This is a genomic window from Sphingomonas bacterium, assembly GCF_903644055.1.
Classification (GTDB): domain Bacteria; phylum Pseudomonadota; class Alphaproteobacteria; order Sphingomonadales; family Sphingomonadaceae; genus Sphingomonas_I.
The window spans coordinates 1-53551 of record NZ_CAHJXD010000250.1; the positions used below are offsets into that span (position 1 = coordinate 1).

A 53551-nucleotide genomic window follows, 5' to 3' on the forward strand; every position below is an offset into this window, starting at 1 on the left:
CGCGAAAACTGTTGATCGTTTCGCGGGCGCGCTTGCCCTGGGGTGGCAACCGCCGCTAAGCCTTTTCTCCCATGACGCGGTTCATCTTCATAACCGGCGGCGTGGTCTCTTCGCTTGGCAAGGGCCTGATGGCCGCCAGCCTCGCCGCTTTGCTCCAGGCGCGCGGCTATACGGTGCGCATCCGCAAGTTCGATCCCTATCTCAACGTCGATCCGGGGACGATGAGCCCCTATCAGCACGGCGAGGTCTATGTAACCGACGACGGCGCGGAGACCGATCTCGACCTTGGCCATTACGAGCGCTTCACCGGCGTGCCCTCGCGGCAATCGGACAATATCACCAGCGGGCGCATCTACAGCCAAATCATCGCCAAGGAGCGGCGCGGCGATTATCTCGGCGCCACGGTGCAGGTGATCCCGCACGTCACCGACGCGATCAAGGAATTCGCGGTCGCCGATACCGACGGGCTCGATTTCATATTGTGCGAGATCGGCGGCACGGTCGGCGATATCGAGAGCCTGCCGTTCATGGAGGCGCTGCGCCAGCTCCGGAACGATCTCGGCCGCGCGGCGACCTGCTTCGTCCATCTGACATTGGTGCCGTACATCGCCGCCGCGGGCGAGCTCAAGACCAAGCCGACGCAGCACAGCGTCCGCGACCTCACCGCGCTCGGCATCCAGCCCGACGTGCTGGTCTGCCGCTGCGACCGGCCGCTGCCCGACGGCGAGCGCGCCAAGATCGCCTTGTTCTGCAACGTCCCCAAGCATCATGTCATCCCAGCACTCGACGCTTCGAGCATCTACGAGGTGCCGATCCAATATTGCGCGGCGGGGCTGGACGCGGCCGTGCTCGACGCCTTCGCGCTGCCCAACGACGGCATGCCGGACCTCGGGCGCTGGGAGGATATCCTCGATCGGGTGCGCAATCCCGAGGGCGAGGTGACGATCGGCGTCGTCGGCAAATATGTCGGGCTGGCGGACGCGTACAAATCGCTCAACGAGGCGCTGGTGCACGGGGGCATCGCCAATCGCGTCAAGGTCAACATCCGCTGGCTCGACGCCGAACTGTTCGAAAAGGACGGCGACGAGATCGCCGCGCGGCTGGAGCCGATGAACGCGATCCTCGTGCCCGGCGGCTTCGGCGAGCGCGGATCGGAGGGCAAGATCGCCAGCGTGCGCTTCGCGCGCGAACGCAAGGTGCCCTATTTCGGTATCTGCCTCGGCATGCAGATGGCGTGCATCGAGGGCGCCAGGAACACCGCGGGGATCGCGGCGGCCTCCACGACCGAGTTCGGGCCGACCGAGGAGCCGGTTGTCGGCCTGATCACCGAATGGATGACCACCGAGGGGCTGGAGACACGCGAGGCGGGCGGCGATCTCGGCGGCACGATGCGATTGGGCGCCTATGAGGCGACGCTGGCGGGTAACAGCCATGTCGCCAGCGTCTATGGCGACACGCATATCCGGGAGCGGCACCGCCACCGCTATGAGGTCAACGTCCATTACAAGGGCGCGCTGGAGGCGGGCGGGATGGTGTTTTCGGGCATGTCGCCCGATGGCGCGCTGCCCGAGATCGTCGAGCGGCCCGACCATCCCTGGTTCATCGGCGTCCAGTTCCACCCCGAGCTCAAGAGCAAGCCGTTCGATCCGCATCCCCTGTTCGCGAGCTTCATCGAGGCGGCGGTGCGGCAGAGCCGGCTGGTTTAGTAGCGGATGACTTTAACTTAACGCGCTCCTGCTGAGGTGAGACCGAGTAGCTCCGCAGGAGCGTATCGAAGTAGCGCCCCAGGGCATGTCCTTCGATACGGGCTCTCGACAGGCTCTATCCCTACTCAGGATGAGCGGAGGAGTGAGTCAATCTAAAGTCATCCTCCCAGCGGCTGTCCTGTTCAAGCTGAACGTCACCCCGGCCTTGAGCCGGGGTCCCGCTTCTTCTTCAGCGTCGGCAGGCAGCGTCACCCCGGCGGGCCGGGGTACGGGAGGCTTTACGTCAGTCGGCGTCCTCGGCGGCAAGGGCGCTTAATTGCGCGGCGTTGGAGTCCGATGCGTTCGCGGCATCGACGCCCGCCTTGCGATCGCCGGCAAAATCGGCGGCCGCATAGCAGATACCCCCCGCCCATAGCAGGGCCGCCCAGCGGCTCTTGAACAGCAAGCGGATCGGGACCGGCGGCATGGCGCCTATCCTGCGCATGCGCCGGTTAACAGGCGGTGTGCGTCAGCGCAGGACGGGATCGGTCGGCGTCGGCGGGATCGGATCGGTCGGGGTGGGGATCGGCGTATCGGCGGGCGCTTCGGTCGGGACTTCGGGGATCGGGGGCTGGCTGGCCATGGGGCGCTCCTGTGTGAAAGGAGTAAACGCCCAAGCGGCGGCGCGGTGCCCGGAAAAAGCAAACGCCCGGGATGCTTCACGCATCCCGGGCGCCTGCGTGACGATCGCTCGTCAGCCCCCTATCTTGCCCGGCCCACACGATCCGGCACTCCCCTTTTTTATAGGTGCCGTTCGGGGCCGTAGCCTCCCTGAACCATGGCCGGAGCCTGTTCGTGAACGGCTGTTATACAAGGCGACGGCCGCCGTCATGCGCGATCGTGCGTCCGCCAGCGCAATCGTGGCACGCTGTGTTTTTCGCGCAACAGCGCCGATTCGGCCGAAGGCGATACCGGGCGCGATTTGCCCTGTGCGCGGGCGCCGCCTAAGCAGCGGCGCACCCCCAAAGCCTGCGACGGAAAACCGATGCGCCTTTCCCGTTACTTCCTGCCCGTGATGAAGGAATCGCCCGCCGAGGCGCAGATCGTCAGCCACAAACTGATGCTGCGCGCCGGGCTGGTCCGCCAGACGGCGGCGGGCATCTATGCCTGGCTGCCGCTGGGGCAGCGCGTGCTGCGCAAGATCGCCGACATCGTCCGCGAGGAACAGGATCGGGCGGGCGCGATCGAGCTGTTGATGCCGACGCTGCAATCGGCCGAGCTGTGGCGCGAGAGCGGCCGCTACGACGCTTATGGGCCCGAGATGCTGCGCATCACCGATCGCCACGATCGCGAGATGCTCTACGGGCCGACCAACGAGGAGATGATCACCGCGATCTTCCGCGACGCCGCGCGCTCCTACCGCGACCTGCCGCGCACGCTCTACCATATCCAGTGGAAGTTCCGCGACGAGGTGCGTCCGCGCTTCGGCGTGATGCGCGGGCGCGAATTCCTGATGAAGGACGCTTATTCGTTCGACCTCGACGAGGCCGGCGCGCGGCACAGCTACAACCGGATGTTCGTCGCCTATCTCAACACGTTCGCGCGGATGGGATTGCGGGCGATCCCGATGCAGGCGGATACCGGACCGATCGGCGGCGACCTCAGCCACGAGTTCATCGTGCTGGCGCCGACCGGCGAGAGCGACGTCTTCTACCATGCCAATTGGGAGCAGGCGGCCGAACTTTCGACGGTGGATTTCGACGATGTCGCGGGGCTGGAGGCGATCGTCGGCGGCTATACCAAGGATTATGCCGCGACCGACGAGAAGCGCGACGCGGCGGCCGAGGCGGCGGCGGGCGATCTGCTCCGCCAGTCGCGCGGGGTCGAGGTCGGGCACATCTTCTATTTCGGCACCAAATATTCGGGCGCGATGGGTCTCAAGGTGCAGGGGCCGGGCGGCGGCGAGCTGGTGCCGCACATGGGCAGCTACGGGATCGGCGTCTCGCGGCTGATGGGGGCGATCATCGAGGCGAGCCATGACGACAAGGGGATCGTCTGGCCCGATGCGGTGGCGCCCTTCGCGGTCGGCCTGATCAACATGCGCGCCGACGATCCGGCGTGCGCGGCGGCGGCGGACGCTCTCTACGCGAAGCTGACGGCGGCGGGCGTCGAGACGCTGTACGATGATCGCGACGAGCGCGGCGGCGCCAAGTTCGCGACGATGGATCTGATCGGGCTGCCCTGGCAGATCGTGATCGGGCCGAAGGGGCTGGAGAAGGGCGTGGTCGAGCTGAAGCGGCGCGCGGGCGGGGAGCGCGAGGAGCTTTCGGCCGACGATGCGCTGGCGAAGGTGAGCGCATGACCCCCTCTCCCCTTCAGGGGAGAGGGTCGGGGAGAGGGGGAATCATCCGTTCAGCGCGTGCCGCTCATTCCCACCAGACTCCCCCTCTCCCAACCCTCTCCCCTGAAGGGGAGAGGGCTTAGATGTTGCTGAGCCGCACCGAGCTGTTCATCGCCAAGCGCTATCTCTGGCCCGGCAAGGGCGAGGGGATCATCGCGGTGGTGGTGGGGTTCAGCCTCGTCGGCGTGATGCTCGGCGTCGCCGCGCTGATCGTGGTGATGAGCGTGATGAACGGCTTCCGCGCCGAATTGTTCGACAAGACCACCGCGCTCAACGGACATGCGGTGGTGCAGGGCTATGACGGGCGCCTCGCCGACTGGCAGCGGATCGCGGCGGTCGCCAAGGCGAGCCCCGGCGTGGTTTCCGCCGTGCCGCTGATCGAGCAGCCGCTGATGGCGAGTTCGGCGGGGCGGGTCGAGGGCGTGCTGGTGCGCGGGATGCGGCTGGAGGATATCCGCGGCGGCGCGATCGGCAAGGCGGTGGTGGCGGGCCGGATCGGCGAAGTGCTGCCCGATTCCAACAATGTCGCGATCGGATCGCAGCTCGCGCAGCAGCTCGGCGTCGGCGTCGGCGCGCAGATCAGCCTGATCAGCCCGCAGGGGCAATCGACGCCGTTCGGCACGGTGCCGCGCATCGTCAGCTATCGCGTGGCGGCGATCTTCGAAGTCGGCGTCTACGATTACGACAAGGCGTTCGTGGTGATGCCGATCGCCGACGCGCAGACGCTGCTGATGCTGGGCGACGCGGTCGGGATGGTCGAGGTGCAGACGGTCGATCCCGATCGCGTGGCCGCGATCCTCGCGCCGGTGGCGAGGGCGGCGCGCGGATCGGGCGAGGTTCGCGACTGGCGGCAGATGAACGCCAGCCTGTTCGAGGCGTTGCAGGTCGAGCGCGTGACGATGTTCATCGTGCTTTCGATCATCATCATCGTCGCGGCGTTCAACATCCTCTCCTCGCTGATCATGCTGGTCCGCGCCAAGACGCGCGACATCGCGATCCTGCGGACCATGGGGGCGACCAGGGGCAGCATGCTCCGCATCTTCATGACCGTGGGGCTGACGATCGGGATGCTCGGCACGATATCGGGGCTGATCCTGGCGGCGATCTTCCTCTATTTCCGCCAGGGCGTGGTCAATGCCGCGCAGTTCGCCACCGGGCAGAACCTCTGGGATCCCTCGATCCGCTTCCTCACCGAGCTGCCCGCGCGCGTCGATCCGGTCGATGTGGTCGGGACGATCGTGATGACGCTGGTGCTGTCCTTGCTGTTCACGCTCTACCCGGCGCTGCGCGCGGCGCGGACCGATCCGGTGCAGGTGCTGCGCTATGAGTGACGCGCCGCCCAAAGCGCTGGCGGTGACGGGGCTGAAGCGCGCGTTCGTGCAGGGCAGCCGCACGCTGGAGGTGTTGCGCGGGGTCGATCTGACGGTCGCGGAGGGCGAGATCGTCGCGCTGCTGGGTCCGTCGGGAACGGGCAAATCGACCCTGTTGCAGGCGGTCGGGCTGCTGGAGAGCGGCTTTTCGGGGAGCATCCGGCTGATGGGCGAGGAGGCCGCCGCGCTCGACGATGCCGGGCGGACGCGCCTGCGCCGCGACGCGCTGGGCTTCGTCTATCAATTCCACCACCTGCTGCCGGATTTCACCGCGGAGGAGAATGTCGTGCTGCCGCAGATCATCCGCGGCGCGGGGCAAGGCGCCGCGCTGGAGCGCGCGCGCGCGCTGCTCACCGCGCTGGGCCTGGGCGAGCGGCTCGATCACCGCCCCGCGCAACTCTCGGGGGGCGAGCAGCAGCGCGTCGCGGTCGCGCGCGCGCTCGCCAACAAGCCCGCGCTGGTGCTCGCCGACGAACCGACCGGCAACCTCGACGAGGCCACCGCCGATCGCGTGCTCGGCGAATTCCTGCGGCTGGTGCGGGGCGAGGGCGCGGCGGCGCTGGTGGCGACGCACAACGAGCGGCTGGCGGCGAAGATGGATCGCGTGGTGCGGCTGCACGAGGGCGTGCTGGGATAGCGGCTCAGGCGGCGGCGTAGATCGCCGGGCGATAGCGGGGCTCGGGGATGACAAGGCCACGCGCGGTCGCGGCCTCGATCCAGCACTCGATAGCAACTTGCGCTTCGGTCACGGCTTCCGAAGGCGTGTCGCCGAAAGCACTGCACGATTTGAGATCGGGCACGTCGGCAACCCAAGAATCGTCGGGCTGCGACCAGAACAGATTGATATGGTAACGGGGAATCATCACTCGATTTCCAATCCGAACTCTTCGACAATATCAAGAAATTGCACAAGCTGATAGGGCTTGGCTTCCTTGCCGCGCGGTTGAATGTTCAGCATCCGATCGACGCGGGGATGGCCGTATATCCGATGGCTGCCGCTGATCCGATCGAGCGCGAATCCGAACGCAACAAGCAAGCGTTCGAATTCCCTGAAGGGTATGGGCGATCGCGGATTGGCGAGGATGCTGGCGTGGAGTTTGGCGACACGGGTCATATTTTGATCCTTTCGCTACTCCTTTGCTTTCGCAATCAACAATGTGAATCAGCCCGCAATAAAGACGCATTCTACGCCTACCGCCCCCGCGACCTTTTCTCCGCTCTCACCTGCCGCGCCTTGCCGTAGCGCGTCTGCCGCGTCCCCGGTTTCCCCAGCGTCGAGTTGCCCCGCATCGGCGCGCGGCTGGGTTCGCTGGGCAAGCCGAGTTCGTCGGCTTCGAGCTTGCGGATCTCGTCGCGGAGGCGGCCGGCTTCCTCGAATTCGAGATCGGCGGCGGCGGCGCGCATCTTGCCTTCGAGTTCCTCGATATAGGCGCGGAGGTTGTGGCCGACCATGTGCGGCCGATCCTCGATCCCGGTATCGACCGTCACCTGGTCCCTCGACGAGAGATGGCTGACGATATCGGTGATGCCGCGGCGGATCGTTTCCGGCGTTATGCCATGCGCGCTGTTGTAGGCGACCTGCTTCTCGCGGCGGCGCGAGGTTTCGAGCATCGCGCGCTCCATCGATCCGGTGATGCGATCGGCGTAGAGGATGACCCTGCCGTCGACGTTGCGCGCGGCGCGACCGATCGTCTGGATCAGCGAGGTTTCGGAGCGGAGGAACCCCTCCTTGTCGGCGTCGAGGATCGCGACCAGCCCGCATTCGGGGATATCGAGGCCTTCGCGCAGCAGGTTGATGCCGACGAGCACGTCATAGACCCCCAGGCGGAGGTCGCGGATCAGTTCGATCCGCTCCAGCGTCTCGACGTCGGAGTGCATGTAGCGGACCTTGAGCCCCGCCTCGTGGAGATATTCGGTGAGGTCCTCGGCCATCCGCTTGGTCAGCGTGGTGACGAGGCTGCGGTAGCCCGCCTTGGCGGTGAGCCGCGCCTCGTTGACGAGATCGTCGACCTGATCCTCGATCGGGCGCACCTCGACCGGCGGATCGATCAGCCCGGTGGGGCGGATCACCTGTTCGGCGAAGACGCCGCCGGTCTGCTCCATCTCCCACGGCCCCGGCGTCGCCGAGACGTAGATCGATTGCGGGCGCATCGCATCCCATTCGTTGAAGCGTAAGGGACGATTGTCGATGCAGCTCGGCAGGCGGAAGCCATATTCGGCGAGCGTGATCTTGCGGCGATGATCGCCGCGCGCCATGCCGTTGACCTGCGGCACGGTCTGGTGGCTTTCGTCGACGAACAGCAAGGCGTTTTCGGGAAGATATTCGAACAGGGTCGGAGGCGGCTCGCCGGGGAGGCGGCCGGTGAGGAAGCGCGAATAATTCTCGATGCCCGCGCAGCTTCCGGTCGCGGCGATCATCTCGAGATCGAAATTGGTGCGCTGCTCCAGCCGCTGCGCCTCGAGCAGCTTGCCCTCGATCTGCAATTCCTTGAGCCGCTCGGTCAGCTCGAAACGGATCGCCTCCATCGCCTGCTTCATCGTCGGCCCGGGGGTGACGTAGTGCGAATTGGCGTAGACGCGGATGTCGTTGAGCGTCGCCGAGGTCTTGCCGGTCAGCGGATCGAACTCGCTGATCTGCTCGATCTCGTCGCCGAAGAAGCTGATCCGCCACGCGGCATCGTCGAGGTGGCTGGGGAAGAGTTCGAGATTGTCGCCGCGCACGCGGAAGGTGCCGCGCGCGAAGGCCTGATCGTTGCGCTTGTACTGGAGCGCGACGAGCTTGCGGATGATCTCGCGCTGATCGACGGTCTGGCCCTTCTTCAAATCGAAGATCATCGCCGAATAGGTTTCGACCGAGCCGATGCCGTAGAGGCAGGAGACCGAGGCGACGATCAGGACGTCGTCGCGCTCCAGCAGCGACCGCGTCGCCGAATGGCGCATGCGATCGATCGCCTCGTTGATCGAGCTTTCCTTCTCGATATAGGTGTCGGTGCGCGCGACATAGGCTTCCGGCTGGTAATAATCATAATAGCTGACGAAGAATTCGACCGCGTTTTCGGGGAAGAAGCTCTTGAATTCGCCGTAGAGCTGTGCAGCGAGGATCTTGTTGGGGGCGAGCACCAGCGCGGGACGCTGGAGCTGCTCGACGACCTTGGCCATCGTGAAGGTCTTGCCCGAGCCGGTGACGCCGAGCAGCACCTGATCGCGCTCGCCGGCGCCCGCCTGCGCGACGAGCTCGGCGATCGCGGCCGGCTGATCGCCCGAGGGCGCATATTCGGCGACCAGCTTGAACGGCCGGCCACCCTGGCTCTTCTCGGGCCGTTCGGGGCGATGCGGGACGAAGCTCTGCTCGGTATCGGGCTCGGCAAGGCTCGTGCGGATCTGGATCGCCATGCCCCGGATATGGGGCCGCGCGGGCGGGGCGGCAATGCGCGTTCCTAGGCTTGGCGGTCCTTTCCCGGGTAACCTAGCCGATCAGCGCGAAGCCGATCCGCGAGACGATCGCGCCGAGCGCGAGGCCGCCTGCCCCCGCCGCGAAGCCCAGCCCCTCCTGCCAGAGGTTGAGCAGGCGCAGCCGCCGCAGCCCCTCCCAATAGACCAGCATCGCCGCGACCTCGACCGTGCCGACCACCGCGACGAGCAGCATCACCTGATGCGCGAGCAGTGCCGCGATCCCCATCGTCCCGAGCCAGCCGATCCGCGCGATATTGGCGTAGAGCGTCCAGCGCGTCCGTCCGCTGGCGACCAGGGCCTCTTCGGCGGCATTGTTGGGGAAATAGACGATCGTCGAGATCGCCATGAGCTGGAGATAGGGCGGCACCGAGGCGTAACGGTGATCGTAGAGCACCGCGACGAGCAGCGACGCGCCACCGATCAGCCCCCCCGCCGCGAACATATAGCCGAGCGCGGCGAGCCGGCGCTTGCTGTAATAGAGGTCGCGCAAATAGGGCGGATCGGCGCGCGCGGCCTCCGAATAGGCCGGGAAGAGGATGCGGTTGGTATATGTATGCGCCAGCGGCAGCGGCGCGGTGGCGAGCGTCGTGGCGATCGCATAAAAGCCGTAGACCGCGAGCGGCATCATCCGCGCGAGGACGAGCTTGTCCGATTGCATGATCAGCATCGTCAGGATGCTCGACATCGCGATGTAGCGCGAGAAGGCCCAGAGCTCGCGCGCGCGCGGCCGATCGATGACGAAGCGGCGGCGCGAGCCCGGGAACATCGTATAGGAGATCACCGCCTTGATCGCGAAGCCCGCGAGCATCGCGAACACCAGCGCCCAATAATTGTGCAGGATCAGCGCGAGCAGGATCGAGACGACCAACTGCGTCACCGCGCCGATCACCTCCATCGCGGTGAGCCCCCACAATTTCTGCTGGCGGACGGCGGTGGCGAAGGCCAGCGAACCCAGCCCCTCGATGATGAAGTTGAGGCTCCACACCGCGAGCACGGCGGCCATCTGCGGCTTGCCGAGGACCTTGGCGATCGGCCAGGACAGCGCCGCCATGACGATCGTCAGCGCCGCCGAGCGCAGCAGCCGTAGCGACCAGATTTCATCGAGGAAGCGGGCGTCGTCGCCCTTCTCGTGGCGGACGATGAAGGCGTAAAGCCCGACGTCCGAGATGAGCTGGATCACCATCGAGACCGAGAAGACGATGCCGCTGACGCCGAACGCCTCGGCGCTCAACAGCCGGGTCAGCGTCATGCTGCTGACGATGCGCAGGATATTGATGGTCAGCGCCGAGCCGACGATGCTCGCGGTGCCGCCCCGCGCCGCGCCCCGCAGCCGCGAGGCGATGCCGCGCGTCGGGACGGGCAGGACCGCGCTTTCCGGCCCCGACGTTTCGGGCCCCAAGGTCTCTGGCTTTGTCATGCGCGCGCGAACCGCTTAGAGCCGCGTTTCATCGCTCGCAATCCGGTGCGGTTCAAGGCAGGCATGTTCGATCTCGATCCCTATCTCGCGCGCATCCACCTGCCGCTCGCGCCCACCCCCGATCCGGACGGGCTGGCGATCCTCCAGCGCGCGCACCGGCTGGCGATCCCGTTCGAGAATCTCGACGTGGCGCTGGGGCGCGGCATCCGCATCGACAGTGACAGCGTCTTCGCCAAGCTCGTGACCGCGAGGCGCGGCGGCTATTGCTTCGAGCAGGGCCGGCTGTTCCTCGACGCGATGGCGGCGCTGGGGTTCGCGGCGCGGCCGCTGTTCGCGCGCGTCTGGCTGGGGGCGGACGGGCAAGTGCCGCCGACGACGCATACGCTGGCGCTGGTGACGTTCGGAAACGCGCGTGGCCACGGGCGCGACTGGATCGCCGACGCGGGCTTCGGGGGCAGCTATGCGCCGCCGATGCCGCTCGCCGACGGCGAGGAGGCCGAGGCCCCCGATGGCGCGCGCTTCCGGCTGGCGCGCGATCCCATGTTCGGCTGGACGCTGAGCCGCAACGGCGACGCCGCGAGCACCGACGGGCGCGTCGATGCGCGCGCGGACGACGGGTGGCAGCGGCAGTACAGCTTCACCACCGATCCGGTCTATCCGTCCGATCTCGCGCTTTCCAACCACTGGGTCGCGACCGCCGCCGAGAGCCGCTTCGTGCGCCACCGCATCGTCAGCATCCCGCTGCCGCACGGCTTCGCGACCTTGACCGACACGCTGTACCGCCGCCGCAACGCCAATCAGGCGGTCGAGGCGGTGATCGACGATCCGCGCGTCTATCGGATGCGGCTGGGCATGATATTCGGCATCGATCTCGACCCGCAGGAGATCGCCGGGCTCAAGCTGTTCGGCGCGGCATGACGCGGGTGCGATCGATCCTCGGCGGTGCGGCCGGCAACCTCGTCGAATGGTTCGACTGGTACGTCTATTCGGCCTTCTCGCTCTATTTCGCGCCGGTCTTCTTCCCCGGCGGCGATCCGGCGGCGCAATTCCTCAAGACCGCGAGCGTCTTCTGGGTGGGCTTCCTGATGCGCCCGGTCGGCGGCTGGCTGCTGGGGCGGATCGGCGACCGCCACGGGCGGCGCACCGCGCTGGCGCTTTCGGTGGGGATGATGGGCGGGGGATCGCTGCTGCTGGCGCTGACGCCCGGCTATGCGCAGATCGGTGCCGCCGCGCCCGTGCTGCTGCTGATCGCGCGGATGGTGCAGGGCTTGAGCCTCGGCGGCGAATATGGCGCGGCGGCGACCTATCTCAGCGAGGTTTCGGCGCCCGAGCATCGCGGCTTCTGGTCGAGCTTCCAATATGTCACGCTCTACGGCGGCCAGTTGCTGGCGCTCGCGCTGATCCTCGGCATGCAGGCGAGCGGGATCGGCGAGGCGGCGCTGGCGAGCTGGGGCTGGCGGGTCGCCTTCCTCGTGGGCGCGGCGCTGGCGCTGGGCGTGTTCTGGCTGCGGCGCGGGATCGCCGAATCCCCCGATTTCGCCGCCGAGGGCGGAGCGGCGAAGAAACCGGGCGGGATCGCGGTGCTATGGCGGGAGCACCGCCGCCCGGTGCTGATCGCCTTCGCGCTGGCGATGGGCAGCAACGTGCTGTTCTACACCTTCACCACCTATATGCAGAAATATCTGGTGGTGACCTCGGGCTTCGCGAAGAATGAGGCGAGCCGGATCTGCGCGGGCGCGACCTTCCTCGCGATCCTCGCGCAGCCGCCGCTCGGCGCGCTTTCGGATCGGATCGGGCGCAAGCCGCTGCAATATGCGTTCGGGCTCGGCGGGCTGCTGCTGACCGTGCCGATCATGCTGGCGATCGGGCGGGCGCATGACGCGCTCACCGCCTTCGCGCTGATGCTCGCGGCGCTGACGATCCTGAGCTGCTCGACCGCGACGAGCGCCGCGGTCAAGGCCGAGCTTTTCCCCGTCCACGTCCGCGCGCTGGGGGTGGGGCTGCCCTATGCGATCAGCCAATCGCTGTTCGGCGGCTCGGCGGAGACGCTGGCGCTGAGCCTCAAGGCGGCGGGGCACGAGGTCGCCTATTTCTGGTATGCGAGCGCGATGGCGGGCGTAGCACTGATCGCCGCCTATCTGCTCAAGGAAAGCGCGCCGCGCCGACGCGCAGGCGGACGGGGGGCGGGCTGAGGCTTGAGGACGGATCGACATTCAGCTTTGAGAGCTGGAGTCTGTCCTGTCGACGCCGAACTTTCGGCACCCCGGCCTTGAGCCGGGGTCCCGCTGCCTGGCCGACGCTGAACAAGCAGCGGGACCCCGGCTCAAGGCCGGGGTGACGAATATCTGTTCGAGCGGGGTAGGCCGCCCAAATCCCGAATGTCGATCGGCTCTGGCGCTACCCCCCGGCATCCTCGTCCTTGGCCTGCCGGGTGAAGCTGATCCGGATGCGGACCCAGCTTCCCACCAGCGCCTTGCCGCCGACGCGCGGCGGGCGGACGAGGAATTGCCAGCCGGCCTGCTGGATCGCGCGCGCCAGCCCCGATCCCGGCGGCGAATCGGCGAGCGGCACGCAATTGTCGACGTGGAAGCGCGGCAGCGTCTGGCAGGCGATCTCCGCCCAGCTTCCCAGCGCCACGCCCCGCTTGGGCATGTAGAAGCGCAGCTCGGCATCGGTAGGCTCGCGATACCATTCGGCGCGGTAGAGCGGCTCGCCATTGGGACCGCTGCCCGAGGCGAGCTCCGAATCGCCGTCGGCGCTGCCGCTGCTGGCGCTGCCAGTGCCCGGCTGCGCGGCCTGCGCTTGCGCCTGCGACGGCATCTTGCTGATGTCGCTCCGCTGAAACTCCTGCGGTGAGATGATGATCAAAGGCGAGAGTGGCTGCGGCGGCAGCGGAATCGGCGGGGGCTTGATCGGGGTCGGCGCGGTGACCGAGGGGTGCGGCGGCGCGGCGCTCGCGGCCTTGGCGGCGGCGCGGGCGCGGTGCGCTTCGGTCGACTGAGCGTCGTCGGGGGAGATGTTGAAGCTCATCGTCCGGCCCTTGCCGCCGGGCACGCCCTGGATCGCGGGCGCGAGCCGCAGCAGCACCCACAGGATCAGCAGATTGACGAGGACCGAGATCAGGAAGGAGACGATCCGCCGCCGCAGCGATGGCTCGCGGCCATAAGCCGAGGGGGGGTGCGTCGCCGGCGGCATCTGCTGCCGCGCCTACAAAGCCGCCCCGCCGCCTGCAATCGGCTTGCCATGATCTGCGGCGAACCGAAATGCCGGAAAGCCGGGCATCGCTTCGGCACAAAAGCGCGCTTCGGCCTTCTGGAACGCGCGCAAACCCGCTAGAGCCCAGGCCATGATTACCATCCTCGAAGCCGATCTGATCGAGAGCGTCGCCGACGCGCTCCAATATATCTCTTATTATCATCCGATGGATTATATCCGCGCGCTGGGCGTCGCCTACGAGGCCGAGCAGGGCCCCGCCGCCAAGGATGCGATCGCGCAGATCCTGACCAACAGCCGGATGTGCGCCGAGGGGCATCGCCCGATCTGCCAGGATACCGGCATCGTCACGGTGTTCGTCAAATGGGGGCAGGATTGCCGGCTCGATAGCGCGATGAGCCTGCAACAGGTGATCGACGAAGGCGTGCGCCGCGCCTATCGCAACCCCGAGAACCCGCTGCGCGCCTCGATCCTCGCCGATCCCGCCTTCGGACGCGTCAACACCAAGGACAATACGCCGAGCGTGCTCCACGTCGAGATGGTGCCGGGCCACCATGTCGACGTGCAGATCGCGGCCAAGGGCGGCGGCAGCGAGAACAAGAGCAAGTTCAAGATGCTCAACCCCAGCGACAGCATCGTCGACTGGGTGCTGGAGATGGTGCCGCAGATGGGCGCTGGCTGGTGCCCGCCCGGCATGCTCGGCATCGGCATCGGCGGCACGGCGGAGAAGGCGGTGATCCTCGCCAAGGAATCGCTGATGGGCGATATCGACATGGCGCAACTGAAGGCGCGCGGGCCGCGGACCAGGCTGGAGGAGCTCAGGATCGAGCTGTTCGACAAGGTCAACGCGCTCGGTATCGGCGCGCAAGGCTTGGGCGGCCTCGCGACGATCCTCGACGTCAAGATCCTCGACTGGCCGACGCATGCCGCCTCGAAGCCGATCGCGATGATCCCCAATTGCGCCGCGACCCGCCACGCGCATTTCCACCTCGACGGCAGCGGCCCCGCTTATCTCGAGCCGCCGAAGCTCGAGGATTGGCCCAAGGTGGAGTGGACGCCGAGCAAGGAATCGATCCGCGTCGACCTCGATACGCTGACGCCGGAGGTGGTCGCGAGCTGGCGGCCCGGCGATCGGCTGCTGCTCAACGGCCGGATGCTGACCGGGCGCGATGCCGCGCACAAGCGCATCGCCGACATGCTGGCGAAGGGCGAGCCGCTGCCGGTCGAATTCGCGGGGCGGGTGATCTATTATGTCGGCCCGGTCGATCCGGTGCGCGACGAGGTGGTGGGCCCGGCCGGGCCGACGACCGCGACGCGGATGGACAAGTTCACGGGGATGATGCTCGACCAGGGCCTGCTGGCGATGGTCGGCAAGGCCGAGCGCGGGCCGGCGGCGATCGAGGCGATCCGCGCGGCGAAGAGCGCCTATCTGATGGCAGTCGGCGGTGCCGCCTATCTGGTGGCGCGCGCGATCAAGGGCGCCCGGGTGGTGGGGTTCGAAGACCTCGGCATGGAGGCGATCTACGAATTCGAGGTGCGCGACATGCCCGTGACGGTGGCGGTCGACGCGACGGGGACAAGCGTCCACAATACGGGGCCGCTGGTATGGCGCGAGAAGATCGCGCGGGAGCGGCTGCTCGAACGCGCCTGAGGCGGCGGACAGGGCGACGGCGGCGTTCCTCAAGGGCTGGAGCCTGTCCCGTTGGCGTTGAGCTCTCGTCACCCCGGCCTTGAGCCGGGGTCCCGCTGCTTGGCCAACGCTGAAGAAGAAGCGGGACCCTCTGAGTTCACAAACGAAGTGCAACACCTGAGACAGGTGCTGCCATGTCGACCTATCGCCAGCTATCGCTCGAGGAACGGTGTTCGATTGCCCGGCGTCATAAAGCCGGGCGATCGCACCGCAGATTGCTGCAGCTTTGGATCGCCAGCCGTCGACGATCTTGCAAGAGCTGAAGCGCAATAGCGGCACGCAGGTCGGGTATCGGCCGGGCTATGCGCAAGAGCGGACCCGGGCGCGCACGCGAGGCCGGACACCGGGTCATCAGCCATGGGACCATCTACCGCTTCATCCACGCTCAACCGACCCGAACCACGCTGGCGCCACTATCTGCCGCGCGCCAGGTACAAGCGAGGCTGGCGGACCAAAGGTGAATGGCCGCGCAAGACCCACCGTGACTCGATCCACCAGCGCCCCGCCGACATCGCCACCCGCGGCAACCCGGACACTCTGAAAGCCGATCCCGTCGCTGCAGCGCTCACGGGCATGCTCCATCCCTTACCGCCCGAACTGCGACGCTCGATCACCTTCGACAATCCTGTCCTGAGCGACTGCCGCAGGCAGGCAGTCGAAGGGGGTACCGAATTACGCATTACAAGCTTATCCAGCATCGATTCGGTGCCCGAACCCACTTCTGCGATCCGCGTTCATCCCGGCAAAAAGGCGGCGTCGAAAACGCTATCGGACGCCTCCGACGCAACCTGCCCCGCAAGACCGACCTCGCCGACTTGCCACGCGACACGCTCAACGCCATCCTCGCTGCCCATAACAACACACCGCGAAAATGCCTGCAAAAGGCGCAGGTCGCGCTCGGGCCGAAGCTGGCGGCCTATAGCGACGCCATCTATCTCGATCCCAGGCTGTTCGCGCGGGTCAAGGCGCTCAACGATCGTGCGGCGGCGCCGAAGCTGAATCCCGAGCAGGCGATGCTGCTCGACGTTTATTATCAGCGCTTCATCCGCGCGGGCGCGCAGCTTTCCGCCGCCGATCAAGCCACGTGCGCGATCTCAACAAGCGGATCGCCTCGCTGGGCGTGAGCTTCCGCCAGCAATTGCTCGCCGCGACCAAGGCGGGATCGCTGGTGCTCGATACGCCTGGCCAGCTCGCCGGGCTGACCCCCGCCGAGATCGCCGCCGCCGCGCAGGACGCCAAGGATCGCGGGATGGCGGGCAAATATGTCCTGCCGCTGCAGAACACCACCACGCAGCCCGCGCTGCAATCGCTGACCGACCGCGCGACGCGCGAGGCGCTGTTCCACAATAGCTGGACGCGCGCCGAGAAGGGCGATGCCGGCGACACGCGCGATACGGTGGCGCAGCTCATCCTGCTGCGGACGAAGAAGGCCAATCTGCTCGGCTTCCCGACCTGGGCCGATTATTCGCTGGCCGAACAGATGGCCAAGACATCGGCGACCGCGATCGGCTTCCTGAACCGGCTGGATGCGCCGACCGCCGCCGCGCAGAAGCGCGAGGTCGCCGAGGTGCAGGCGACGATCGACGCCGATGCCAAGGCTTCCGGGCACGGCTTCAAGGTGCAGCCGTGGGACTGGGATCTCTATTCGGAGAAGGTCCGCAAGGCGAAGTACGATCTCAACGAGAGCGACACCAAGCCCTATCTCGAAATCTGGAGCGTGCTGGAGAACGGCGTCTTCTTCGCCGCGCACGAGATGTACGGCCTCACCTTCAAGCGCCGCACCGACATCCCGACCTTCCAGCCCGACATCCGCGTCTATGAGGTGTTCGAGGAGAGCGGCAAGCCGCTGGGACTCGCATATTTCGATTATTGGAAGCGCGACAATAAATCCGGCGGGGCATGGATGAACAGCTTCGTCGCGCAATCCAAATTGCTCGGCACCAGGCCGGTGATCTCCAACACCGCCAACTTCACCAAGCCCGCCCCCGGCCAGCCCGCGTTGATCACCTTCGAGGATGTGCGGACGATGTTCCACGAATTCGGCCACGGGCTGCACGGCCTGTTCGCCGACCAGACCTATCCGAGCGTCTCGGGCACCGCGGTGGCGCGCGACTTCGTCGAATTCCCCTCGCAGTTCAACGAGCATTGGGCGCTGGAGCCGCGCGTGCTGGCGCATTACGCCAAACATTATCAAACCGGCGCGCCGATGCCGCAGGCGCTGGTCGACAAGATCAAGCGCGCCGAAAAGTTCAACCAGGGCTATACGTTCGGCGAATTGCTGGCGGCGGCGCAGCTCGACATGGCGTGGCATTCGCTGGGGGCGAACGATCCCAAGCAGGACGTCGATGCGTTCGAGGCCAAGGCGCTGGGCGCCACCGGGCTCGACATCGCGCATGTGCCCCCGCGCTATCGATCGAGCTATTTCGCGCATATCTGGGGATCGGGCTATGCGGCGGGCTATTACGCCTACATCTGGACCGACATGCTCCAGGAGAATGTCTACGAATGGGTGATGCGCCATGGCGGGATGACGCGCGCCAACGGCCAGCGGATGCGCGATCTGGTGCTGAGCCGGGGACGCACGCTGGATTATAATGCGATGTTCCGGAACATGACGGGGCATGATCCGCAGGTGGAACCGCTGCTCAGGAAACGCGGGCTGCTGGGCGGTTGAGTTTCCCCCCACCCGCTTGCGGGAGGGGCAGGGGGTGGGTTAGCGACGGGCGGGGCTCGGATTGTCCCGGCTGGCGCTTCCTCCGCACGCCCCACCCCCAGCCCCTCCCGCAAGCGGGTGGGGAGAGGATATGATGACCCCGCTCGACGCGCTCCGCACCACCTTCGGCTATCCCGCCTTTCGCGGGCGGCAGGCCGACGTCATCGATCGGGTGATGCGGGGCGAGCATAGCCTCGCGGTGATGCCGACGGGGGCGGGCAAGAGCCTGACCTATCAGGTGCCCGCGCTATGCCGCGAGGGTACGGGGCTGGTGATCTCGCCGCTGATCGCGCTGATGCACGATCAGGTGCGCTCGGCCGAGGCGGCGGGGATCCGCGCGGCGGCGCTGACGTCCGCCGACGACAATCGCGAGGAGACGATCCGCCGCTTTCGCGAGGGCGATCTCGATCTCCTCTACGCAGCGCCCGAGCGCGCCAATAGCGAAAGCTTCCGCCGGCTGATCGCGGGCCAGGCGCTGGCGCTGATCGCGATCGACGAGGCGCATTGCGTTTCCGAATGGGGGCATGATTTCCGCCCCGACTATCGCCAGATCAAGGGGCTGCTGGAAACGCGGCCCGACGTCCCCCGGCTCGCTCTGACCGCCACCGCCGACGCGCACACGCGCTCGGACATTCTCGCCCAGCTCGGGATTCCGCAGGAGGGGCTGATCCTCGCGGGGTTCGACCGGCCCAACATCCGCTATGCGATCGAGCCGCGCGACGGGATCGCCCGGCAGCTCGGCCGCTTCATCGCCGAGCAGAAGGGGCCGGGGATCGTCTATGCGCCGAGCCGCAACGAGACCGAGAAGCTCGCGGCCGCGATCGCCGCCACCGGCCGCCCCGCGCGCGCCTATCATGCCGGGTTGGAGCCGCAGGTGCGCGCCGCCGCGAGCCGGGCGTTCGTCTCCTCCGAAGAGATGGTGATGGTCGCGACGATCGCGTTCGGGATGGGGATAGACAAGCCCGACGTGCGCTTTGTCGCGCATGCCGGGCTGCCCAAATCGATCGAGGCTTATTATCAGGAGACGGGCCGCGCGGGCCGCGACGGCGATCCGGCGGTGGCGCAGATGTTCTGGGGCGCCGAGGATTTCTCGCGCGCGCGGCGGCGGATCGAGAGCGAGGTGGAGGAGACGCGGCGGCCGGGCGAGCGGGCACGGCTCAACGCACTCGCCGGGCTGGTCGAGGCGACGGGGTGCCGCCGCGCGATCCTGCTGCGCCACTTCGGCGAAAGCCCGCCGCCCGCCTGCGGCAATTGCGACAATTGCCTCGCTCCGCCCGAGCAGGTCGACGCGACCGAAGTGGCGCGCAAATTGCTGTCGGCGGCGTTCCGCACCGAAATGCGCTTCGGCATCGGCCATCTCGTCGACGTGCTGGCGGGCAAGCAGACCGAGAAGGTGATCGGCCAGGGCCATCAGCGGCTGTCGGTATTCGGGATCGCCAACGAGGAGGAATTGAAGCTGGTGCGGCCGGTGGCGCGCGCGCTGATGGCGCGCGACGCGTTGCGCGCCGACGATTTCGGCGGGCTGTCGTTCGGGCCCGGGGCCAGGCCGATCCTGAAGGGCGAGGAGCCGGTAGCGGTGGTGCTGCCGCGCGAACGCGCGCGCGGCGCGCGGCGTGCCCGCGACGAGGGACCGAGCGATCCCTTGTTCGAGGCGCTGCGCGCGAAGCGGCGCGATCTCGCGCGCGAGCAGGCCGTGCCGCCCTATGTGATCTTCCACGATGCGGTGCTGCGCGAAATGGCGGCCGCGCGGCCGGGATCGCTCGGCGCGATGGGGCGGATCGCCGGCGTGGGGGCCAAGAAGCTCGAGGCTTATGGCGCGGCGTTTCTGGAGGTGCTCAACGATCCTCCCCTGTAGGCGGAACGGGACGCTTGTGTAGAGCCCCGTCCGTCACGCCTGCGGCGCGCCACCTCCCCGTGCCGGGGAGGACCTTAGAGGCTGTCCTGCTCAAGCTGAAACGTCACGGGACAGACTCTAGCCCGCGGCGCCGGACGCGCCCTTCATCGCCTCGCGCGATTTCTCTTCCGAAGGTTCGGTGCCGGGCTGGCCGGCGACCTGATCGGCGACGGTCGCGCCGCGCTTGCCGAGGGGTTTTTCGGGGCCGACGGTGGTGTCCCGCGCGGTCTGGCGTTCGGCTTCGGCGTTGATTTCGGCGCCGAGCAGGATCGCATAGGCCGAAACCCACAGCCACATCAGCAGCACGACGACCGCGCCCAGCGAGCCATAGGTCGCGTTGTAATTGCCGAGCGTCGTCGCATAGATGCCGAAGCCGACGGTGGCGATCAGCCAGAGGATCGTCGCCACCGCCGATCCGAAGCTCAGCCAGCGCCATTTGGCATCGTGGCGATGCGGCGCGATGCGGTAGGTGGCGGCGATCCCTGCGCTCGCCAGCGCGGCGGCGATCGCCCAGGTCGCGACGTTGACACCCAGCGCGGCGACGGGGCCGAGGCTATCGAACAGCTTGCCCGCCAACGCGACCGCCGAAGCCGCGAGCATCCCGACGATCGCGACCAGCACCGCGCCGCCGATCATCACGAACGAGATCAAAGTCGTGCGGATCAGGCTGCGCTTCTCGACCTGCTCATAGACGACGTTGAGCGCCATCATGATCGCCCCCGAGGCGCGCGTGGCGCCGTAGAGCGAGACGAGCATCGCGACGAGCAGGCCGACGCCCTTCTTGGTCGAAGCGGTGGTGACGAGGCTGGTGATCTGATCGAGGATCAGCCTGGCGGCGTCCTTGGGGACGAGGCCGACGATCGTCTTCATATGATCGGCGATCGTCGCGGGATCGGCGATCAGCCCATAGGTCATCACCAGCGCGCCGAGCAGCGGCACGAAGGACAGGAACGCGTAGAAAGCGATGCCGGCGGCGAGCAGGCTGATATTGTCGGTGCTCGTCTTGACCCAGACGCGGCCGAGAATCTCGCGCCACGCGCTCCAGGGCAAGGCGGTCGGGCGCGTGGCGTCGCGCCCGTGCGGATCGGTCTCGGCTGTGGACGCCATGCGACGAAGCTCCCTGTTGCGCGCCGAGAACGCACGAAGGCAGGGTTGGTGGCCTCTTCCGCTCGCCGCGTGAGCAGTAAGACGATGGGCTTTGGCCCGGAGGGGCGGTAGACCTGCGGCGATGTCCCGCGAGCAGGCCTTCATCGCGCGGCTGGCGGCGATCGCCAGCGATCCGGCGGCGCGCGGGCTGGCCGACGATGCGGCGGTGCTGGCGGTGGGCGCACACGCGATCGTGCTGACCCACGACATGATCGTCGAGGGCGTCCATTATCTGCCGGGCGATCCGCCCGAGGATGTCGCGTGGAAGCTGGTCGCGGTGAACCTTTCCGACCTGGCGGCGAAGGGCGCGCGACCGCTGGGCGTGCTGCTCGGCTATCCCCTGGGCGATGACGCCTGGGACGCGCGCTTCACAGAAGGGCTGGCCGAGGTGCTGGCGCGCTTCGCGGTACCGCTGCTGGGCGGCGATACGGTTTCCGGGCGCGGGGCCGGGCGGATGCTGGGGCTGACGGCGATCGGCGCGGCGGCGCCGGGGGGCGTGCCCTCACGATCGGGCGCGCGGGACGGCGACGCGCTCTATGTAACGGGGACGATCGGGCTGGCGGGGATCGGCCTCGCGATGGCGCGGGGGGCGTGCGACGGACCGCAGGAGGCGCTCACCGCCTATCGCCGCCCCATGCCACGGCTGGCCGAAGGGCGCGCGCTGGCGGGCCGGGTCAGCGCGATGATGGACGTTTCGGACGGGCTGCTGATCGATGCGAAGCGGATGGCCGAGGCGAGCGGCCTAAGCGTGACGATCGCGCTGGAGACGGTGCCGTACGCCGGCGCCGATCCGATCGCGGCGGTGACGGCGGGCGACGATTACGAGCTGCTGTTCGCCGCCCCGCCGGATCGCGCTCTGCCGCCCGAATGCGCGGCGACGAGGATCGGACGGTTCGCGGCGGGAGCCGGGGTAAGGCTCACCGATCGCGGGCGGCCGATCCCGCTGCCCGTGCGGCTCGGTTACGAACATGAGTGAGACGCTGATTCACCTGCGCTCAAGCGAGGACGACATGGTTGCTGCAGCAGGCGTGGCGGCCCTCTTCGACATATTCCGCGGTCTGCCAGAAATAATCGTCGCCGGCGCCGTGCAGCGCGTGGACATGCGTCGGGGCGATGCTCGCTTCGGTCCTCGCGAAAGGCGCCAGCAGCCCGGGCACGTCGTGCGCGATCCCGCCGGCGATCGTCAGCTTGATCTTCGTGAGGTCCTCGACGCGTGCGAGCGGATCGCCGTCGACCAGGATGAGATCGGCGAGTTGCCCTTCGGCGATCGTGCCGAGCGGCTCGTTGAGGAATTCGCCCGCGTGGCGCGTCGCGGTCAGCAACGCCTCGTATGGCGAGATGCCGTAGCGCGTCATGCCGCGCAGATTGAGATGCAGGCTGATCGCGACGAGATCGATCGGCGCATCGGTGCCCGAATGGACGTGCCAGCCGAGCTTCATCATTGCCTTGATCTGGTCGATGTTGCGTTCGAGCGAGGCGAGCAGGGGCGTCTTGTCGCCATGGCTCATCGCATGGGCGCGCGCCTGTAGCTTGGCATATTCCCAGGGCGGAAACATCGTCTTGATCCGCGGATCGTCGATCAGCGCGGGATCGTCGGCGATCAGCACGCCGGCCGAGAACAAGGTCGGCGTCCGCCCCGCCTTGGCGGCGGAGAATAATTTGCTGACGTCCTCATAGCCCGCGCCGAGCGCGGTGATCGTCCGCGAATAGCCGTAGCGGCTGGTCGCGCCGAGATGTTCGGTGCAGTCGCTGCCGCTGCGCAGCGCCGGATAATGATAGTGGGAGCTGACATGCACGCCCATGCGATGCGCGGCCTCAATCACCTCGGCCTGCGTCTTGTGATCCATCCGCACATAGGTCTTGATCATGTCGTAGGAGAGCGCCTCGGCGCGCGCCAGCTCCAGCGCCATCTGGCCCGGCTCGGTGACCGGACGCATGAAATTGTAATAGATGCGGCTGCCGTCGATCGCCTCGCCGGTGGCGTAATGGCGGGGGGCCACGCGCAGGCCCGCGTCGATCGCCTCGCGATCCTCGACCATATGATAGGCGGGGCAGCCCGGCGAGCGCGTCGCGGTGATCCCCATCGCCAGCCAGATCCGGCCCATCCGGTCGCCATAGCCATAGCCCTGCATCTGGCGGTGCGTGTGCATATCGACGAGGCCGGGCATCAGCGTCAGGCCGCTGCCGTCGATCTTGCGGATATCTCCGGCGGTCGCGCTGCGCGGCGGGGCGACCGCCGCGATCCTGCCGCCTTCGAGGATCACGTCGGCCGCGCGGTAATCGGGGCCGAGCGCATCCCATACGCGCGCGCCGGTCACCACTGCCTTGCCCGGCGATTTCGCCAGCGCCCAGCGCATCTGGAAAGGCACGGTCCGCGCGGCGCCGCCGGCGAGCGGCACGAGCTTCAGCTTGCCGTTGTTGAGGTAGAGCAACGTCTTGCCGTCGCCGCTCCAGCTCGGCGCGTCGGTCGTCTCCCTCGTGAGCTGGCGCGCCTTGCCGGCGAAGCCGCCGGCCGCATCGACGGGCTGCACCCACAAGGTGCTGCCGAAGACATAAGCGAGATGGCCGCCGTCGGGCGACCAGACCGGCCCGTCGTCGCCGCGCGTGCCGATCGACTTATTCTCGGCGATCGCGGTATAGCTGCCCTTGCCCGTCGCCTTGTCGACGAACAGCAGCTCCGACAGCCCTTCGCGATAGCGCGCCGAAGAGGGCTTGAACGCCGCATAGACGATCGTCTTCGCGTCCGGGCCGAAGCTCGGCCGCCCCGGCTCCCACAAGGGATCGTAAAGCTTCTGTACCGCCCCGGTCGCGACCTCGACGATATGCAGCGCGCCTTCCTGATTGAGGAAGGCGATCCATCTGCCGTCCTGGCTCCAGCTTCCCGAGACCGCCGCGTCCCTGGGCAGATTGGTGAGCTGCCGCTCGGCGCCCGTGGCGAGATCGTGGAGCCAGATATCCAGCGTCCCGGCCTTGTCGGTCGAATAAGCGAGCCACTTGCCGTCCGGCGACCAGGCGGGATCGCATTTGTAGAAGGTGCCGCCGATCAGCCGCTTCGGCTTGGGATCGCCGATCGTCAGCACGTAGATGTCGTTGAGCGCGCGAAAGACGATGCGCTTGCCGTCCGGCGACAGCAACGGCGATCCGATGCCGATCACCGGGCGCGGCGCCGTGCTGGTGAAATCGCGCCGCCGGCGCGGATAGGAGGGCGTCGTCACCGCGGCCTTGGCGGTGAATTCGATCGGCGTCGATTTGCCGCCGGCGATCCGGCGGATCTTGCCCCCCGATCCATAGATCAGGTCGCCGTTGGGCGCCCATGTCGTCTTGAACGGATAGATATCCTCGTCCGCCACCGCGGCCTTGCCGCCGACCATCAGCGCGATCCGGCCGTCGACGATGCTGGTATAGGCGATCGCCCCATCGGGCGCGAAGCTCGGCGCATGGACCTCGGAGGCGCGGAAGCGATCGGTCGAGGGCTTCACGCCGGCGACCAGCTTCGCCGTGCCCGCCATGTCCGAAACCATGATCCTGGCATTGTCGGCGACGTAGGCGAAGCTCTGGCCGTCGCGCGCGAAGCAGGGTTCGGCTTCCTGCCCCGATCCCTGGCTCAACTGGCGGATCGCACCCGAAGCGATATCGAGCAGGTGGATCGCGTAGCGGCCCGGCAGATCGGACGAGAAGATGATCGATCTGCCGTCTGGGGAGAAGCTCGGCTCGCGATGATCGGCGAAACCCGTCGTGCGCTGCTTGAGCCCCGACCCATCGGCATTGGCGGTCCAGATCTGGAAATTGCCCGAGCGATAGGATTGGAAGACGAGCGTCCTGCCGTCCGGAGACCAGCTCGGCTGGCCGAGATCGGCGAAGGCATCGGTCACGCACGTCGCCGGCCCGCCCGCCGCCGGCATCACCCACAACAGGCCGAGCAGATCGAACGCGATCGTCTTGCCATCGGGCGAAATGGCGATGGCGATGTTGGTGCCTTCGGCCAGGGCGACCTCGTTCGTCGAGGATATCCCCGCCGCCAACGCCTGCGACCCCGCGATCCGGGCCATGACGCCCGCCCCCGTGACCGCGCCGCCGATCCCGAGCGCGGCGCGCCGGTTCACCCGAGGGCCGCCGCGCCCGCGCTTATCCAGATCGGCCATCGGCATCCTCCCTGTGGATCGTAATGCTCATGTTCAGAAGCTGAGGTTGATCCGCCCATAATAGAAACCGCCGCTGATGCCGAACGGCGAATAGCTGTTGTAATAAGCGGTGTTGGAGGTCGCGCCCGTCGCCGCCACGAGACCCCGGTTGGCGGCCTTCAGGATCGACGAATAGGTGTTGAGCAGATTGTTGGCGCCGGCGGTGAGCCGCAGATGGCTGGTCAGCGCGTAGCCGGCGCTGAGATCGATGATCGCCTTGGGCTTCAGGATGTCGTCGTTTGCGGGGATCGTCGAGGTTTGGACGACCTTGCTGTAGCGGGTGACGCGCGCGTTGACGCCGATCTTGCCAATCGTCCAATCGACCGCCACGATTTCCTTGTCGCGCGGCGTGCCCTGCGTGAAATCGCCCTGCCGCGCCCGATCGATCAGCACGAGCCCGGCGGCGGCGAGCGCGGGCGGCGGCAGCGCGACATAGGTGAATTTGGTGTGGTTGATGTTGCCCGATAGGGTGATCGTCGCCTGCCCGAACGGGCCGCTCTTGGTGCGATAGGTGGCGACGACGTCGAGGCCGCGGGTCCGCGTGTCGGCGGCGTTGGAGAAATAGAAGCCCTGCTGCGCGGTCAGGATGCCCGCCGCCGCCAGCGCCGCATTGACCGCCGCGCCGGACAGGACGCCGCTCAACAGGATCCGATCGCGGATCTTGATCTGATAGGCATCCACCGTGAGGTTGAGGCGCGGGATCATCGTGAGCACCGTGCCCGCCGAGAAGTTGGTCGATTTCTCGGGCTTCAGCGGCTTGGCGCCCAGCGCGATCGCCGCCGGCGAATCGACCGGCAGCGCCTGCACGGGCTGTAGCGTCGTCACCCCGGCGACGGTCACGCCGATCGTGCTCGACGAGGCATAATGTTCCTGCTGCAACGTTGGCGCCCGGAAGCCGGTGCTCGCCGTGCCGCGGAACGCGAGACCCCGGATCGGCTCGTAACGGATCGAGGCCTTGCCCGTCTTGGTCGTGCCGGCATCGTTATAATGTTCGTAGCGCCCGGCAAGCGCGAGATCGAGCCCCGGAAGCACGGTATCCTCGACATCGACGAACGCGGCGACGTTGTTGCGGCTCCAGCGGCCCGAGCCGACCGGCTGGAACCCGGTCACGCCCTGCGATCCCGCCTGCCGCACGACATTGGCGTTCAGCCCCGTCGTATTGCGATAGCCGCCATCGACGTAGGACGCCGGCTCGCCGGGCCCGATCTTGTAGGTGTTGCGCCGATAGGCACCGCCGAAGTCGATCAGCAGCGGCGCCGCCGTGCCGATATCGAAGGTGCGCTTGAGATCGACGTCCGTGGTCCATTCGCTGGAGGCGACCAAACCCAGATAGGCATCCTTCGGGCTCGCCGGTCCGAGCGAGGCGTTGAGGCCCTTTTCGTGATAGGCGGCGCGATTATAGCCATAGGTCGTGCTGAGATCCCAATCGAACCCGGCAAGCCCGCCGCCCTTTATCCCCGCGGCGACCTGGAAATCCTTGTCGTACACGCGCAGTTCGGGCGAATAGCCGTCGGGATAGACCTCCGGGATATTGTTGGCGGCGATGGGATTGCGGAAGGTCAGGAACGCGTCGGTCTTGCGGACGGCGCCCGTGCTGAACGAATAGAGCGTGAGATTGTCGCCCAGCGGCAGCGAGGCATCGTAGGAAATGCTGGCGGTCTGCGCCTGCGGCTGCCCCGGGTGGGTCGTATACCGGTTGGCGGTCGCCTCGCGCGGATCGCCGGCGGGATAGAGCTGGGTGGTGTTCGGACCGCCGCGATAGGTGCGCGCCTGATAGCGCCCGTCGATCGCCACATCGACATGGCCCTCCGCGCCGAGCCCGAAGCCCAGCACGCCCTGAACCTGCCCGGTCTGGCCGCCGCCGTCGTAGGTCCGGCCGCCGAGCACGTTCGCGTCGCCGCCGTGATCGGAGCTGCGCAGGATCAGGTTGATCACGCCCGCGATCGCATCCGAGCCATATTGCGCCGAAGCGCCATCGCGCAGCACCTCGATCCGGCCGATCGCCGCGGTCGGGATCAGATCGAGATCGGGCGGCGACTGGCCGTTCTGCGTGGTGCCGTTGATGAACATCGTCGCGGTATTGTGGCGGCGCTTGCCGTTGACGAGCACCAGCACCTGATCGCCCGCGAGACCGCGCAGCGAGAGCGTCTTGACCGCGAAGGAAGCGCCGGCACCGCTGTTCGAGACGCTGATCGAGGGGATGAGCGCGCCAAGCAGATCGCGCACCGATTGCTTGCCGCTGGTTTGCAGGTCCGCCGGCGAAAGCACGTCGATCGGCGCGAGGCTCTGCGCGACGGTGCGTGTGGTGCCGCGGGTGCCGGTGACGATGATTTCCTTGCTGGCATCATCGCCGGGAGCGGTTTGCGCATAAGCGCCGCCTGCCTGGAGGGCCATCATGCCCGCGCCAAGAAAAAGGATCGTACGTCGCGTCATCTGAGCCCCCTGCAATTACAGCGAAGCCCTTCAGCCCTCTTCCGCGTTCATCGTTGCGCTTCGATACCGTCCCTGGCGCAGCTTTGTTATTTCCAAGCATGTTGTCGCTCGAACTCCGAGCGATGAGACAACGATAGTCATAAATCTGCAACCCCGCCGGGAGAAACTTTTTTCCGTGGCTCGGATATTAAAAAGCGTTTCGCCAAGACGTCCGCGCGGTCTCGATCTTCGTTTGACACGTCGATTCGAACATGGGCACAGTGATCCAAGCGCGCGACGCCGGGGGGTGACGGCAAGTCACTCCACGACGGCGATCAAGCCATATATCCCGGCATGAGACCGGGCCTGGGGGCGGTCTAACAGAGGGGGTTACTCCGCGTGCTCGACGATATTCCTGCGGCCATCAATCGCCGCACCTTGTTCTCGATGATCGGCAAGACGGCCGGCGTCGCCGTGATGTATCAGGCGATGGCCTCGCTCGCTTATGCGGCGGAATCCACCTACAAGGGGCCGATCGCGCTCAGCGGGGCGCCCAGGGGGGCCTCGGTGCTGATCCTCGGATCGGGCCTCGCGGGCATGGTCGCCGCCTACGAGCTGCGCAAGGCGGGATACAAGGTTCAGATCTTGGAATATCAGAACCGTTCCGGGGGGCGGAACTGGTCGCTGTACGGCGGGGACGTCTATACCGAGCTTGGCGGCTTCACGCAGAATGTCGCCTTCGACAAGGGATTGTACCTCAATCCGGGGCCGTGGCGCATTCCGCACCACCACAAGGGGCTGCTGCATTATTGCAAACTGCTGGGCGTCCGGCTCGAACCCTTCATCCAGCTCAACTACAATGCCTATGTCCACTCGACGCAGGCATTCGGCGGCAAGCCGCAGCGCTATCGGACGATCGAGGCCGATTTCGACGGCTATGTCGCCGAATTGCTGGCGAAGAGCGTGCAGCAGGAAAAGCTCGATCGCCCGGTCACCAAGGAAGATCGCGAGATCCTGCTCCAGGCGCTTCGCCAATGGGGCGCGCTCGACAAGAATTACGCTTACGTCAAAAGCCTCGAATCGAGCGACCGGCGCGGCTACGATCACCCGCCCGGCGGGGGGCTGGATGCCGTGCCGACGCCGACCGATCCGCTCAGCCTGGAGGATATGGTGCGCTCGCGGCTCTGGCGCGCGATCGGCGCCTCGAAGGCCTATGACGTCCAGCAGACGATGTTCCAGCCGGTGGGCGGCATGGGCATGATCGGCAAGGCGTTCGGCAAGGAATTGGGCGAGGTGATCCGCTACAATTCCAAGGTGACCGAAATCCGCCAGGACAAGCGCGGCGTCACCGCCTCGTTCATCGATACGGTGAAGGGCGGCGCGGTGCAGACCGCGCATGCCGATTGGTGCGTCTGCACGATTCCCGCCTCGGTGCTCAGCCAGATTCCGATCGATGTCGGCGCGCCGATGCAGGCCGCGATCGATGCGCTGCCTTATTCGGCATCGGCCAAGGTCGGGCTACAGATGAAGCGCCGCTTCTGGGAAGAGGATGAATCGATCTACGGCGGCATCACCTATACCGATCAGCCCAACAGCATCATCAGCTATCCCAGCACCGATTTCTTCAAGCCGGGCAAGGGCGTGCTGCTCGGCGCCTACACGTTCGGGCCGAACGCGGTCGAATATACGGCGATGACGCCCGAACAGCGCATCGCCAAGAGCGTGGAATATGGCGCCAACATCCACCCGCAATATCGCACCGAATTCGAAACCGGTGCGACCGTTGCCTGGCACCGCGTGCCCTGGACTTTGGGCTGCGCCGGATCGTGGACCGAACGGACGCGTGCGGCGCACTACAACGACATGTGCGCGATCGATGGCCGGATCGTCATGGCGGGCGAACATGTTTCGATGATCCCGGCGTGGCAGGAAGGCGCTGTCCTTTCCTCGCTCAACGCGATCGAGCGCCTTCATCAACGTGCCGTGCAGGGAAGCTGACAATGGCGAGATTTTCACCACGCACCCTCGGCCTGATCGGCGCGATCCTCCCGCTGACCGGCTTGACGACCGCGGCGCTCGCGCAGTTCAGCGGCGGCTATCGCTACCAGACCGGGCAGGAACTCTACACCCATATCTGCCAGGGCTGCCACATGCCCGACGGCAAGGGCGCGTCGGGCGCGGGCAAGTATCCGGCGCTGGCGGGCGATCCCAAGCTCCGGGCATCGCTCTATCCCGTGCTGGTCATCCTCAAGGGGCAGAAGGCGATGCCCTCCTTCTCCGAACTGACCGACGTGCAGATCGCCGCAGTGACCAATTACATCCGGACGAACCTGGGCAACAATTTTACCGGACCGGTGACGCCCGAGCAGGTCAAGGCCTTGCGGTCCCAGGCGGTTCAGCAGAAGGCGCTGAGCCCCGGCTGACGCGCATGACTCGGCGGACGCCCCCGGACCGCCGATAGCCTATCGCCTCTTGGTCACACCGATCTGCCGGCCTCCCCGGTCGCATTCCTGATACCCTGTCGCTCCCAAGTAACTTCCCGGCATTGTGCCTGTCGGGGGCAGGTTCCACAGTAAAGCCAGTCGATGCGGCGACCTTTGCAGTCGTCGCGCGAATGAGGAACCGCGATGGCGCAGAGCTATGATCTTGTCCTGCGCGGCGGCACCATCGTGGACGGCACGGGCCGTCCCGGCTTCACCGGCGATATCGGCGTCGACGACGGAAAGATCGTCGCGGTCGGGGTGGTCGATGGCGAGGGCATCGAGGAAATCGATGCTTCCGGCCGCCTCGTCACGCCCGGCTTCGTCGATATCCACACGCATTACGATGGTCACGCGACCTGGACCAACCGGCTCGATCCATCGTCCCAGCATGGCGTCACCACCGTCCTCACCGGCAATTGCGGCGTCGGCTTCGCGCCGTGCAGGGCGAAGGATCGCGATCGCCTGATCCACCTGATGGAAGGCGTCGAGGATATCCCCGAGGTGGTGATGGCGGCGGGGCTGCCCTGGAATTGGGAGAGCTTCCCCGACTATCTGGACAGCCTCGACGGCAGGCAATTCGACATGGACGTCGCGACGCAGCTTCCGCACGCGCCGCTGCGGGTGTTCGTGATGGGCGAGCGGGCAATGACCAAGGAGCCGGCGACCGACGACGACATCGCACGCATGCGCGCGATCGCGCGGGAGGCGATCGAAGCCGGCGCGCTCGGCTTCTCGACATCGCGCAGCCTCAATCACAAGGCCTCGGACGGCACCGTCACGCCGACCTACGCGGCGGCCTCCGACGAGCTCGCGGGGATCGCGGGCGGGCTGCGCGAGGCGGGCGGCGGCGTGCTCCAGTTCATCTCCGATTTCGACGATCTGGATAGCGAGTTCGAGATCGCCCGCCGGATGACCCGCGAAAGCGGGCGGCCGCTCTCGATGTCCGTACTCCAGTTGCATCACGCGCCCGATCGCTGGCGCAAGGTGCTCGATCGGATCGAGGCCGCCAATGACGAGGGCCTCGAGATCAAGGGCCAGGTGTCCGGCAGGCCGATCGGGCTGCTGATGGGATTCCGGGTCGGCCGCAATCCGTTCATGGCGACTCCGGCCTTCCGCGAGATCGCCGGCCTCGGCGATGACGCGCGTATCGCCGAACTGCGGACGCCCGAGCGGCGCGCGCGCATCCTCGCGGAGTTTCCGAGCCATCTCGAAGGGCGCGCCGCCGATGCCGAGACCTATCTGGCGGGCTTTTACGAATTCGGCCCCGACGCCGACTATGAGCCGGCGCCATCGCTGAGCATGGCGGCGCGCGCGGCGGCGGCGGGGCAGGATGCCGCCGCTTACGTCTATGACCTTCTCGTCGCCGGCGATGCCGATGCGGTGCTGTATCTGCCCGCCGCGAATTACGCCGGCAACAGCATCGAAGCGATCCGCACCATGCTGGCCAGCGAGCGCACGATCCTGGGCCTCGGGGACGGTGGCGCCCATGTCGGCATGATCTGCGACGCGAGCCTGCCCACCTATATGATCCGGCGATGGTCGGACGTCGGCAGGGGACATATGCCGATCGAACGGGTGGTGAGGGCGCTCACATCGGAAACCGCTTCGGCGGTGGGTCTCCACGATCGCGGGACGATCGCGCCCGGCTATCGAGCCGACCTCAATATCATCGATCCCGCGATGATCCGCCTCCATATTCCGCATATGGTGCGCGATCTGCCGAACGGCGCGGGCCGGCTCGGCCAGCCGGCAAGCGGCTATGATGCGACCATCGTCGCGGGGAAGGTCACCTACCGCAACGGCATCGCCACGGGTGCGCTGCCCGGCCGCCTGGTGCGCGGCGCGCGATCGCTCGCGGCGTGAGGAGAGAAGATGCGGCACGATTATGATCTGCTGATCCGGGGCGGCACGATCGTCGACGGCAGCGGCAAACCATCATTCGTCGGCGATGTGGCGGTACGGGGCGATCTGATCGTGGCGGTCGGCGAGGTTACCGGAAGCGCCGCGCGGGAGATCGATGCCGTCGGCCTGATCGTCACGCCCGGCTTCGTCGACATCCACACCCATTACGACGGGCAATTGATCTGGTCGGATCGCATGGCGCCTTCCTCCGATCACGGCGTGACGACGGTGATGACCGGCAATTGCGGCATCGGTTTCGCGCCCTGCCGCCCCGCCGACCGTATGAAGCTGATCGAGCTGATGGAGGGCGTCGAGGACATACCGGAGCCGGTTACGTCCGCCGGGCTGACCTGGGATTGGGAGAGCTTCCCCGATTTCCTCGAAGCGGTGGATCGGCGCAGGCGCGACGTCGACGTGATCGCCATGTTGCCGCATTCGCCGTTGCGCGTCTACGTGATGGGCGACCGCGCGCTGCGCCGCGAGCAGGCGACCGCGGAGGATATCGCGCGCATGCAGGATCTCCTGCGCGAGGCGCTCGATGCCGGCGCTATGGGGATCGGCACCTCGCGGATTCCCACGCACCGCAGTTCCACGGGCGAGCAGATCCCGAGCTTCGGCGTGGATGAGGAAGAGCTGCTGGCGCTCGGCGACGTGATGAACGAAAAGAAAAAGGGCGTTTTCCAGCTCGTCGCGACGATGAAACCCGAATCGTTCGAGGACGAGATCGGCTTCATGACGCGCTTCGCGCGGCGATCGGGCCGAACGGTTACCTATACCCAGGCGCAGACCGTCAAGGATCCCGATTATATCGCCGATGTCCGCCGGCGTCTGGCGGAGATCAATGCCGCGCCCGGCGTGGACATCAAGGCGCAGCTCTATCCCCGGCCCATCGGGCTGGTCGTGGGTCTGCGGGTGACGGCCAATCCCTTCTGCATGTCGCCGCTTTGGGACGCGCTGAAGGATCTGCCGCTCGAGCAGAAGGTCGCCGCGCTGCGCCGGCCCGAGGTGAAGGCGCAGCTTGTCGGAGAGACCCACCAGGACCCCAGGAACCCGCTGTTCCTGATGGCGCGCCGGTTCGAATCGATGTTCGAGCTGGGCCGCGACGTTCCGAATTACGAGCCCGATCGATCCGAAAGCATCGCCGAGCGCGCCGCGGCGGCGGGGCAGGATCCGGCCGCGCTCTCTTACGAGCTGCTGCTAAAGGATGATGGCCGCAACCTGCTGTTCGTGGCGATGGGCAATTTCGTCGATTATAATCTCGATTTCGTCGAGGGCATGTTGCGCGACGAGAATGTGATCGTCGGGCTCGGCGACGGCGGCGCGCATTACGGAATGGTGTGCGACGCCAGCTATCCGACCTTCGCTCTGACGCATTGGGTGCGCGATCGCGATCATGGCCGTTTCAGCATCGAGGAGATGGTCCACATCCTCGCGCGCAAGCCGGCGGAGACCGTCGGCCTCTTCGATCGCGGCCTGATCGCACCGGGGTATCGCGCGAGCATCAACGTGATCGATCATGGCCGGCTGACCTTGTTTTCCCCCGAGATCGCCAACGATCTGCCGGGGGGCGGGCGCCGCCTCCACCAGCGCGCGGATGGCTATGTGGCGACGATCGTCAACGGCATCGTGATCAGCGAGAACGACCGCCCCACCGGAGCGACGCCGGGCCGTCTCATCCGTGGACCGCAGGCGCCGTCGGCCGCGAACGGAGAGACCCCCCTCGCGCTACAGGCCGCCGAATGACGGCCATGGGCGGCCACAACGAGGATCGGAGGACGGCACATGATGGACAATAGGAGAGACTGACCATGGCCACGGTGACACCACTTCGCGCCTCGAAGCCGACCGCGCGCGACCTGCTCGGCGGGATCAAGGTGATCGATGTCGATACCCACATCAGCGAGCCTCACGATCTCTGGACGTCGCGCGCGCCCGCGCGGCTGAAACCGATGATGCCGCGGATCGCGGGAGAGGGTGCCGATCGCAAGTGGGTGATCGGCGACAACATCCACCTCGCCACCCGCAGCGCCAATTCCGCGATCATGCGCGACGGCAGCAAGATCAAGGGCATGGATTTCATGCAGATCGAGGTGCCGGACGTGCATGCTGGCGCCAGCAACGTCTTCGAGCGCGTCAAGATGATGGACGAGCAGGGCATCCATGCGCAGATCGCCTATCCGAACGTACTGGGTTTCGGCGGCCAGCGGGCGATGAAGGTGGACGAGGAGCTGCGCGTCGCCAGCATCCGCATCTTCAACGACGCGATGGCGGACGTGCAGAAGGATTCCGGCCAGCGCATCTTTCCGATGGCGCTGCTGCCGTGGTGGGATGTCGAGAAGGCGGTGCAGGAGACCGAGCGCTGCCTGAAGCTGGGCCTGAAGGGCATCAACATCAATTCGGACCCGCAGGATCATGGCCTGCCGTCGCTGGGCGAACGGCATTGGGATCGCTTGTGGGAGGCCTGCACCGCGAACGACATCCCGGTTAACTTTCACATCGGCGCGTCGGACAGCTCCTCCTCCTGGTATTTTTCGTCGACCTGGCCGGAGCGGAACGAGAGCGAGCGGCTGGCGATGGGCGGGCTGATGCTGTTCATCGGCAATCTCCGGGTCGTCGCGAACATCCTGCTTTCGCGTTTCCTCGAGCGGCATCCGAAGCTGAAGGTCGTTTCGGTCGAAAGCGGCGCCGGCTGGATTCCCTATCTGCTGGAAGCGCTCGAATATATGAGCGGCGAGGCCGGCATCGATTACAGCCCCTCGCCGACCGAGGTGTTCAACCGCCAGATCTACGCCTGCACCTTTTTCGAACGGAAGAATTTCGTGCAGACGATCCGTCAGGTCGGCGCCGACAACATCATGTTCGAAACCGACTTCCCCCACCCCGCCTGCCTTTACCCCGACGGCCTCGATTATATGGTCGACGCGATCGCCGAGATGACGGTCGAGGAAAGGTTCAAGATATTCAGCGGCAACGCGGCGCGCGTGTACAATCTCGATATAAGCTGACGGATTACGCCGGTGCCGGCCCGTCGGCGGCGCGGGCGAGCAGCGCCGGTCCTTCGGGATCTCCCTGCAAGAGGTAATTCTGCCGGTGATCGATCTGCCAGCCGCCCTCCGGCTTGCGCGAAAGCATGAGCTGCGAGGCGCTCAGCCGCCAGATGAAGAAGCCCCCGTCGCCATGCGCGCCCACCATCGTGTGGCATGTGGCGCTGGCGCGGTCGCCATCGATGACGATTTGGGGATTGGTCGAAATATGCGCGCAGCCGGCCTCGACCAGCGCGATATGGCCCGGCATGTCGGCGATCGCCTGGATCGCCTCCCGTCCCGCGAAGGTGCCGGTATCCCCTACCGCATAGACACCGTCCTCGGCATAGATCCTGCCGAGCACATCCTTGTTGCGTCCGTCGATCGCATAGCCGTAGGCGCCGACGAGCTGGCCGATCGCGATATGATCCTCCACCGCCAACAGCCGTTGCTCGATCGTCCTGCTTTCCTCCATGCCGATCGCCTATCCTATCATCACGGCGCCGGCATCGCAGTTGATCGATTGGCCGGTGATCGTGCGGCTTTCGTCACTTGCGAGAAACAGCGCCAGGTTGGCGACGTCCTCGGGCGTGGAAATGGTCCGCAGCGGAACCTGCGCTTCGTTCCTGGCGCGCTGCTCCGCATAGCTGAGGCCCTTTTCCTCCGCGGTGCGAAGAACCCAGCTTCGATATAGATCGGTATCGATCCCGCCCGGCACCAGACAATTGCAGCGGATACCCTTGGGGCCGACTTCGAGCGCCACCGTCTTGGTGAAGGCGCGCAATGCCGCCTTGGCGGAGCAATAATGCGTCTTGCGCGGTATCCCCGTCCACCCCGCGGTGGACGAGAAGTTCACGATCGCGCCCGATCCGCGTTCGAGCATCGATCGGTTCAGGACCTCGCGCGTGCAGAGCATGGCTGCGGTCAGATCGACCGCTATGGTGGCGTTCCAATTCTCCAGCGTCTGCTCCCAGACGTAGCGATCCTGGCCGGGCGCGGCGGCGTTGTCCAGCAGGATATCGACCTTCCCGAAGACGTTCATCGCGCGATCGACCATCGCGGCGACGTCCGCTTCGCTGGTCACGTCGGCACGCATCCCGATCGCGCCGCCTCCCGCCGCGGCGGCCGCCTGGAGGACCAGATCTTCCTTGCGTGCGGCGAGCAGCAACAAGGCGCCTTCGGCGGCGAACAGCTTCGCCATCACCGGGCCTAGCCCCGAACTGGCGCCGGTGATGATCGCGACCCGGCCGGCAAGCCGGCCGGAGGCAGGCGCCGTCAGGAAACGGGCTCGGACACCGGCGCGCCGGTTCCCATATATTGGGCGAGCGTGCGATGAAAATTCGAGACCGCGACCTCCCAGACCGGGTTCGGCCGCGCGCCGGGGTAGCCGCGCGAGTGCATGCCCTTTTGCACCTCCGGCATGTTGCCGATATCCTGCATCAGGATCAGCCCCCAGAACTTCTCGTCCGTCAGATCCATCGACCATTCGATCTCGGGCTGCGGAGGCTCGATCCCCTCGGGCGCGCGATCCATCGCATAGGCCTCGAAGATGCAGCTATCGGGATCATAGCCGTTGGGCCGCGTCCGGTAACCGAGCACATAGGTCGGCGCGACGAGGATCAGGCAGTTGGGGAAGAGGTGCCAGTCATAGCCCGCGTCCATCATATGCTGCGGGCTGACGGCCGGCCAGGTCACGCCTTTCTTGGCGTCGATCTCGATCGTCCACTCGACCATTTTCTGGAGCACTTCGATCGGTGGCGTGCCCGCAGGCAGCTCCTTAGGCAGGCGCTGCGCCGCTTCCACCATCGAGTGGCTGAGGAAGGCGTCGAGCGTATCGACCAGGTGCTGCTGATTTGTGGCCAGAGCCTCGCGAATGTCGTCGATCGGCTCGTCGATGATGCGCTTCGAGCCCTGCCCCGTCAGCCGATTGTCGGGAAACGGCAACATGCCGCTGTTGGCATGCTTGCCCCATGCCTTGCTCCAGTGAAGGTCATCCGACCATTCGAGAAGCTGGGGATGCGAGGTCTGGAGATGATAGCTCTCGTTGAAGGCTTCGAGCGCGGTCTTCCAGTTGCAGGGCATGACCGTCGCCTTGCGCCAGCGGAAGCGCATCTTGTCGATCTCGAAAGGATCGAGCATCGACTTGGCCGGCTCGAGATAGTCGTGCAGCGGCTCGCAGTCCGGATCCATGTTGATGAACACATAGCCGCCCCAGGTTTCGCAGCGGATCGGCTTCATCGTGATCTTTTCGTCGGTGAGCTGACCGCACCAGTCATGCTTGTCGACGACACGGGCGTTGGTCCCGTCGAGATTCCACTGCCAGCCGTGAAACGGGCAATGGAAGCGCTTGGTATTGCCCTTGCCGGAGGTCAGCCGGCGGCCGCGATGCAGACATACGTTGTAATAAGCGCGTACCTCGTCCTTCGAGATGCGCGAGACGATGATCGATTCCTCGAGGATGTCATAGGTCACATAATCGCCGACCTTCGGGATTTCCTCCAACCGGCAGGCCCACTGCCAAACCTTCGCCCAAAGCTTATCGGCTTCGGCGGCGGCATAGCTTTTGGAGATATAGGCCTCGGCCGGGATCAGCACCGGCTCGGCGGGCGGCGGGGAAATGAAGGTTGGAGCTTCCATGCGGCACCTCTCGAAATTTTAGCGCCCACTGACATTTCTGCCATAGCTGCGCAATCGCTTTCTGACCGCATCGCTGGTGTAGCCTCCCAGCGCGCTCCGCCCGTCGGTTCCGCGAATCAGACGACGATCGCGTGTCGCTCGTCGGCCGAAGCGCCTGCTTCCATCCGGCCTAGCCCGTAGTCGCCGGCGATGCCCACGCGCTGCATGTGACGGCGCGCGCCTGTCTCGATTCCCGAGGCGCAATGCATCATGCGCCAATTGTCCCAGACGACATAATCATCCTGCTGCCATTGGTGATGATAGGCATGTTCGGTGTCGGTGCAGTGGGCGACCACTTCCGCGAGCAGCGCATCCCCCTCTTCGTCCTCGCGGCCTTCGATGCCCGCGGCGAACCAGGGCGAGACGTGCAGCACGGACCGCCCGGTCTCGGGTTGCTCATAGACGATTGGGTGGATCGCGCGGGGGAGGGTGTCCACGCGATCGGCGAACCGGCGCGTGCGCTGCTGCATCCGCACGAGACGCAGGCCATCGCGCCTTCCGAACCGCATCTTCGAGGCATCGAACTGCATCTCGTACAGTATCGACAACCCCTGAACCGCATCCTTCAGCCGCGTCGGCAGCGTGTCATAAGCGGCGATCTGATCGATGAAGCCCGTCCGGCCGCCGCGCTCGGGCAGCACGACCGCGCGCAGGATGCCGCCGTGATTGATCCTGTCCGAATAGCAGAGGTCGGAATGCCAGGGCAGCCATCCGCCGCGAAGATCTCCTCCGCCGAGATCGTAGATGTCGCCGTCATCGGGATCGGCGACGATATCGACGACTTCGGGCGGCAACCCTTCCTGCGCCTCGCGCAGCGGATGGACCTCGATCTGCCCGAAGCAGCGGCCGAGCCGAACATGCGTTCGGGAATCGGACGGCAAGCCGCGCACCACCAGAACGCCGCGATCGATCCACAGAGCGCGAAGCCGCGCGGCGATCCCCGGATCGTCGAGTGCCGCCTCCGTCAGCCCCGTAACGAGCGCGCCGAAAGGCAACATATCGGAGATAGGCTGGTGCTTCATCATCGATTCCCCGGATCATCACGCGCGGATTGTCTTAGGTCGCCGCCCCGGGGCCGCCCCAACCCGGCAGCAATCCGCGTTCGTGGCAGAACGGCTGCGCCTGGATGTTGCCGCCGTTCAGAGCGACCGCTTCGGGCGAGGTCGCCAGCCAGAGCACGACTTCGGCGACGACCTCCGGCGGCGCGCCGGAGGTCGCCGAAAAGCCGAACTGGCGCATGTCCTGCGCGATACGTTCGGTAGCGATGAAGCCGGGCTGGAGGTTGAAACAGCGGACGTTGTCCGCGCCATGCTCGAGCGCGATGAACGCGGCGATACTGTGCAGCGCCGCCTTGGACAGGCTGTAGCTGAGCCCCCAGCCTCCCTGCCCGATCGGTTTCGGCGGCGGGCCGAGCGCTGCGGCCGAGGTCAGATTGACGAAGGTGCCGCCGCCCTGCGCGATCATCGCCGGGAGGAAATAGCGGTTCAGCACGAGCGGCGCGATCGCATTCCCCTGCACATGCCGCTCGAGCACCTCGATCGGCGTGTCGAGCAGCCGATCCATATGACCCGGTCCGATGAAGCGCGCATTGTGGACGACGAGATCGATGCGGGACCACCGTTCCAGCACCGTTGCCGCCGCCGCGCCAAGCGACGCCCGATCGAGCAGATCGGCGGGCAGCACGATCGCGTCCCGCCCGAACGACCGGATGATTTCCGCCGTGGTGTTCAGGCTGCCGGGAAGCGGCGAGCAATCGGAGGTCGTCGTGCTCGAGGAATGTTCGCGTTTTTCACCTTCGTTGAGCGTCCGCGCGGTGATCGCGACATCGAAGCCGGCTTGCGCCAACCGCACCGCGACCGCCTTGCCGATCCCGCGACTTGCTCCGGTCACGAATGCCGTTTGGTGCCGATGTCCGCCCATGTCGCTCACGCCAGCGTCAATCGGCCATCACCGCCGGTTTCGATCGGAAGCGATGGGGCGCCGCACTCCGAAGTTTCGCGTAAGCTCATGCTCTCTCCAATCGTTGGCGATCTCGCGCGTGGCGGCCGCCCTTGCGGTGGCATGCGATCCACGGCGCGTGTCCGTCAAGCTGCCGCGCAGGATATATGTGCTTCGTCACGACGGAGACGGTCTCCCGGAATCTTTCGTGCGATCGCCCGATGGGATTGAGCCGCGCGATCGCATAAGGTGGGGATCGTTAGCGCCAAGCACGCCGCAGCGATTCAGGGAGAAGATATGAAAGGCACGGAAGCGCCCCCCGTGACGGGTGAATTGCGCCGGGGCTGGCGCCTGCTGGTCGCGTCGACGGCCGGCATGTCGGTCGGCAGCCTGCATATCCATTCGCTGGGCGCCTTCATGCAGCCGCTGCAAGCGGAGTTCGGCTGGCCGCGCAGCACGATCGCCGGCGCATTGACGATCGTGTCGATCGCATGCGTGCTGCTGAGCGCGCCGACGGGCATCGTCGTCGATCGCTGGGGATCGCGCCGGATCGCTATCGCCGGCATCATCACGATGTGTTCGGGTGTGGCGGCGCTTTCGCTCGCCGGGCCGTCGATCGCGAGCTGGCTGATGCTCTGGCTGATCGTTGCGCTGGGGGTGGTGATGACGAATCCGACGATCTGGTCCGCCGCGATCACCGGCGTGTTCGATCGCCATCGGGGAATGGCGCTGGCGATCATGCTGTGCGGCACCGCGCTTTCCTCTTCGACGCTGCCCTATCTGGCGACGACGCTGATCGCGCGCGAAGGCTGGCGACTGACCTATCTCATCCTGGCGGGTGTGTGGGGCGCGGTGGCGCTGCCGCTGGTGCTGCTGTTCTTCTTCGATCGACGGGGGTCGCCTACGCCGATCGTCGCCGAATTGAGGGCGCACGCAATGCCGCCCGAGCCGGGGCCCGCCGAAGCGATGCGCTCCGCGACGTTCATCAAGCTGGCGCTGGCGGGGTTGTTTCTGTCGATGGGGCTGATCGGCTCCTCGGTCCATCTCATCCCGATCCTGAGCGATCTCGGCTTTGCCCGGACCACGGCGGCGGCGATCGTCAGCCTTGCCGGTCCGTCAGCGATCGTCGGGCGGCTGGGCACGGGCATAATGCTCGATCGGATCCGCACGCCGCTCGTGGCGGCCGTCGCGGTGGCCGTGCCGATCCTGGGTTTCGCGATTCTTCTCTCCGGCGCGCTCTCCATGCCCGCTGCGATTGCCGCCACCGTCCTGATCGGCTTCGGGATCGGCGCGGAGCTCGATACGATCGCCTTCCTCGTCGCCCGGTATTTCGGGTTGCGCCACTTCGGCCGTCTTTACGGCCTGATCGTAGCACTGCTCGGTCTCGCCTCCGGGGTGGGCCCGTTCCTGGCGGGTTCGGCGTTCGACCACTATGGCAGCTATCGTTACTGGCTGCTGTTCGCCGCGCCGGCCTGCGCCTTCGCCTCCCTCATGCTCGCGACGCTCGGTCGTTACCCGGCAGCGGACGTGCCCGCCGAGGCGGCGCGCTGACCCATCACATCATCGGCGCGAGAAGCCGATCCAGCGAGCCATCGCCCTTGGCGACCTTCACCAGCCTGGGGTAGCGCAGCCCGCCGTAATACGCGATTTCGATCGTGCGATAGAGATCGCCCTGCTTGATCAGCAGCTTGATCGGGGTCTTGCTCTTGGCAGCCGCAGTGATCGCCGCGCGCATGCCATCGTCCGAATAAGCGCGGCCGTCGATCGCCACGAAGATCGTGCCGATGGTGATGCCCTGGTTGAACGCCACCCCGTCCCACATCACGCCTGTCGCGGCACCGTCCTTGCCGATGGCGACGCCGAGCGAATAGTTGAGGTCGAGGGTCTTGCGCTGCTTCTGCGCATTCTTCGTCCATTTAGTCGGCTCCGACGTATAATCGAGCCGGTATCCGCCTCTTTCGATCCAATCCAGCGGCGCATGCGGACGAAGCGAATAGATGCGTTCCCTGAGGAAGGTCGCCCAGTCATAGGGCTGGACCTGGTTCAGCGTCTTCACCACATCGTCGAACGTATAGGTCAGCTCGCCATAATCCCGATCGTTCATGCCGAAGAAGGCGCGGGCGAAATCGTTCATGGATTTGGTGCCGCCCGATTTCTCGGCGATGATCGCGTTGGCATCCAGCCAGGTGAGCGCGCCCTCGACATAATAATCTTCCGACCGCTGCCAGTTCGCCCACGGCTTCGGACGGCGCATCGCGATGATCGGATCGTTGGTCGTATCCTCGACCGTCCGCCACGCGCGTCCGGCGCTATTGTCGTAGTTTGCGGCGTCGGCGGCGAGCTCGCCCAGCACATCCTCCTTCGACAGCAATCCGGCGCGCGCGGACAGCACATGGCCCCAGAATTGCGTCTGGCCCTCATAGACCCACATCAGACTGTCGCGCATCGGGGTGCGGAAATCGGGGGTCCAGAGGTCGGCGCCGCGCCGGTACTTGCCGTCCCAACTATGGACATATTCGTGCGGCAGCAGATCATGATCGCGCAGGTGATCGTCCCACTCGATGAAATAACCGAGCCCGACGCCGTCTTCGGAAGAACGGTGATGCTCCAGGCCGTTGCCGCCCATCTTCTCGGAAATCGAGAACAGGAAATCATAGGTGTCGTAATGCTGCGCCCCGAACAGCTTGACCGCCTGCACGCACAGATTTTTGTGTGATTGCAGGATCTCGGGCTTGATCTCGAGTTCCTTGGGGCTGTCCGCCACGACATTGAGGAACACCGTCGGGCAAAGCTCCTCGCGCCGGAAATAGCGGCCCGCATAGATCGGGCTATCCGCCAGCACCTCGTAGCTGACCGGCTTGTACGTGACCGTGGCGCCGCTGGTCGAAGCGACGGTCAGCGCCGTCGCTGCCTTGAACCCCTGCGGATAGGTGACGCTCGCCACGACCGGGATCCGCCGCGTGAAATAACCGGCGGGGTAGAGCGTCGTCGCGATCCATTGGAGATTGAGCATGTCCGGCGTCATGACGATCCGGCCCTGATTGCCCGCGGTGGCGCTGAGAAACTGGAAGCGCGCCTCGATCTGGCCGACACCCGCCGGCACATCGACCGTGAAGGCATAGACGTCGACCGGATCGCGCGTCCATTTCAACGGCTTGCCGTTGGCGGTGACGACCAGCCCCGCCACCGAAGCGATCGCGCCGCCGGGGCTGTGGCTTCCGGGCAGCCATTTCGGATACAGCAAAGTCAGCGGCCCCGCGCCGGCGACGGGAATGACCTGCTTTACGCGGAAAATGCCGCGCGTCGTATCGGTCGCATCGATCGCGACCGTCATCGTCCCAGGATAGGGGATGTCCTTCGCCGCGGGAATCGGATCGTCGTAGGGCACCGGCTGCGGCGCGCTCATCGGCGGTTGCGCGATCGCGGCGCCGGCGCCGAACAGCAGGGCCAGGAGCGGCTTTGCGGTCATGGGATGCTCACTGTCTGGCTGGGCACATCATCGCGGTATATCAAGACGATGCAGGACGTAAAGCGGATCGCGGCGGGGATCTCGCCTCATGCCAGCATACCGCGCTCGGCGTGCAAGGCCGTGACCAGCGCATCAACGTCGGCGAAGCTGCTGTAGAGACCGGGCGTCACCCGGATCACCGGACCCTTCTCGACGCCCTTGCGCCAGACCGTCAGGATCCGGTGCTTTTCGAACAGGCGTTGCTGAACGCGCTGCGCATCCGCGACGGTGTGCATGCCCTTGAGACGGAAGCTGGTGATCGTGCAGAAGCGCGCCGGATCGTCGGGCACGCAGATCTCGACATCGGGCATGCCGCGAACGGCGTTGACCCAGCGGTCGCGCAGCGCGCGCAGATGCTTTTCCTTGGCGGCGGCCCCGACCGCGAAGTGGAAGTCGACGGCCATCGGGATCGCCAAAATGGCGGCGAAGTTTATCGTTCCGGCCGGCACCCTCGCGCTGATCTCACCGGCGGGCAGCTCGTGATTGCCGAACGCGATGTCGATGTCGCCGATCCGGTTCTTGCGGATATACATGGCGCCGGTGCCGAGCGGCGCCGAGGTCCATTTATGCACCGACCAGCCGACGAAATCGGCGCCGAGATCGTCGATCCGGAAATCGAGGCAGGCGATGCCGTGCGCGGCATCGACGATCGTGTCAACGCCCCGCGCGCGCGCCATCGCGACGATCTCGCGCACCGGCACCACCAGGCCGGTGCGGTTGGAGATCTGGGTGACGAGCAGGAGCTTGGCGTGCGGCGTGCGGTTCAGCACTTCCTGATAGGCGGAGAGGATGTTGGCGGTGGTCGCGGGCTCCGGCATCGCGAATTTGACGACGTCGGCACCGCGACGATCGCCCAGCCAGTCCATCGCCGCGATCATCGCGTCATAATCGAGATCGCAATGGATCACGGCGTCGCCCGGGCGCAGGTCCCGGTAATTGGTGATCAGCATTTGCAGCGCCTCCGAGCCGCTGCGCGTGATCGCGATCTCTTCGGGGACACAGCCGACCAGCCGCGCGATCGCCGCGCGCGCTTCGCGGCCGCCGGCCGCCAGGCAAGCGCCGCCGGGCAGCACATTGCGCGCCCAGATCGAATTGGTGCGGTTCACGTCGAGCTGGTGCTGCGCATAGGCGCGCTCCACCACGCGCGGCATGATGCTCCAATAGCCGTTTTCCAGATTGTGGATCCCCGGTTCGACATCGAACTGCCGGGGCAGCTCCGAAACCGCGATCGAGTTCGGGCGCAGCGATTGCGCGTCGCGCGTTTCGGCGGAGGCGAGCGCCAGCGCTTGCGTGGATGCGAGAAGCACGGGCCCGCCCGCTGCGGCGGACTTGAGGAGCTGGCGGCGGCTGGGCGTGAAGTTCATCGGAGCCGGTGTCCAAGCAGCGAAGGGAAGCGCATAGTGGGGTAGAAACAGGCGGCTTGGAAGCGGGATGTTGCGGCTCGGCCAAGCGCCCTGCTGATGGCGCTTGGGATCGGCGATGGCACCTATGCTCCCGCGGACGGTTGAGTCAGCGCGCCATGTCGCGTCACGCGGAGGGATCATCATGAACAACGACACGCTCGAAGGCCAGGGCACCAACGTCGCCGGCCAGATCAAGGAAGTCGTCGGCAAGGCGACCGGCGATGAGCAGCTCCAGGGCGCGGGCCTCGCCGATCAATGGAGCGGCATCGCGCAGAACGGTTATGGCAAGCTCCGCGATTTCGCCCGCAACCGGCCGTTCGCGGCAGGCGTGCTCGGGATGGTGGTCGGCGTCGCGCTGCTCAACACGCTGCGCGGCAAAAAGTAGCGCCGGGCCGGTGCTCGGCCGGTCCCGGCGCCGGTCAATGAGCGGTGGCTGCCGCCGCACGCACCGGAGGCAGCACGCTGCACACATCGATCGCGCCGGCGGGGCGGACGTAGAAATCGTCCTTGCGATTGGCTTTCGCGCGCACCCAGGCCGCGAAGCTGGCGCTTTCGGCGCGCAGCATCTCGAGGCGCGGCCGTTCGCCTTCCGGAAGATCGACGGCCAGGCGAACGCGCGTGATTGGCAGCATTGCGGCCGGCTTGTCGTAGAAGCCCATCGCGCCGGCGCCACGGGGCAGCGCCGCCAGCCGATCGATCCCGCTCACCACGCGGCCGACCACCGCAATGTTGCGATCCAGCGCGCGGGCGGGCTGGCCGATGATCGCGTAGAGCTCGGTGCCAGCACCCGTATCCGGTGCATTGTCCCGCCCGACGCCGACCATGCCGTAGCAATGCGTCAGCCACGCCCGCCCACCCTCGCGCGCCGCCGGCCAGCCATCGGCGATGCCGACTTGGGGCGCGAAGGTATCGCGATAGGGCAACGGCTTGAACGCGAGCCCGGCCGCGGCGCGCTCATATTCGGCGGGCGGCTTGGCGACGGTGCCGGCGGGCAGAGGCTTCTTGCCGTCGGGATCGCCCCATTGCGTGACATAGCCATCCTGCACACGATCGATCCACAGCCCGTCATACCAATGCGTGCGCGCCATCGCCTCGATATTGGCGACGTGGACCGGCGCGAACCGCGGCGCGAGCAGGATCGCCACGCGGCCGCCGTCGGCAAGCTCCATCACCATCAGATGATCGGGAGAGATCGCCACCCAGTCCGCCGCCGGTGCATCGGCGAGAATGGTGGTGGGGGTCACGGGCGGCGCCGCGGCGAACGCCGGCGTTGAGAGGGCGAGAGCGAAGGCGGGTGCGAAGGTGCGGATCATGGAGCCCATCCTGCCACGAGTTGCCCGCTTGCGAAACCGCGCATCCGGCCCTAGGCACCCGGGCCTTCCAGTGCATGCGGAGCGGTGGCCGAGTGGTCGAAGGCGCTCGCCTGGAAAGTGAGTATGCGGCAAAACCGCATCGAGGGTTCGAATCCCTCCCGCTCCGCCATAGTATCTCAAGTAAAGACCAAGTAGAACCAAGGGCCTTTACTTGGCGCGGTTCCGCGCAGTTTTGTAGCGCAATGGTACTGCAGAGAATAGATCTTAAGGATATTATCCGGTTTTACTTGTGATATTCTCCGGCGCCATTGGAGTCAGTACCGAATCGAATTTTGCATCAAATCCGTATCCAGGATTGTTGCACATCGCCGGTCCGCCAGTCGTTCCGCTCTCACCGCAGCGCTCCCCAGATACTAGTCAGGAATGCCGCAGAACCGCGGCACTCTTACGCGCTTCCGTACTTGGGAGAAGCGCCGCGCCGCGCAATGTCACCAAAAAGCCCGCCCTTTCTCTGGCGGCAGTCACGCCGGTACGGTTTGCGCCTGACTCCAGATAAGCATGCCTCAATCCGCTAAATTTGAAGATCGGAGGTACCTTGTCATCGCGCCCAAAAGGTTTGAGCTATTTTATGGGGGCTTAACCGACATTTCGATCAGGGCACTCGTGCCGCGAAAACCGGAAAAGATCCGGAAAGGAACCGGGTAGTATCTGGATTGAGGCAGCCGACAAGCGGGCAGTCGGATAGCGACAACCACTAACGGCTGAGCGCCTAACTCGATTAGTAATCTAGATTTGGCTTGCTAAGTCGATCACTGTCTGCCAAATGGGCATCGGCGGACTCACCCTCCGCCAGAGATATTCGGCGATACACCCGTCGCCACGGAGATCCGACACGCATTTCGCGTGCGGTGGACTGTGGAGGATGAGGTGAAGCACTTCCAGACATCGACATCGTTAAGCGGGGTCGCCGCCCATGAGGGCGTGCGGCTCGCGATCGAGTATGTGCCGCTTGGCGAATTGAAGACGCCCGAACGTCAGGTCCGTAACCACACGCAGCGCCAGCTCAAGGCTCTGGCTCGAAGTCTCAAGGATTTCGGCGCGATCATCCCGATCGTCATTAGCGCCGACGGCACGATCGTCGTCGGCGTCGCTGTCGTTGCGGCCGCTCGGCGAAATAACATGGCGGAGCTGCCTGCGGTGCGGATTACGCACCTTGACGATCACCAGCTGCGGCTCTTCCGCATCGCGCACACCAAGCTGACCGACGGTGGCAGCTGGAACATGGACGCCGTGCGACTTGAGTTCGCGGAGATCTCGGTCGAGCGGCCTCAGCTCGAGCTTGGCAGCAGCGGTTTCTGCATCGCCGAGCGCGATATCATTTTCGGCAACCACCGCGTGGCCGAGATGGCCGATCTCGATGATCAGCCGGAGGAGGTTAGCGGTGCGCCGGTCTCGCGGGTTGGTGATGGCTGGATATGCGGCAGGCACATTGTCTTCTGCGGCGATGCAACCGACCCGGCGGTGATCGAAAAAGCGGTGATGGGCCAGCGCATCCGCACTGTGGCATCGGACCCGCCTTACAATGTCGAGATCGGCGGCAATGTTTCGGGCCTCGGCAAGAATAAGCACCAGGAATTCGCGATGGCCAGCGGCGAAATGAGCCGGCAGGAGTTCGTCATCTTGCTGGCTCGGGCGCTGGGCGCGGCGCAGCCGCACCTTGAGGATGGTGCGCTGCTCTACCTATTTATGGACTGGCGGCACTTGGTGGAGCTGTCTGAAGCCGCGGAGGCACGCGACCTCAAGCAGCTCAACCTGCTGGTCTGGGCGAAGACCAACGCGGCGATGGGCAGCCTTTACCGGTCAGCCCACGAGATGATCGGCGTGTTCAAGCACGGCGAGGCTGCGCACATCAACAACGTCGAACTTGGCCGGCACGGGCGCAACCGCACCAACGTGATCCATATGCCCGGCGTCAACAGCTTCGGGAAGGGCCGCAACAAGGCGCTGGAGACCCACCCAACGGTTAAGCCCGTTGGCCTGCTTGCGGACCTGTTGCTGGATTCCAGCGGCCCGGGTGATCGTGTGCTGGATCCGTTTGGCGGTTCGGGCACCACGCTGATCGCGGCCGAGAAGACTGACCGTATTGCCAGCCTCGTCGAGCTGGAACCCAAGTTCGTCGACGCCACCATTCGCCGCTTCGAAGCGCTGACCGGTGAAACCGTCTCGCACGCCGAAACCGGTCTGAGCTTCGCTAACATGGCCGAACTTCGCCAGCAGGAGGCGCGCTGATGCCCCGCAAGTCACGATCAACAGGCGTGGGCCGGGGCAATGGCACCGGCTCCGCGAAGGGTCAGTTCAAAGACGGAATGCCATCCGCGAACCCGCTTGGCCGACCAATAAAGCCCAAGCCAACGCCACCCGCATCCTTTGAGCAAGCGTTGGCGCGCGAGCTGGGGGGTGAAGTTGAGGTCACGATCAACAGGAAGCCGACAAAAATGCCGCGTGTGCAAGCCTTGGCCATGATGTTGATGAACGACCTCGAACGGCCCAGCACCACACCGTCAACACGGATGCGGCTGATCAAGGATTGCCTCGCTATAGTGCCTACCATCCTCCACGCAGCGCCAAACCAACCCAGTCAGGAGACGGTAGAAGAGGTGGTGAGGATGCTTGCGGAGGAGTACGACAAGAACGAGGCCAAAGCGAAAGCCATCCCCCCACAGTATCGATAGAACCTTACGTCTGAGTCAATTGCGATTGAGCCCAAGCTCGCGGCTTTGCAGTTTGCGTTTCCAAACAGCTTCGGCGGCAAGAATGTCGTCGGAGCTGTTGGCGCTTCCGGCCACCTCCAGGATCGACACGATGAAATCGCTACGCTCGCGATCGACGAGGGCAATGTTGCCGCCGTGTCCGTTTGCGCGATATTCGCTCCAGCGAGACCAGAAACCGCCCTCAGCGGTGGCTGAGCCAACATAAAGGCTGCCGTCGCGCGGGCAGGTCAAAAGATAGACGCCGCGACTGCTGGCCAGGGCCTGCGCCCAGGTCGGTGGCGCATCCGCCAGCGCCGATAGTGGCGTTGCCAGCTTCATCAGACCCGGGAAGGGCTGCTCGATCGTATCGAGGTGCAGTTCGCTGATAAGCTTATCCTGCAGGTCGGCGCGCTGAGACCAGGCCCGCTTGCCCGATGATCCCCCGCCCCATTCGATATAGAGCTTACCCTCATAGGCCGCGAGATGTTCGGTCCGTTCGGTGGGGAAGCGATCAAGCTCACCTGCGCCGTGTGTATGGCCGGAGACGGGCGCCACGATCGCTTCGTCAACGGCCTGCGGGCTACCCACCGCATAGAGGCCAACGAAGAGCGTGCGGCCATCCCACGTGCTGATGAAGCTCGCCCAATAGCTGCGCGTGAAGCTGGCGCGTTGCGCGCTGGCCTGCAGTTCTTGATAGCCCTCGAACAAAGGCTGATCGGTCCGCCAGACGTCCGCCAGGGCCTTCCCCGCCACGTTGGGCTGGTGACGCAGCAGGCGAACCTCAGCCGGGCTTATACCAGCTTCTTCAAGCAGAATGTTGAACCGAAACGGCATCGCGCGTCATCCCTATATGTGCATCCGATGAGTGACACCAAGGCTTGCGGTCGCGGCACAGTCAAATGGAATGTGACTGATCGTCTGTAGATCGATCGGCTGCACGCGCGTCTGTGGCGAAGCGTGGAAATACGCCAACGCCTTGCCAGGAACATGCGCGCCGCGCGCGAGGCGAAAAGCTGGAGTCAGGAGGAGTTCGCCGATCGCGCCGGCATTCACCGCACTTATGTGAGCGACATCGAGCGGGCGCGCCGCAACCCGACCATCACCGTCGTGGAAAAGCTTGCTGTCCCGCTCGATATGACCGTCAGTGAGCTTTTGGCTTAGCCTCTCGATCGGTCTGCGTTGCTAAGGCGGCGGACATCAAAAGCTGCGTCTCGACTTCACGGCAAAAGTCGACCTGTGTGTGCCCGCAGGAGGGCTTGGATGGACGACGATGCTGAACTTATCGCGAGGCTCTGTGCGCGGGCGGGCATGATGATGGAGGATGTCAGCGTGCTCGCCATCACCATGCCCCGAGAGGCGGCGGTTCGACGCGACACGGTAGCGAAGTTGGCTGCCTCAGCCGACGCAATCAGGTTGCTCGTTCAGGCAGCCCTGGCTTTGGATCAACACGACCGGACTTAGGCGGGCGTTGCGGCCCTTCGAACGGCTTGAAGTGGGCCGGGAACTGTCGGGCAGCTTCGCGGCGGCGATGACCTAGAGTCGGCCATCAGCGCCCTTCCCGTGATCTCCAACTTCAGACGCTCGTTCATGTCATCGCTTTGAAACCGTAATGTTTAGGTAACGGAGCGCGGAACGGCGTGAAGTGGGACGAACCAGTCGTTCGATATTGCAATTACGAACGGCGAGTATTGATAAAACCGGACGTTTTCCCGCGGACGGCTGATAAGAAGATCGCTCATCTCGGAGCGAAAAGTGCGCCAGGAGGACGCACTACGGGGTTCGGAGCACGCGCTCCAAGTGGCCGTCCGAAGCTAATTTGCGCCTAACCAGGCTCAAAGAAACTGCACGATCTGACGCAGGTCGGTCATTTCGCGGATTACATTATTCCACATCGATTCGACATAGAAATGGGTGTGCTTGGGGTTCACGCAAAGCGTGCGCGCGCCCGATGTGGCTGCTTTCTCGTCATTGAGTGAATTGCCGATGAAGAGAATGTCGATCGGGTGGCACCCGAGTCCTTCGGCGACCATCGTGATGAACCGTGCTTTGCCCTCGAAATCGTATGCATGCCCGATAACTTTTGAAAGCAAGCCGTTGGCGTCAAAGTACATCTCATTGCTACGAATCGAGTCTACGTACCGCGATGAATCGTCGAGCACATTTTCAATTATCGTGCGCAGCGATCCCGAGACGATATGGATTGCGATGCCGCGAGAACGCAATTCTTCAAAAGTTGATCTTAGCCCTGGCATCGCATTGATATTGCCCGACACGGCCTCAAAGTGCTGCCGGCAAAATCCCGCGCCCCGCAGTTTTTCGCAAGTCAAGTCGCACCATTGGCGATGCGTAATCTTGCCGGCAGAAAACTGATGATGAAGTTCGTTCGCCTCTTCGAGCGTGAATCCAACGGACTTCCATATCCGCTCCCAAGTATTCTCTTTAAACTGAGGCTTTGTAAGCGTGCCCCCGAAATCGAAAACGACCGAGCGCGTTCGGCCTGAAAACAGACTGTCTTGCTGCGGCGAACTCTTCGCGCGGGGTTGTCGCCAGTTATTCTTATAATATTCAATATAATAGGCAAGAATATCGTCTGATTTGCCATATTCAAGCGAAGTCTCCGGTCGAAGGGCTTTTTCAAGCGAGCGGATTTCTTCATGGCTACAGACCTTGAAGCATTCCGGACCGAGGTTTTTTTCAGTATTCACCTTTTCGAGTTCAGCTATCCGCCATGCCTCGACGCCCGAGCGCCTAGATAGATTCTCGCGGGAGATACTGCGATTGTCGCGATAGTAGAAGAGCTTGTAGCCGTTGATCTTGGTCGTCCGATCACCGAGCAGGTGCTTGTTCTTAGGCGCTGCCACACCGCCCGGCTGCTGCGCAGCCTCCCCCGATTTTTGGGGCGACAATGTTCCTACGAGATCAAGATAAGCGGCCTTGAGAATCTCGAGCGAGGCCGCCCATTCCGCATCTTTCTCTATGGAGTGAACCTCCAGGTGATCCCGAGCATTAAACAACTCGATCTGATCGGGCGAGGGTCGCCACATCCAAGAATGGTTGTTTTGTCCCCGCTCGGCCTTCAGCTCTTCTATCATCGGCAGAATTAACTGGCGGAAGTGGGGATCGGAATTCGAATAGCCAAGAAAAAGGATCGTGCTCTCGGTGCCGTCCGAGATCAGCCGATTATGAGCAAGCGGGTGCTTCTCCGACCACCGCTTATAATCCCGACCGCCAAGCGTGTGCATATGTGCCAGCGTACCGTGAAGGTGTATGAGCCGCGGCTGTCGGTCGAGCGGTAACGACAGGAGCTCATAGTCCTTCTCGTCGATGATGGGGAACTTCTCCCCAAGCGCCCGGATCAGGAGATTATCATAATTAGTCGTGTAGACACGCGCCCAAGGCAAACTCGCGATCAACTGATGGACCAGGCCGGGGTCGAAATTGTCCTCAGGGATTGCGGCTCGCACCGCATCGTCGAGCCTCGCGCGGTTGGTTTTTCTCGCAATAGAATCAAACATGTCGAAGAGATCGCCGCCGTAGCTTGACAGGGATTCTCCCGTTTTCTCAGCCACTAGTTGGGCCAGTTCGCTCCAAAGGGGCAAACGCGTGCTTTTTCCTTCTACATGACGCGCTTGAAGTGAAATGCCCGCACCAACAAATAGTATGAGTTTTCGATCGGCCAGAAGGCGTGCGAGCCGCTTCGCATAGTCTTGCGTGATCACATCGCGTCATCCCGGATAATCGTAACTGTCGTCTCATCACACGCTAGAGATGCGTCTGCCGAGAGCAAGAGCCAATGCGAAAAGGAAAAACTGTTCGGATCGACAGTGACCGGCTTGTGCCGCGCGAACGACTGGCTCTGTCCGTACCAGTCGTTCGCCAGCCGAAATGCGAATGACCGGGCGTGGTCGATTTCTGCCGCCAGCGCTCGACCACCGCTAAGACCCAGAAGCAGTCATCCAGCGCGCGCTAGCCATCGCCCAGTCCGGACGCTCGTTCACCGCAGTATTTGCTTCACGACCCGTCCAGCTCCAACGAGTGTTGGGTTGATCCGGTGGCGTAAAGCTTGATCCCGAACGGCTGCGGTGTCACGCGAAGCCATGCAGCCCCACATCCCGCTCCATCATCGCCGCGTCGGCCCACGCTCTTGTCACGGGCAAGAAGGTCGCCGGCCTTTACGACCATGCGACAGGCGGCACCTCCGGATCGCGGCAGAGGCACGAGCACCATACCTTCAAGGCTATGATGGCGACCGCAACGCATGGTTCGGAGGCACGCTGCCTGAGATCCAAGATGCTAGCGAGGGAGCGTCCATTCATATGAAAGTCGAGGATGGTGGTGCATGCGGCTACGACCGGAGTTCGTCGGGCCGCTTTTCAGCAACGGTGGCTCAGCGACTGGTGCAACTGTATGATCACGCGGAATCGTCATGGTTCACGTTTGACGTACAGATAGCATGCAACTCGCGGGTTTTGACGACTAGACCAAACCCAGACGTTCAGGGTCACTTAGGCGGTTTCCAATATCAGACATTGGTTCAGGTGCCGGGTAACACCAAATGAGCGCCCAATCCCGGCACTGCGGCGGCGGGACGACCTCGTAGCCCTTCTGGAGATTCAATGCTGGACGAGGCGGTGCTGCCGACACACAATCTGGTAGATGGCCCGGAGCACCACGAAGACGACAGCATCGTCACCGAACCCGCTGATCTTCATCTCCTATTGTCATAGGGACGAGACGTTTCCGCGAACGGCTGATGGTCCATCTCGCTCCACTGCAGCGCGAGGGCATCGAGATATGGGTCGACAACGATCTGATCCCTGGTGATGAGCTCGATCCCACGATCCGCCGGGCGCTGCGTCGGGCCGACATCTTCGTGGCGCTCGCAAGCCCAGACGATCTGCACTCTAGACTCAGGACCTATTAATCGTTTGCGAGGATAGTGATCGGCTGATTCAATGGTGGTGCGAGGAGGCGCTGTCA

The 53551-nt window shown here is 65.4% G+C and carries 41 protein-coding genes, 1 tRNA gene and 1 pseudogene; 24 read left to right on the forward strand and 19 right to left on the reverse strand.

The window, feature by feature from the left end; genetic code table 11:
* The first annotated feature begins 71 nt into the window (after positions 1-71).
* Entirely contained in the window at positions 72-1706 is a 1635-nt protein-coding gene (locus HUU94_RS10920) for a CTP synthase (RefSeq protein WP_174275107.1), read from the forward strand.
* A 283-nt stretch (positions 1707-1989) separates the two neighbouring features.
* Here HUU94_RS10920 and HUU94_RS10925 read toward each other — a convergent pair whose 3' ends face one another.
* Positions 1990-2172, reverse strand: a complete 183-nt coding sequence (locus HUU94_RS10925; protein WP_174275108.1) for a hypothetical protein — start codon at positions 2170-2172, stop codon at positions 1990-1992.
* Between the two features lie 558 nt (positions 2173-2730).
* On the opposite strand from HUU94_RS10925, the gene proS reads away from it, so the two are divergent.
* The 3 genes from proS (at position 2731) to HUU94_RS10940 (ending at position 6093) form a co-directional block, all read left to right on the forward strand.
* Complete coding sequence (gene proS / locus HUU94_RS10930) at positions 2731-4047, forward strand: proline--tRNA ligase (RefSeq protein WP_174275109.1); 1317 nt, start codon at positions 2731-2733, stop codon at positions 4045-4047.
* A 122-nt stretch (positions 4048-4169) separates the two neighbouring features.
* Positions 4170-5417, forward strand: coding sequence for a lipoprotein-releasing ABC transporter permease subunit (locus HUU94_RS10935; protein ID WP_174275110.1), 1248 nt, complete (start codon positions 4170-4172; stop codon positions 5415-5417).
* Positions 5410-6093, forward strand: coding sequence for an ABC transporter ATP-binding protein (locus tag HUU94_RS10940; RefSeq protein ID WP_174275111.1), 684 nt, complete (start codon positions 5410-5412; stop codon positions 6091-6093). The genes HUU94_RS10935 and HUU94_RS10940 overlap by 8 nt, the downstream gene beginning before the upstream one ends.
* A gap of 4 nt (positions 6094-6097) precedes the next feature.
* Here HUU94_RS10940 and HUU94_RS10945 read toward each other — a convergent pair whose 3' ends face one another.
* The 4 genes from HUU94_RS10945 to HUU94_RS10960 all read right to left on the reverse strand — a co-directional run bounded on the left by HUU94_RS10945 (position 6098) and on the right by HUU94_RS10960 (position 10308).
* Positions 6098-6319, reverse strand: coding sequence for a type II toxin-antitoxin system HicB family antitoxin (locus HUU94_RS10945; RefSeq protein WP_174275112.1), 222 nt, complete (start codon positions 6317-6319; stop codon positions 6098-6100).
* Complete coding sequence (locus HUU94_RS10950; RefSeq protein ID WP_174275113.1) at positions 6319-6570, reverse strand: type II toxin-antitoxin system HicA family toxin; 252 nt, start codon at positions 6568-6570, stop codon at positions 6319-6321. The genes HUU94_RS10945 and HUU94_RS10950 overlap by 1 nt, the downstream gene beginning before the upstream one ends.
* Positions 6571-6647: 77 nt before the next feature.
* A complete protein-coding gene (uvrB, locus tag HUU94_RS10955; RefSeq protein ID WP_174275114.1) occupies positions 6648-8849 on the reverse strand; it encodes an excinuclease ABC subunit UvrB in 2202 nt (733 codons plus the stop codon).
* 73 nt (positions 8850-8922) lie between these two features.
* Complete coding sequence (locus HUU94_RS10960; protein WP_174275115.1) at positions 8923-10308, reverse strand: oligosaccharide flippase family protein; 1386 nt, start codon at positions 10306-10308, stop codon at positions 8923-8925.
* Positions 10309-10389: 81 nt separating this feature from the next.
* Here HUU94_RS10960 and HUU94_RS10965 point away from each other — a divergent pair, with 81 nt between their 5' ends.
* Both HUU94_RS10965 and HUU94_RS10970 read left to right on the forward strand, forming a co-directional pair.
* Complete coding sequence (locus HUU94_RS10965) at positions 10390-11244, forward strand: arylamine N-acetyltransferase family protein (protein WP_174275144.1); 855 nt, start codon at positions 10390-10392, stop codon at positions 11242-11244.
* The gene (locus tag HUU94_RS10970) at positions 11241-12518 is read left to right on the forward strand and encodes an MFS transporter (protein ID WP_174275116.1); all 1278 of its coding nucleotides are present in this window, start codon (positions 11241-11243) and stop codon (positions 12516-12518) included. Before HUU94_RS10965 ends, HUU94_RS10970 begins: the two co-directional genes overlap by 4 nt.
* A gap of 205 nt (positions 12519-12723) precedes the next feature.
* On the opposite strand, the gene HUU94_RS10975 is transcribed toward HUU94_RS10970, so the two are convergent.
* The gene (locus HUU94_RS10975; RefSeq protein ID WP_174275117.1) at positions 12724-13521 is read right to left on the reverse strand and encodes a hypothetical protein; all 798 of its coding nucleotides are present in this window, start codon (positions 13519-13521) and stop codon (positions 12724-12726) included.
* Between the two features lie 151 nt (positions 13522-13672).
* Between HUU94_RS10975 and HUU94_RS10980 the strand changes: the two genes are divergently transcribed.
* The 4 genes and pseudogenes from HUU94_RS10980 (at position 13673) to recQ (ending at position 19797) form a co-directional block, all read left to right on the forward strand.
* The gene (locus HUU94_RS10980) at positions 13673-15190 is read left to right on the forward strand and encodes a fumarate hydratase (RefSeq protein ID WP_174275118.1); all 1518 of its coding nucleotides are present in this window, start codon (positions 13673-13675) and stop codon (positions 15188-15190) included.
* 173 nt (positions 15191-15363) lie between these two features.
* A pseudogene (locus HUU94_RS13025) lies at positions 15364-16107 on the forward strand (transposase); the annotation flags it as partial.
* A gap of 206 nt (positions 16108-16313) precedes the next feature.
* Entirely contained in the window at positions 16314-17903 is a 1590-nt protein-coding gene (locus HUU94_RS10985) for a M3 family metallopeptidase (protein WP_254602153.1), read from the forward strand.
* Between the two features lie 130 nt (positions 17904-18033).
* Entirely contained in the window at positions 18034-19797 is a 1764-nt protein-coding gene (gene recQ / locus HUU94_RS10990; RefSeq protein WP_174275119.1) for a DNA helicase RecQ, read from the forward strand.
* A 117-nt stretch (positions 19798-19914) separates the two neighbouring features.
* Here recQ and HUU94_RS10995 read toward each other — a convergent pair whose 3' ends face one another.
* On the reverse strand, positions 19915-20943 hold the full coding sequence (locus HUU94_RS10995; protein ID WP_174275120.1) for a YihY/virulence factor BrkB family protein: 1029 nt from the start codon (positions 20941-20943) through the stop codon (positions 19915-19917).
* 121 nt (positions 20944-21064) lie between these two features.
* On the opposite strand from HUU94_RS10995, the gene thiL reads away from it, so the two are divergent.
* Positions 21065-21958, forward strand: coding sequence for a thiamine-phosphate kinase (thiL, locus tag HUU94_RS11000; protein WP_174275121.1), 894 nt, complete (start codon positions 21065-21067; stop codon positions 21956-21958).
* A 19-nt stretch (positions 21959-21977) separates the two neighbouring features.
* On the opposite strand, the gene HUU94_RS11005 is transcribed toward thiL, so the two are convergent.
* The gene (locus HUU94_RS11005) at positions 21978-25124 is read right to left on the reverse strand and encodes an amidohydrolase family protein (protein ID WP_174275122.1); all 3147 of its coding nucleotides are present in this window, start codon (positions 25122-25124) and stop codon (positions 21978-21980) included.
* Positions 25125-25157: 33 nt separating this feature from the next.
* On the reverse strand, positions 25158-27596 hold the full coding sequence (locus HUU94_RS11010; RefSeq protein WP_174275123.1) for a TonB-dependent receptor plug domain-containing protein: 2439 nt from the start codon (positions 27594-27596) through the stop codon (positions 25158-25160).
* A gap of 378 nt (positions 27597-27974) precedes the next feature.
* Between HUU94_RS11010 and HUU94_RS11015 the strand changes: the two genes are divergently transcribed.
* From HUU94_RS11015 to HUU94_RS11035, 5 genes are all read left to right on the forward strand, one after another.
* A complete protein-coding gene (locus HUU94_RS11015; protein ID WP_254602154.1) occupies positions 27975-29573 on the forward strand; it encodes a flavin monoamine oxidase family protein in 1599 nt (532 codons plus the stop codon).
* 2 nt (positions 29574-29575) lie between these two features.
* A complete protein-coding gene (locus HUU94_RS11020; RefSeq protein WP_174275124.1) occupies positions 29576-29998 on the forward strand; it encodes a c-type cytochrome in 423 nt (140 codons plus the stop codon).
* A 204-nt stretch (positions 29999-30202) separates the two neighbouring features.
* A complete protein-coding gene (locus tag HUU94_RS11025) occupies positions 30203-31921 on the forward strand; it encodes an N-acyl-D-amino-acid deacylase family protein (protein WP_174275125.1) in 1719 nt (572 codons plus the stop codon).
* Positions 31922-31930: 9 nt separating this feature from the next.
* A complete protein-coding gene (locus HUU94_RS11030) occupies positions 31931-33703 on the forward strand; it encodes an N-acyl-D-amino-acid deacylase family protein (protein ID WP_174275126.1) in 1773 nt (590 codons plus the stop codon).
* 65 nt (positions 33704-33768) lie between these two features.
* On the forward strand, positions 33769-34965 hold the full coding sequence (locus HUU94_RS11035) for an amidohydrolase family protein (protein WP_174275127.1): 1197 nt from the start codon (positions 33769-33771) through the stop codon (positions 34963-34965).
* Between the two features lie 4 nt (positions 34966-34969).
* On the opposite strand, the gene HUU94_RS11040 is transcribed toward HUU94_RS11035, so the two are convergent.
* The 5 genes from HUU94_RS11040 to HUU94_RS11060 form a co-directional block, all read right to left on the reverse strand.
* A complete protein-coding gene (locus tag HUU94_RS11040) occupies positions 34970-35458 on the reverse strand; it encodes a nuclear transport factor 2 family protein (RefSeq protein ID WP_174275128.1) in 489 nt (162 codons plus the stop codon).
* A gap of 9 nt (positions 35459-35467) precedes the next feature.
* Positions 35468-36301: an SDR family NAD(P)-dependent oxidoreductase gene (locus HUU94_RS11045; RefSeq protein ID WP_368039853.1), complete on the reverse strand. Its 834-nt coding sequence runs from the start codon at positions 36299-36301 to the stop codon at positions 35468-35470.
* Positions 36259-37620 (reverse strand): aromatic ring-hydroxylating oxygenase subunit alpha, encoded by a 1362-nt coding sequence (locus tag HUU94_RS11050; RefSeq protein ID WP_174275130.1) that lies wholly within the window; start codon positions 37618-37620, stop codon positions 36259-36261. Before HUU94_RS11050 ends, HUU94_RS11045 begins: the two co-directional genes overlap by 43 nt.
* A 116-nt stretch (positions 37621-37736) precedes the next feature.
* Positions 37737-38681 (reverse strand): TauD/TfdA dioxygenase family protein, encoded by a 945-nt coding sequence (locus HUU94_RS11055; protein WP_174275131.1) that lies wholly within the window; start codon positions 38679-38681, stop codon positions 37737-37739.
* Between the two features lie 34 nt (positions 38682-38715).
* A complete protein-coding gene (locus tag HUU94_RS11060) occupies positions 38716-39549 on the reverse strand; it encodes an SDR family NAD(P)-dependent oxidoreductase (RefSeq protein WP_217429611.1) in 834 nt (277 codons plus the stop codon).
* A 345-nt stretch (positions 39550-39894) separates the two neighbouring features.
* Between HUU94_RS11060 and HUU94_RS11065 the strand changes: the two genes are divergently transcribed.
* Entirely contained in the window at positions 39895-41148 is a 1254-nt protein-coding gene (locus tag HUU94_RS11065) for an MFS transporter (RefSeq protein ID WP_174275132.1), read from the forward strand.
* Positions 41149-41152: 4 nt separating this feature from the next.
* Here HUU94_RS11065 and HUU94_RS11070 read toward each other — a convergent pair whose 3' ends face one another.
* Positions 41153-43066 (reverse strand): M61 family metallopeptidase, encoded by a 1914-nt coding sequence (locus tag HUU94_RS11070; protein ID WP_174275133.1) that lies wholly within the window; start codon positions 43064-43066, stop codon positions 41153-41155.
* Positions 43067-43152: 86 nt separating this feature from the next.
* The gene (locus tag HUU94_RS11075; protein ID WP_174275134.1) at positions 43153-44469 is read right to left on the reverse strand and encodes an aminotransferase class V-fold PLP-dependent enzyme; all 1317 of its coding nucleotides are present in this window, start codon (positions 44467-44469) and stop codon (positions 43153-43155) included.
* Positions 44470-44650: 181 nt separating this feature from the next.
* On the opposite strand from HUU94_RS11075, the gene HUU94_RS11080 reads away from it, so the two are divergent.
* Entirely contained in the window at positions 44651-44893 is a 243-nt protein-coding gene (locus HUU94_RS11080; RefSeq protein WP_174275135.1) for a CsbD family protein, read from the forward strand.
* 34 nt (positions 44894-44927) lie between these two features.
* Here the strand turns inward: HUU94_RS11080 and HUU94_RS11085 are convergent, their stop codons facing one another.
* Positions 44928-45821 (reverse strand): peptidylprolyl isomerase, encoded by an 894-nt coding sequence (locus tag HUU94_RS11085; protein WP_174275136.1) that lies wholly within the window; start codon positions 45819-45821, stop codon positions 44928-44930.
* A 78-nt stretch (positions 45822-45899) separates the two neighbouring features.
* On the opposite strand from HUU94_RS11085, the gene HUU94_RS11090 reads away from it, so the two are divergent.
* From HUU94_RS11090 to HUU94_RS12970, 3 genes are all read left to right on the forward strand, one after another.
* A tRNA-Ser gene (locus HUU94_RS11090) sits at positions 45900-45990 on the forward strand.
* 758 nt (positions 45991-46748) lie between these two features.
* Complete coding sequence (locus HUU94_RS11095) at positions 46749-48110, forward strand: DNA modification methylase (RefSeq protein WP_174275137.1); 1362 nt, start codon at positions 46749-46751, stop codon at positions 48108-48110.
* A gap of 77 nt (positions 48111-48187) precedes the next feature.
* Positions 48188-48553 (forward strand): hypothetical protein, encoded by a 366-nt coding sequence (locus HUU94_RS12970; RefSeq protein ID WP_368039854.1) that lies wholly within the window; start codon positions 48188-48190, stop codon positions 48551-48553.
* A 15-nt stretch (positions 48554-48568) separates the two neighbouring features.
* On the opposite strand, the gene HUU94_RS11105 is transcribed toward HUU94_RS12970, so the two are convergent.
* Entirely contained in the window at positions 48569-49405 is an 837-nt protein-coding gene (locus HUU94_RS11105; protein WP_174275139.1) for a GIY-YIG nuclease family protein, read from the reverse strand.
* A gap of 123 nt (positions 49406-49528) precedes the next feature.
* Between HUU94_RS11105 and HUU94_RS11110 the strand changes: the two genes are divergently transcribed.
* Together HUU94_RS11110 and HUU94_RS11115 are read left to right on the forward strand one after the other, a co-directional pair.
* Entirely contained in the window at positions 49529-49732 is a 204-nt protein-coding gene (locus HUU94_RS11110; protein ID WP_174275140.1) for a helix-turn-helix domain-containing protein, read from the forward strand.
* 99 nt (positions 49733-49831) lie between these two features.
* Entirely contained in the window at positions 49832-50032 is a 201-nt protein-coding gene (locus tag HUU94_RS11115) for a hypothetical protein (protein ID WP_174275141.1), read from the forward strand.
* 371 nt (positions 50033-50403) lie between these two features.
* On the opposite strand, the gene HUU94_RS11120 is transcribed toward HUU94_RS11115, so the two are convergent.
* Positions 50404-52290 carry an SIR2 family protein gene (locus tag HUU94_RS11120; RefSeq protein ID WP_174275142.1) on the reverse strand — a complete coding sequence of 629 codons (1887 nt, stop codon included), beginning with the start codon at positions 52288-52290 and terminating at the stop codon, positions 50404-50406.
* Between the two features lie 1034 nt (positions 52291-53324).
* On the opposite strand from HUU94_RS11120, the gene HUU94_RS12975 reads away from it, so the two are divergent.
* On the forward strand, positions 53325-53495 hold the full coding sequence (locus HUU94_RS12975; protein WP_174275143.1) for a TIR domain-containing protein: 171 nt from the start codon (positions 53325-53327) through the stop codon (positions 53493-53495).
* Positions 53496-53551: the final 56 nt, after the last annotated feature.

Bases quoted from the DNA above. Each gene is read 5' to 3' on its own strand.
- HUU94_RS11020 (WP_174275124.1), top strand. From the start codon at position 29,576: ATGGCGAGATTTTCACCACGCACCCTCGGCCTGATCGGCGCGATCCTC.
- HUU94_RS11040 (WP_174275128.1), bottom strand. From the start codon at position 35,458: ATGGAGGAAAGCAGGACGATCGAGCAACGGCTGTTGGCGGTGGAGGAT.
- HUU94_RS10950 (WP_174275113.1), bottom strand. From the start codon at position 6,570: ATGACCCGTGTCGCCAAACTCCACGCCAGCATCCTCGCCAATCCGCGA.
- HUU94_RS10945 (WP_174275112.1), bottom strand. From the start codon at position 6,319: ATGATTCCCCGTTACCATATCAATCTGTTCTGGTCGCAGCCCGACGAT.
- proS (WP_174275109.1), top strand. From the start codon at position 2,731: ATGCGCCTTTCCCGTTACTTCCTGCCCGTGATGAAGGAATCGCCCGCC.
- HUU94_RS10970 (WP_174275116.1), top strand. From the start codon at position 11,241: ATGACGCGGGTGCGATCGATCCTCGGCGGTGCGGCCGGCAACCTCGTC.
- recQ (WP_174275119.1), top strand. From the start codon at position 18,034: ATGATGACCCCGCTCGACGCGCTCCGCACCACCTTCGGCTATCCCGCC.
- HUU94_RS11010 (WP_174275123.1), bottom strand. From the start codon at position 27,596: ATGACGCGACGTACGATCCTTTTTCTTGGCGCGGGCATGATGGCCCTC.
- HUU94_RS10965 (WP_174275144.1), top strand. From the start codon at position 10,390: ATGTTCGATCTCGATCCCTATCTCGCGCGCATCCACCTGCCGCTCGCG.
- HUU94_RS10980 (WP_174275118.1), top strand. From the start codon at position 13,673: ATGATTACCATCCTCGAAGCCGATCTGATCGAGAGCGTCGCCGACGCG.
- HUU94_RS11080 (WP_174275135.1), top strand. From the start codon at position 44,651: ATGAACAACGACACGCTCGAAGGCCAGGGCACCAACGTCGCCGGCCAG.
- HUU94_RS10940 (WP_174275111.1), top strand. From the start codon at position 5,410: ATGAGTGACGCGCCGCCCAAAGCGCTGGCGGTGACGGGGCTGAAGCGC.
- HUU94_RS12975 (WP_174275143.1), top strand. From the start codon at position 53,325: ATGGTCCATCTCGCTCCACTGCAGCGCGAGGGCATCGAGATATGGGTC.
- HUU94_RS11050 (WP_174275130.1), bottom strand. From the start codon at position 37,620: ATGGAAGCTCCAACCTTCATTTCCCCGCCGCCCGCCGAGCCGGTGCTG.
- HUU94_RS10920 (WP_174275107.1), top strand. From the start codon at position 72: ATGACGCGGTTCATCTTCATAACCGGCGGCGTGGTCTCTTCGCTTGGC.
- HUU94_RS11075 (WP_174275134.1), bottom strand. From the start codon at position 44,469: ATGAACTTCACGCCCAGCCGCCGCCAGCTCCTCAAGTCCGCCGCAGCG.
- HUU94_RS11025 (WP_174275125.1), top strand. From the start codon at position 30,203: ATGGCGCAGAGCTATGATCTTGTCCTGCGCGGCGGCACCATCGTGGAC.
- HUU94_RS11115 (WP_174275141.1), top strand. From the start codon at position 49,832: ATGGACGACGATGCTGAACTTATCGCGAGGCTCTGTGCGCGGGCGGGC.
- HUU94_RS11005 (WP_174275122.1), bottom strand. From the start codon at position 25,124: ATGGCCGATCTGGATAAGCGCGGGCGCGGCGGCCCTCGGGTGAACCGG.
- HUU94_RS11070 (WP_174275133.1), bottom strand. From the start codon at position 43,066: ATGACCGCAAAGCCGCTCCTGGCCCTGCTGTTCGGCGCCGGCGCCGCG.
- HUU94_RS11105 (WP_174275139.1), bottom strand. From the start codon at position 49,405: ATGCCGTTTCGGTTCAACATTCTGCTTGAAGAAGCTGGTATAAGCCCG.
- HUU94_RS10975 (WP_174275117.1), bottom strand. From the start codon at position 13,521: ATGCCGCCGGCGACGCACCCCCCCTCGGCTTATGGCCGCGAGCCATCG.
- HUU94_RS11085 (WP_174275136.1), bottom strand. From the start codon at position 45,821: ATGATCCGCACCTTCGCACCCGCCTTCGCTCTCGCCCTCTCAACGCCG.
- HUU94_RS11035 (WP_174275127.1), top strand. From the start codon at position 33,769: ATGGCCACGGTGACACCACTTCGCGCCTCGAAGCCGACCGCGCGCGAC.
- HUU94_RS10925 (WP_174275108.1), bottom strand. From the start codon at position 2,172: ATGCCGCCGGTCCCGATCCGCTTGCTGTTCAAGAGCCGCTGGGCGGCC.
- HUU94_RS11065 (WP_174275132.1), top strand. From the start codon at position 39,895: ATGAAAGGCACGGAAGCGCCCCCCGTGACGGGTGAATTGCGCCGGGGC.
- HUU94_RS10995 (WP_174275120.1), bottom strand. From the start codon at position 20,943: ATGGCGTCCACAGCCGAGACCGATCCGCACGGGCGCGACGCCACGCGC.
- HUU94_RS11030 (WP_174275126.1), top strand. From the start codon at position 31,931: ATGCGGCACGATTATGATCTGCTGATCCGGGGCGGCACGATCGTCGAC.
- uvrB (WP_174275114.1), bottom strand. From the start codon at position 8,849: ATGGCGATCCAGATCCGCACGAGCCTTGCCGAGCCCGATACCGAGCAG.
- HUU94_RS12970 (WP_368039854.1), top strand. From the start codon at position 48,188: ATGCCATCCGCGAACCCGCTTGGCCGACCAATAAAGCCCAAGCCAACG.
- thiL (WP_174275121.1), top strand. From the start codon at position 21,065: ATGTCCCGCGAGCAGGCCTTCATCGCGCGGCTGGCGGCGATCGCCAGC.
- HUU94_RS10935 (WP_174275110.1), top strand. From the start codon at position 4,170: ATGTTGCTGAGCCGCACCGAGCTGTTCATCGCCAAGCGCTATCTCTGG.
- HUU94_RS11055 (WP_174275131.1), bottom strand. From the start codon at position 38,681: ATGAAGCACCAGCCTATCTCCGATATGTTGCCTTTCGGCGCGCTCGTT.